Source organism: Bradyrhizobium sp. RDM12 (assembly GCF_051917485.1).
In the GTDB taxonomy this organism is placed as follows: domain Bacteria; phylum Pseudomonadota; class Alphaproteobacteria; order Rhizobiales; family Xanthobacteraceae; genus Bradyrhizobium.
In genome coordinates, this window is record NZ_CM133064.1 from 1,033,396 (window position 1) to 1,091,066 (window position 57,671).

Below are 57,671 nucleotides of genomic sequence, written 5' to 3' on the forward strand. Positions count from 1 at the left end.
ACTGCCGCATGGCAAGCGGCAGATGGTCGGGCCCTTCGTCTTCTTCGATCATTTCGGCCCGGTGCAGTTCGTCTCCGGCAAGGGCATGGACGTGCGGCCGCATCCGCACATCGGGCTTGCCACCGTCACCTATCTCTTTGACGGCTCCATCATGCATCGCGACAGCGAGGGCAATATTCAGGAGATCCAGCCCGGTGCGATGAATTTGATGACGGCCGGCCGCGGCATCGCGCATTCCGAGCGCACGCCGGATGCGCAGCGCGCCTCGGGCCAGCAGATGCTCGGCCTGCAAAGCTGGATCGCGCTGCCGGCCGGCTCCGAAGAGATCGATCCCTCGTTCCAGCATTACGCGGCGGGCGAGCTGCCGATGATCTCCGAGCGCGATTTTACCGCGCGGGTGATCGCGGGATCCGCCTTCGGCATCACCTCACCCGTGAAAATGGTCTCGCCCTGGTTCTACACCGAGGTGACGGCGGTCGCCGGCGCCAGCGTGCCGCTCGACCCCGACCATGAGGAGCGTGCGATCTACGTGGTTGACGGCGAGGTCGAGATCGCGAACGAACGCTACGAAGGGCCGCGGCTCCTGATCTTCCGCCCCGGCGACCGCATCACCGTGAAGGCACTCAAGGCCACGCGGATGATGTTTCTCGGCGGCGATACATTGGAGGGCCCGCGCCACATCTGGTGGAATTTCGTCTCCTCCAGCAAGGAGCGGATCGAGCAGGCCAAGCAGGACTGGAAAACCGGCCGCTTCGCCGCGGTTCCGCAGGAACATGAGTTCATTCCGCTGCCGGAATAGGCTAATCCGGTGTCCGGTCGCGCTGTCCGGCGCGACCGGATTTCTTGCCTGAAAGCCAAGTTTGCCGAAAGCTTTGCGATGACCACGATGCTCTCCAGCGACCTGCCCCTGACCAAGATCGGGCGTGGCAAGGTGCGCGATATCTATGCCGTCGACGACGACCGCCTGCTGCTGCTGACCACCGACCGCATCAGCGCGTTCGACGTCGTGATGGGCGAGACCATTCCGATGAAGGGCGCGGTGCTGACCCAGATCAGCGCGTTCTGGTTCAACAAGCTCGAAGGCGTGGTGCCGCATCACATGATCAGCGCCGACACCGACGAGATCATCGCAGCCGTGCCGGCGCTGAAACCGCATCGCGCCGAGATTCTCGGCCGCGCCATGCTGTCCCGCCGCACCACCGTGTTTCCGATCGAATGCGTGATCCGCGGCTATCTCTCGGGCTCCGCCTGGAAGGAATATGCCGGCTCCGGCACGCTGGCGGGCGAAAGACTGAAGGCCGGCCTCGTCGAGAGCGAGAAGCTCGAGCCCGCGATCTTCAGCCCCGCGACCAAGGCCGAGACCGGCCATGACGAGAACATCACCATCGCCAGGATGCGCGAAGTCGTCGGGGACGAGGTCGCCTATACGCTCGAAAGCATGACCCGCGCGATCTACACGCTCGGCGAAGAGCTGGCGCGCGAGCAGGGCATCATCATTGCCGACACCAAGTTCGAGTTCGGCCGCGACAAGGACGGCCGCATCATCCTGATCGACGAAGTCATGACGCCGGACAGTTCGCGGTTCTGGGCCGTCGATGCCTACAAGCCCGGCCAGCCGCAAGCGAGCTTCGACAAGCAGCCGCTGCGCGACTATCTCGACGTCGAGCGCCGCGCCGGCCGCTGGAACGGCGATGCCCCGCCGCCGCCGCTGCCCGCGAGCGTCGTGGATGCGACCAGCAAGCGCTATCTGGAAGCGTATCGGCGCGTGACAGGGGCGGAGCTGAAGATTTAGCCGCAGCTGCTTCGATTCGCTTCGTCATTGCGAGCGTAGCGAAGCAATCCAGACCATCTCCGCGGAGGGATTCTGGATTGCTTCGCTACGCTCGCAATGACGCGGAGGGGCTATTGCGTCCCTCGAACTGTCGACCCAGCTCCATCCCCGCCGCCGTGTGATTGACCGTTCACATGCGAAGCGCAGCAAAACTGTCGGATAGTTCATATTTGCAAGAATCATGTTGCGCTAGGCTCGGAGTCGTCTACCTCTCCGGGCAGGTATTTTCATGAGCGAGTGTCACGACGTGACAGACCCTGCAATTGGTTTCGATCGGGTCACCTGGGTCAGCCCGTCCATCAAGCGTGCGCTGAATGATATGCTGGGCGGAGGCGCTGCGAGCATCCTCACCCTGACGTTCGGGCTGTCCTACGCGCTGCTGATCTTCGCCGGGCCGCTCTCGCCCTATCTGTCCTACGGCATCGCTGCGACCTTCGTCAGCTCGGCGGTGCTTGCCGCCGTGATCGGGCTCGGCAGCTCCCTGCCCTTCGCGATTGCCGCGCCGGACAGCTCGACTGCGGCCGTGACCGGAATTCTGGCGGCCTCGCTGGTCGAGCACATCGAAACGGCCAATCTGTCGGCACCACTGCTCTCGCCGGTCCTGATCACGGTCGGCCTGTCGACCGTGCTCACCGGATTCGTGCTGTGCGGGCTCGGCCTGACGCGGATGGGCCGTGCCATCCGCTACGTGCCCTATCCCGTGGTCGGCGGCTTTCTCGGCGCCACCGGGCTTCTCATCGCGCTCGGTGCGATCAGGGTCATCACCGGCACCCCGGTGCAGCTCACGACGCTGCCGCGCTTCGCCAACGGCACCACGCTGCTGGAGCTCGGTGCCGCCTGTGCCATGGCGCTGGTGCTGTACCTGACCTGGCACCGCTCGCGGACCCCGTTCGGGCTGCCGATCATCCTGGCCGGCGGCGCGCTCACGGCGCATCTGGCGTTCTGGATCTCGGGTGTCTCGCTCGACCAGGCACGGAGCATGGGCTGGACGTTTCAGCCGCCGCCGCAAGCCGCGTTCATGCTGCCCTGGCACACCGACGATCTCGCCCGCTATCCCTGGTTTGCCGTGCCGGACCTGCTCGGTAATCTCGTCGCCGTCATCTTCGTCACCGCGTCGAGCACGCTGTTCAACACCACCGGCATCGAAGTCGCCGTGCACCGCGAGGCCAATCTGGAGCGCGAGCTGAACGTCACGGGCGCAGCCAACATCCTCTCCGGCGTGCTCGGCGGCTATACCGGATGCAGCTCGATCAGCCGCTCGATCCTCAATTTATCCAGCGGCGGCCGCGGCCGGCTGTCCGGCCTCACCGCCTCGGTGCTGTCGCTGCTGATGCTCGCGATCGCGCCCGAGCTGCTCGGCTTCATTCCGAAATTCGTGCTCGGCGGCCTGCTGCTCTATCTCGGCGCCGACCAGCTGCACAAGTGGATCATCGAATCGCGCAAGCGGCTTTCGAAGCTCGAATATCTGTCGCTGGTCGCCATCATCGTCATCATCGTGGCCTGGGGTTTCGTGCCGGGCATCCTGATCGGCGTCATCATCGGCTGCGCGACCTTTGCCTTCAGCGCGGCGCGGGTCGAATCGATCAAGTACAGCTTTGACGGCTCCGAATATCGCTCCTCGCTCGACCGCTCGCGCGACGACCGGGAGGTGCTGCTGGCCCATGGCGGCAAGATCCAGGGACTCAATCTCCAGAGCTACCTGTTCTTCGGCTCCGCCAACCGGCTCTACCAGCACGTCAAGCAATTGCTCCGGGAGCGCCCGGAGTGCCGCTATCTGCTGTTCGACTTCAAGCTCGTCACCGGCGTCGACTCGTCCGCCGCCTACAGTTTTGCCCAGATCAAGCGCAGCGCGGCCGATCTCGGCGTCGAGCTGATCCTGGTGCATCTGCCGGCGGCGGCCGAGAAGGTGCTGCGCGCCAGCGACTTCACCGGCGAAGGCGTCACCATCATCGGCGAGCTCGATCACGCACTGGAATGGTGCGAGAACGAGCTGATCTCGCAGCACCAGGGCCTGGCGCAGGAAGAAGCGAGCCTGCGCGACTGGTTCGCCGGCATTCTCGACAGCGAGGACGATGCCGACGAGCTGATCCGCCGCTGCCAGCGCATCGAGGTCGAGGCCGGCGAGGTCATCGTGCAGGCCGGCGACCCCGCCGATTCCATGCACTTCATTCTCGACGGCCGCGTCGGCATCATGATCCCCGCCGAGGATGACCGCACCACGCGCGTGCGCAGCCTGGGCCGCTACACCACGATCGGCGAGATGGGCCTGGTGTCACAGACCCCGCGCAGCGCCACCATCCAGGCCGAGGTCGACAGCGTGCTCTATGTGCTGAACACGCTCCAGTTCGACGCGATCAGGCAAGAAGACCCCGCGCTCAGCCACAAGCTGCTGACCTATTTCGTGTCGGTGATGGCGGAGCGGCTGATGTTCGCGAACCGGACTATTGCGGTGTTGCGGCGGTAATGGCTTCGCCATTGCGAGGAGCCCGCGACAAAATTGCTTCGCAATTTTGCGCTGGTGCGAGGAAGCAATCCAGACTGTCTCTGTCGAAGGATTCTGGATTGCTTCGCTTCGCTCGCAATGACGTGGAGGGATAGCGGCGGCCTCACACCCCCGCCATCATCACGTATTTGATCTCGACATATTCTTCCATGCCGTGACGCGAGCCTTCGCGCCCCAAGCCGCTTTCCTTGACGCCGCCGAAGGGCGCGACCTCCGTCGTGATCAGGCCGGTGTTGACGCCGACCATGCCGGATTCCAGCGCTTCGGCGACGCGCCAGACGCGGCCGAGATCGCGGGAGTAGAAGTACGATGCGAGGCCAAACGGCGAGGCGTTGCACATCGCGATGACGTCGGCTTCGTCCTTGAAGCGGATCACCGGCGCGAGCGGACCGAAGGTCTCCTCCTGGGCCACCAAGGAGTCGGACTTGACGTCGGCGAGCACGGTCGGCTCGAAGAAGGAACGTCCGAGCTCGCTGCGCTTGCCGCCGGTCACGACCTTGGCGCCGCGCTTGACGGCGTCGGCAATGTGGCGCTCGACCTTGTCGATCGCCTTCATGTTGATCAGCGGGCCCTGCGTGACGCCGGCTTCCGTGCCGTCGCCGATCTTCATCGCCGCGACCTTCGCCGACAGCTTCTTGACGAACTCGTCATAGATCTTGTCCTGGGCGTAGATGCGGTTGGCGCAGACGCAGGTCTGGCCCATGTTGCGATATTTCGAGACGATCGCGCCCTCGACCGCGGCGTCGATGTCGGCGTCGTCGAACACCACGAACGGTGCGTTGCCGCCAAGCTCGAGACCGAGTCGCTTCACGCCGACGGAAGCCTGCTGATAGAGGATCTTGCCGACCGCGGTCGAGCCCGTGAAGCCGACGAAGCGCACCGCCGGATGCTCGCACAGCACCTTGCCGATCGGCGGCGCATCACCGGTGATGATGTTGAGCACGCCCTTGGGGATGCCGGCCTTCTCGGCGAGCACGGCCAGCGCCAGGGCCGACAGCGGCGTCTCGTTGGCGGGCTTCAGCACCACGGTGCAGCCCGCGGCCAGCGCCGGCGACACCTTTCGGGTGATCATGGAGTTCGGAAAATTCCATGGCGTGATCGCGCCGCAGACGCCGATCGGCTGCTTGATCGCGAGCAGCCGCGCATCGGGCCGTTGCGTCGGGATGGTCTCGCCATAGACGCGGCGGGCTTCCTCCGCGAAGAACTCGATATAGGCGGCGCCGATATCGACCTCGCCGAGCGCTTCCGACAGCGGCTTGCCCTGCTCGGAGGTGAGGATCAGCGCGAGGTCCTCGCGATTGGCGGTGATCAGCTCGAACCATTTGCGCAAGATGTTGGAGCGCTGCTTGGCGGTGTGCTTGGCCCAGGCCGGGAAGGCGCGCTGGGCGGCTTCAACCGCCTTGGTGGTGTCGTCCGCGCCAAGCTGCGGGACCTTTGCGATCTCGACACCGGTCGCGGGATTGTTCACGGCAAAGACCGGCGTGCCGATCCAGGCGCCGTCGATGTAGCAGGCCTCCTTCAGGAGCGAAGGGTCCTTCAACCGGTCACGCAAGGTGGCGGTGGCGTGCTGGGCGCGTGCTGCGGCGGTCGGCGTCATGGCGTTACTCCTCGGACGATCATTTGGGGACGATCGGATCGGCCCGGAATATAGGGACAGACGCCGCGCAATGCACCGTCCCGCAACGCACGTCTGCCGGGAGCTAAACTCGGAGCGGGAAGGTTACGCCGCGCCGCTCATATAGGTCTCGCGCCGGCCGATCATGCGCTCGGCGGCGGCCTTGGCGCCGGCTTTCGAGGAGGTCGCACAGGTCCGATATTCGAGATCGGGCGCCTCGGAGGTGTCGCGGCGGCCGAACCAGGAATTTGAGCCGACCGGCAGCAGGGCGAGCGCCTGCGCCAGATTGTCGACCGCTCCGAAGGAATAGAGTGCGCCGGTGCCGGCGATGCGGACCTCGTAGATGCCGGGCGAAATTGGAGCTTCGAGATTGTCGCCCCGTCCGGGACGGGGATAACGCTTCCATTCGCTCCATGTCGAAATCATCTCGGGTCCCCTTGCGGCCGGTTAGGCGGCCGCCAAATTTGCTTTAAGTCTTAGCGTCAGCCGCCTGTCCGGCCGCAAGCTGAACGCCGCAATGCACAAAATGTTTCAAGTGCTTCAAACGCTCGAAACATATCGCATGAACCCATCTGTGGTCATGCGAGGTGCGGCCATCCACCGCAGATTGTGAAGACGTATTGCAATTCAGTCGTCCTGCGTGGGGCGCGGACCGTCAAGTCACGACATCGCGACCGAACAATGCATATGGCGACGCTTGCCGCGCCGCGGATGCGGGAGGACAATCGATCACTTCCAACAATAATCAAACCGGAGGAAACGCGTATGCAGAGCAAAGCTGAGATCGACGGGATTCTGAGCAAGACAAGCGACGCCAAGGAAATTCCCGGCGTTGTTGCGATCGCCGCAAACGGCAGCGACGTGATTTATCAGGGCGCGTTTGGCAAGCGCGATCTGTCCAAGCCCGATGCGATGACCGCGGACAGCGTGTTCTGGATCGCCTCGATGACGAAGGCGGTGACGAGTGCCGGCGCGATGCAGCTGGTCGAGCAGGGCAAGCTCTCGCTCGATACGCCGATCGGATCGCTGCTGCCCGATCTCGCCCAGCCGCAAGTGCTGGAAGGCTTTGACGCCAAGGGCGAGCCAAAACTGCGGCCGGCGAAGAGCGCGATCACGCTGCGCCAGCTGATGACCCACACCGCCGGCTTCGCCTACAACATGTGGAACGGCGATCTCGCGGTCTATCTCGAAAAGACCGGCATCCCCGCCATCACCACCTGCCAGAATGCGGCGCTGAAGACGCCTGTTATGACCGACCCCGGCACGCGCTGGGAATATGGCACCAATATCGATTTCGTCGGAAAAGCCGTCGAAGCCGTCAGCGGCAAGCGTCTCGATGCGTATCTACGCGACAATCTGTTCGCGCCGCTCGGCATGTCCGACACCGCCTTCAAGATCACCGACGACATGCGCAAGCGCCTGGTCGTCATGCATGCCCGCGGCGAGGACGGCCAGCTCGCCGCAATCCCGTTCGAGCTCGAGCAGGAGCCGGAATTCCATATGGGTGGCGGTGGCCTTTATTCCACCGCCGGTGACTACATCAAGTTCACCCAGATGATCCTGAACAAGGGCCGCGGCAACGGCAACCAGGTGCTGAAGCCCGAGACGGTCGCCATGATGGGGCAGAATCAGATGGGCGATCTCAACATGACCAGGCTCGCCACGGCGGCGCCAATCTACACCAACGACGTCGATCTCTATCCGGATCAGGTGAAGAAGTGGGGCCTCAGCTTCATGATCAACACCGCCAAGACCGCAGAAGGCCGCAGCGCAGGCAGCCTCGCCTGGGCCGGCCTCGCCAACACCTACTATTGGATCGACCCGACGCGGGACATCACCGGCGTGATCCTGATGCAGCTGCTGCCGTTTGCCGACGCGAAATGCCTGCAGGCGTTCGCGGGATTCGAGCGTGGCGTCTATGCCGGGCTCGATGCGGAGAGCGGGAAGAAGGCGGCCTAAACCTTAGTATGAGGCGCGCGGCGTCGCGCGCCTTCCCGGCAACGGATAACCTCGTGCCCCAATGCCATCGGCCTCGGGCACGAGGCAACTCTATTGAGGAGACGAGCTTGGCGGACGATCTTGCAGGCAAAGCCGACAGTTACGTTTGCGGCATCTCGGACATGCCCTGCTCGGCGACACCATCGGCCGCAGTCTCGACCACGCCGTGGGGCGCTGGGGCAATCGTGAAGCCCTGGTCTCGCCCAGCCACGGCGTGCGATGGACCTGGACCGAATTCGCCGAACGCGCCGACGCGCTGGCCGCGGGCTTTCTCGCGCTCGGTCTCGAACGCGGTGAGCGGATCGGCATCTGGTCGCTGAACCGGCCGGAGTGGACGCTGACCCAGTTCGCCGCCGCCAAGGCCGGCCTGATCCTGGTCACGATCAATCCGGCCTATCGGCTTAGCGAGCTGGAGTTCGCGCTGAAGAAAGTCGGCTGCGCGGCGATCGTCACCGCGACGGCGTTCAAGACCAGCCAGTACATGGAGATGCTCAATACCCTGCTGCCGGAGCTGACGAGCGCCAGGCCTGGACAACTGCAGGCGGCACGGCTGCCGTCGCTGCGGATGGTGATCCAGATCGGCGGCCCGTCGGCACCCGGCACGATCCGTTCGAGGACGTCGCGCGCATGGGTGGCGCCAAGCATCGCGAGCAGCTTGCCGCCCTCGGCGCTGCGCTTCAGTTCGACGATCCCGTCAACATCCAGTTCACCAGCGGCACCACGGGATCGCCCAAGGGCGTGACGCTGAATCACCACAACATCCTCAACAACGGCTATTTCACCGGCCGCGCGATGCACCTGACCGAGCAGGACCGCATCTGCATTCCCGTGCCGCTCTACCATTGCTTCGGCATGGTGATGGGCAATCTCGCCTCCGTCACGCTCGGCACGACCATGGTCTATCCCGGCGAGGGCTTTGATCCGCTGGCGACGCTGCGCGCCGTCGAGCAGGAGAAGTGCACGGTGCTGTACGGCGTGCCCACCATGTTCATCGCGGAGCTCGACCATCCCGAATTCGCGACGTTCAATCTGAAATCCCTCCGCACCGGCATCATGGCGGGCGCGCCCTGCCCGATCGAGGTGATGAAGCGCGTCAACACCGAGATGAACATGCGCGAGGTCACGATCGCCTATGGCATGACCGAGACCAGCCCGGTCAGCTTCCAGAGCGCGACAGACGATCCGCTCGAGCGGCGCGTCTCCACCGTCGGGCGGATTCATCCGCATGTCGAGGTGAAGGTTGTCGATCTCGAAGGCCGGGTCGTCAAGCGCGGCGAACGCGGCGAGCTCTGTACCCGAGGCTACAGCGTCATGCTGGGCTATTGGGAAGAGAAGGAAAAGACCGGCGACGTGCTGGATGCCAACGGCTGGATGCACACCGGCGATCTCGCCACCATCGACGACGAGGGCTATTGCAACATCGTCGGCCGCATCAAGGATCTGGTGATCCGCGGCGGCGAGAACCTCTATCCGCGCGAGATCGAGGAGTTTCTGTACCGCCATCCCAAGATCCAGGACGTGCAGATCTTTGGCGTGGCCGACACCCGCTATGGCGAGGAGCTCTGTGCCTGGATCCGTGTCCGGTCCGGCGAGACGCTGACGGCAGAAGAGGTCCGCGCTTTCTGCGATGGCCAGATCGCCCACAACAAGATCCCGCGCTATGTGGAATTCGTCGACGAATTTCCGATGACCGTGACCGGAAAGATCCAGAAATTCGTGATGCGCGAGGCAGTCGAGCAGCGGCTGGGATTGAAGGCTGCGAAGACGGCGTGAGGCGGCACCGTCATTGCGAGCGCAGCGAAGCAATCCAGCCTGCCTCCGCGGAGAGACTCTGGATTGCTTCGTCGCCAGCGCAAAATTGCTTCGCAATTTTGTCGCGGGCTCCTCGCAATGACGAGGAGCGAGACGACGATTAAACCGTCAGTCCACGCTGCTGGGCCAGCTCTTTCAGCGACACCTGCGGGCGCGCGCCGATGTGCTGGATCACTTCGGCGGCGGCAAGCGCACCGAGTTCGCCGCACTGCTTGTGCGACAGATCGCGCGACAGGCCGTACAGGAAGCCGGCCGCAAACAGATCGCCGGCGCCGGTGGTATCGACCAATCGTGTGATCGGCGAGGCTGGAGCTGCGACGGCGTCCGTCGGCGTCACCACCACGCAGCCCTTCTCGCTGCGGGTGACGACACCAAGCTTGACGTCGTTGCGCAGCTGCTTGAGCGCGGTGTCGAAGTCGGAGGTCTCGTAGAGCGAGTGCAGCTCGGATTCGTTGGCGAACACGATGTCGGCAGTGCCGTTGCGCATCAGCCCCAGAAACTCGTCGCGGTAACGGCCGACGCAGAAGGAGTCCGACAGCGTCAGCGCCACCTTGCGGCCGGCCTCGTGGGTAATTTTGGCGGCCTTGACGAAAGCCTCCTTGGCTCCCGGCGGATCCCAGAGATAGCCTTCGAGATAGACGATCTTGGCAGCCGCGATTTCGGCCGGATCGATGTCGGCCGGCGACAGATCCTGCGCTGCGCCGAGATAGGTGTTCATGGTGCGCTCGCCATCGCCGGTCACCAGGATGTAGGAGCAGCCGGTGGCCGGGCCGCCCTGCGCGGGCGGCGTGTTGAAGGCGACGCCGGCGGCGCGAATGTCGTGGACATAGAGCTTGCCGATCTGGTCGTCCTTGACCTTGCCGACATAAGCGGCACGCGCGCCGAGGCTGCCGATGCCGACGATGGTGTTGGCGGCCGAGCCGCCCGAGACTTCCGTCGCCGGGCCCATGTCAGCATAGATCGCGGCGGCCCGCGCCTCGTCGATCAGGGACATGCTGCCCTTGGCCATGCCGTGCTTGGCCAAAAAGGCTTCATCGGTCCGGACCAGCACGTCGAACAGCGCGTTGCCGATGCCGAGAACGTCATATTTCGCGTCAGCCATTCACCTTGATCCTGTTTGCCGGATTGCGATACCCGCGGAAATCCGCTTCCTGTCGGCCTGAAATCCGGCTCGCGGCCTATCACGACCGGGCCTGCACGGGCAAGCAACGGTATTATGTACGTCCGATGATCCGCTCCTTCCTGACAGTTTCGACGGGAACATTGGCCTCGCGGCTGCTGGGCTTTGCGCGCGATTCCCTGATCGCGGCGCTGCTCGGCACCGGCGCCGTGGCGGATGCGTTTCTGGCCGCCTTCCAGCTCGTCAACGTGGTGCGGCGCCTGCTCAGTGAAGGAGCACTGAATGCGGCCCTGATCCCGGCCTGGCTGCGCGTCCGTGACCGCGATGGCAAAGAGGCCGCCTCCGCCTTTGCAGGACGCGTGCTCGGCACGGTCAGCGTAACCCTGATCATGATCTCCATCATGATCGCGCTGCTGATGCCGCTGATCATCATGATCATCGCGCCGGGCTTCGTCGGCAGCCCCACGCTCGATCTCGCCGTGCAGAATGCGCGGCTGATGCTGCCTTATCTCGCCTTTGCCGGCCCGGTCACCGTGCTGATGGGCCTGCTGAATGCGCAAGGGAGATTTGCGCTTACGGCGTTCTCGCCGCTGCTGTTCAACATCGCGCTGATCGCGGCAATCGCCGCGCTGCTGCTGTGGCACGCCGATGCGCCGCTCGCCGCGTGGATGCTGGCGGCGGCTGTCGGCATTGCCGGTCTGCTGCAACTCCTGATGCTGCTGTCGCAACGAAGTGCGGATCTCGCGACGCCGTTGCGCGCAAGTCTCGACAAGGAGATGCGCGGCTTCTTCGCCAAGGCGATCCCCGGCATGATCGCAAGCTCCGGGCCGCAATGGCTGATGGTGGCGGGCGCGATCATAGCCTCGGCGACGCCGTCGGCGGTGTCATGGCTCTATTTCGCCAACCGCCTGATCGAGCTGCCGCTCGGCATTGTCGGCGTCGCCATGGGCGCGGTGCTGGTGCCGGAGCTGACGCGGGCGGTGGGAAGCGGCGATCGTGACGCGGTGGCGCATGCGGAATCGCGCGCGGTGGAACTCGCGACCGGGCTCGCGCTGCCCGCCGCGCTGGGCCTTGCCGTGCTGGCCGAACCGACCGTGCGGCTGTTGTTCGAGCACGGCGCTTTTGGCGCGGAGGACAGCGCGGCCACCGCCCGCGCGTTGATGTGGCTAGCGCTCGGGCTGCCGGCGCATGTGCTGATCAAGGCGCTGTCGCCGGCCTTCTTTGCTCGCGGCGACACGATGACGCCGCTGCTCGCCACGGCCAAAGGCTTTGTGGTCGCGGTCTTGCTCGCCGTCCTGCTCGACCATTTCTTCGGCGCGAGCGGGATCGCCGCCAGTATCGCAGCGGGCGCCTGGAGCAGCGCATTCTCGCTGCTCCGCAAAGGCACCGGTGAATTCGGCTTCTCGATCGACACCGCCGGGCGCAAGCGGCTGCCGCGGATCGTGCTTGCGGCCGCCGCCATGGGCGCCCTGCTCTGGCTAAGCACGGAGCTGATGCCGGTCGACGCTCACGGCCTGATCCGCTTCATGCTGCTGGGCTTGCAGATCGGCGCCGGAATCGCCGTCTATGGCCTGCTCCTGCAAATCCTCGGCGCGGCGTCCTGGCGAGAGACGGTCAACGCCCTGAAGCGGCCCGCCTAGCCCACACCTGGCGGGCAAGGCCATCGAATTACCCTTGACGGGGCAGCGCCGCTGTTGGAAACGACGGCCCGAATACCTCTGGGAACACTTGCCATGCCATTCGTTGAACGGGTCTTTTCGGGCGTCCAGCCGACGGGCAATCTGCACCTCGGCAACTACCTCGGCGCGATCGTCAACTTCGTGAAGATGCAGGAAACCCACAACTGCATCTATTGCGTCGTCGACATGCACGCGATCACGCAAGGCCTGGACGTCTGGGGCGGGCCGCCCGAGCTCGCACGCAACACCCGCGAAGTGACCGCGGCGTTCATCGCCAGCGGCATCGATCCCAGGAAGCACATCGTGTTCAACCAGAGCCAGGTCTCCGGCCACGCCGAACTCGCCTGGATCTTCAATTGCGTCGCGCGCATGGGCTGGCTCGGCCGCATGACCCAATTCAAGGAGAAGGCCGGCAAAGACCGCGAGAACGCCTCGGTCGGGCTGTTCGACTATCCGGTGCTGATGGCCGCCGATATTCTTCTGTACCGCGCCACCCATGTACCGGTCGGCGAGGACCAGAAGCAGCATCTCGAGCTCTCGCGCGACATCGCGCAGAAGTTCAACAACGATTTCGGCGATTCCATTCGTAGCCATGGCGCCAATGACGGCCTGTTCTTCCCGTTGCCGGAACCCTTGATCACGGGCCCGGCGACACGCGTGATGAGCCTGCGCGACGGCACCAAGAAGATGTCGAAGTCCGATGCATCGGACAATTCGCGCATCAATCTGACCGACGACGCCGACACGATCGCCCAGAAGATCCGCAAGGCGAAGACCGATCCGGAGCCGTTGCCGAGCGAAGAGAAGGGTCTGGAAGCGCGCCCCGAGGCCGACAATCTCGTCGGGATTTTCGCCGCGCTCGCCGGCCGTTCCAAGGCCAGCGTTCTCGGCGAGTTCGGCCGCGGCCAATTCTCCAGCTTCAAGAACGCACTGGCGGAGCTGTGCGTGACCAAGCTCGCACCGATCGCCGGCGAGATGAAGCGCCTGGTCGCCGACCCCGGCCATATCGAGACCATCCTGAACGATGGTTCCGATCGGGCCCGCGCCATCGCCGAGGAGACCATGAACCTTTCCAAGGACATCGTCGGCTTCATCCGCCGCCGCTGACGAGCGCCTAACCCGCTGAAATAACAGCGAAACGGCGCTCCATCCCCTTGACCGTGCGTTCGCCGTAGCCATCTGCTACTGGATGGAGCACGCGCCGGCCTTGAACCGGCGACGTCTGGAGAAAGCCATGTTCATTCAAACCGAAGCCACCCCCAATCCCGCCACCTTGAAATTCATTCCCGGCCGCGCCGTGGTCGACGGCAGCCCGATGGAGTTCTCGAGCCGCGAATCCGCGACCCGCTCGCCGCTCGCGGAAAAGCTGTTCGAGGTGCCCGGCGTCACCGGCGTGTTCTATGGATCCGATTTCATCACCGTGACCAAGGCGAGCGGAGAATGGCAGCAGCTCAAGCCCGCGATCCTCGGCGCCATCATGGAGCACTATATGTCCGGCGCGCCGCTGCTCGCCGACGGCACGGTGCAAAGCGATGTCGATCTCGATGACGAGGACGAGTTCTTCGACGAGTCCGATGCCGAGACTGTCGACATGATCAAGGATCTGATCGAGACGCGCGTGCGGCCGGCGGTCGCCAATGACGGCGGGGACATCACCTTCCGCGGCTTCAAGGACGGTATCGTCTATCTCAACATGAAGGGCTCCTGCTCCGGCTGCCCGTCATCGACGGCGACGCTCCAGCACGGCATCCAGAATTTGCTGAAGCACTTCGTGCCCGACGTGGTCGAAGTCCGGCCGATGTAGGCGAGGTGCGGCAGGGTGGGCAAAGCGAAGCGTGCCCGCCGTCTTTTCTTGGGAGATAATTTGGTGGGCACGGCGCAAGAGCGCCTTTGCCCACCCTACGAGGTGCGGCGATATCGGGGCTCCGAACAGTGAATGACGAATGGCGGATAGGCGTCTGGTTCGCTAAGCTGTTCCCTATTCGCCACTCGCCATTCGCCCATCCATGCTGATCCTTGCCATCGATACCGCGCTCGAGGCGTGCGGGGCTGCCGTTCTCGACACCGACGCCGGCCAGCTCCTCGCGCAGGAGCAGCTGCTCATGAAGCGCGGCCATGCCGAGGCGCTGATGCCGATGATCGCGCGCGCGATGCGGTCGGCCGACCTCGCTTTCACGGCACTCGACCGCATCGCGGTCACCGTCGGCCCCGGCAGCTTCACCGGTTTGCGCGTCGGCATTTCGGCGGCCCGCGGCCTTGCGCTCGCGGCCAAGCGGCCGGCCGTCGGTCTCTCCACCTTGTCGGCCTATGCGGCCGCCATTGTCGGCCAGAGCGGACCGGCGCCGGTGATCTCGGCGATCGATGCGCGGCACGACCACGTCTATTTCCAGATCGTCGCCGGTGACGGCAGTTTGCTGGTGCGGCCGGCCGTCGCTCCCATCGACGAGGCGATCGCGGCCTCGCAATTCGGCGCGCCGCATCTGGTCGGCAATGCCGCGAAAATTCTCGCCGAGCGCTGGCCGAAGGATGCCCCACAGCCTGTTACGGTCGACGCGCAGCCCGCGCCTGACATCAGCTGGGTCGCCTGGCTCGGCGCAGCGGCAAATCCCGACAGCAATCCGGCGCGGCCTTTCTATCTGAAGGCGCCCGATGCAAAGCCGGCGGCCCAGCCGCTGCTTGCGGCCCAAGCCACAACGTCATGATGAGATGGTTTTCGGAATGGCGGCGCGGCGGCACCGCCGCCGTCGAATCCGCATCCGCGCGCGACGCGGCGCGGCTGGCGCAGTTGCACGGCGCCTCTTTCGCGCAGGGCTGGGGCGAAAGCGAGTTCGAGACCATGCTCAGCGAGCGCAACACGCTCGTCCACCGCCTGCGCCTGGGGCGCAAGATCGTCGGCTTTGCCGTGTCGCGGATCGGCGCGGATGAAGCCGAAATCCTCTCGGTCGCGGTCGACCAGTCCTATCGCGGCCGCGGCCTTTCCCGAACGCTGCTGATGACCCATCTCGGTCACCTCGCAGGGCGAGGCGTGCGCACGATATTTCTGGAGGTCGAGGAGAACAATCAGCCGGCACGACGGCTCTACGATAAAGGCGGATTCGTGGTGGTCGGGCGCCGCGAACGCTACTATAAGCAGGCCAACGGGGAACAATTGAACGCACTTCTGATGCGACGTGACTTGTCGTAATATCGATGGCAGAAAGCGCCCGTCAGGCAGACATCACATGACTGGACTTAAACCCTCTTCCGCTTCCAAGGCGCCCGGCATCGAGGCGCGCTGTGCCGCCACCGGCATGCGCATGACCGAGCAGCGCCGCGTCATCGCCCGCGTGCTTGCGGAAGCGCTTGATCACCCCGATGTCGAGGAATTGTACCGGCGCTGTGTCGCGGTCGACGACAAGATCTCGATCTCGACCGTGTATCGCACCGTCAAACTGTTCGAGGATGCCGGCATCATCGAACGCCACGATTTCCGCGAGGGCCGCGCGCGCTACGAGACGATGCGCGACAGCCATCACGACCACCTCATCAATCTGCGCGACGGCAAGGTGATCGAGTTCACCTCCGAAGAGATCGAGAAGCTGCAGGCCGAGATCGCCCGCAAGCTCGGCTACAAATTGGTCGATCACCGGCTCGAGCTCTATTGCGTTCCGCTCGACGACGACAAGTCGACGTCCTAAACCTCGTGCCCATCGACCTCATCATTTTCGATTGCGACGGCGTGCTCGTGGACAGCGAGGTGATCTCCTGTCGCGCCCATGCCGACGTGCTGTGCCGACACGGCTATCCGATCACATCGGAGCAAGTGTCCGAGCGCTTCCTTGGCCGCTCGACAAAACAGGCCAATCTCGAGATCGAAACCGAACTCGGCCGCAAGCTGCCCGAGGCCTATCACGGCGATCTGCAGGATGAGCTGTTTCGCGCATTCGAAGCCGACCTCGAAGCGATCCGCGGCATCCACGACGTGCTCGACGTCGTGACGCAACGTGTCTGCGTTGCCTCGAGCGGTTCGCATCCGCGCATGCGAGTGAGTCTCGGAAGTACGGGGCTCTATGAACGCCTCGCACCGAACATCTTCTCGTCCTCGCAAGTGGCAAACGGCAAGCCCGCACCGGACCTGTTCCTGTTTGCTGCGAAGGAAATGGGGGTCCGGCCCGAGCGCTGTGTCGTGATCGAGGACAGCCTTGCCGGCATCGCCGGCGCGCGGGCGGCCCGGATGAACGTGTTCGGCTTTTGCGGCGGCAGCCATTGCGGGGCCGGCCATGCCGAGAGCCTGCGCCAGGCCGGTGCCGACCTGACCTTCTCGGACATGCATCAATTGCCTGAACTGGTCCGGCGGGTCGCAGCGGACGCCCTGACGGGCTGAATCCGGCGCCAAACCTCTCAATTCCGCAATTCGCGGCTGCATTATGCCGCCGGAACGACCCTTTCAGGCCCCAATCGCTGGATTTTCGGCGCCCCGGCCTATATCTGAGGGTCGTCCTCCACCTCAATTCCGGGTTCCATGAAGCCGCCGCGCAAGCTGCACATCAAATCATATGGCTGCCAGATGAACGTCTACGATGCCCAGCGCATGGTGGACACGCTGGCTCCGGAAGGATTCCTGGAGACGGCCAACGCCGAGGACGCCGACCTCGTCATCCTCAACACCTGCCACATCCGCGAGAAGGCCTCCGAAAAGGTCTATTCCGAACTCGGCCGGCTGCGCGTCGCCAAGGACGAGGCCGCGCGCGAGGGCCGCGCCATGCAGATTGCGGTGGCAGGCTGCGTCGCGCAGGCCGAAGGCGAGGAGATCGTGCGTCGCGCGCCGGCGGTCGACGTCGTGGTCGGTCCGCAGAGCTATCATCATCTGCCCGAGCTGCTGAAGCGCGCCGGCCATGAAGGCCGCGCGATCGAGACCGAGTTTCCCGCCGCCGACAAGTTCGGCTTCCTCGCCCAGCCCAGGCCCGATGCGATCCGCGCGCGCGGCATTTCCGCTTTCGTCACGGTGCAGGAAGGCTGCGACAAATTCTGCACCTTCTGCGTCGTGCCGTATACGCGCGGCGCGGAAGTGTCGCGTCCGGTGGCGAAGATCGTCGACGACGTCAAGCGGTTGGCCGACAATGGCGTGCGCGAGCTCACGCTGATCGGGCAGAACGTCAACGCCTATCATGGCGACGGACCGGACGGGAAAAGCTGGGGGCTCGGCCGGCTGCTCGAGCATCTGGCGACGATTCCGGGCATCGCGCGGCTGCGCTATTCGACCAGCCATCCCCGCGACGTCGACGACAGTTTGATTGCGGCCCATCGCGATCTCGACGCGCTGATGCCGTTCGTGCACCTGCCGGTGCAGTCGGGTTCTGACCGCATCCTGGCCGCCATGAACCGGAAACATACCGCCGATGATTATCTCGATGTCATCGACCGTTTCCGGTCCGCGCGCCAAGACATTGCTTTTTCATCAGATTTTATCGTCGGCTTCCCCGGCGAGAGCGAGCAAGATTTTCTCGCGACCCTCGCGCTTGTCACGCAAATCGGCTACGCTGCCGCATATTCGTTCAAATACTCCGCCAGGCCGGGAACGCCGGCCGCGGATATGCAGGAGACGGTGCTCCCCGCCGAGATGGACCAGCGATTGCAGCGGCTCCAGGAATTGATCGACAGCCAGCAATCGGCCTTCAACAGGGCTGCGATCGGCTCAACGGTCGACGTGCTGTTCGAACGTCCGGCGCGCAAGGACGGCCAGATCGTCGGCCGCACCGCTTTCCTCCAGCCTGCACATGTGATGGCCTCGCCCGACATCATCGGACAAATCCTGCCCGTGCGGATCGATAGCCTCGAACGCTACAGTTTCCTCGGCGAGCTCGCCACGCCACGCACGCGCGAGCCCGTTTTATCATCCATCGCCACTGGAGCCTGAACCCTTGCCAAAAAGCGCATCGGATTCGTCATCTATCGCTCCCAGCCGCAAATTTGACCGCGACATGCAAGTTCCACCCGAGACCCAGGTCGTCATCGACTTCGACGACAACCGCGCCGCATCCGCGCTGGTCGGCCCCTACGGCCAGAACCTGGCACAGATCGAGCGGAGGCTCGGCGTCGTGGTGGACTCCAAGGGCAATCACATCACGATCGGCGGCACCCGCGACGGCTGCGACGCGGCCCGCCGCGTGCTAGAGACGCTCTACGCACACGCCGTCAAGGGGCAGGATGTCGACCAGGGCGAGGTCGAAGGCGCGATTCGCGCCGTCATCGCCCAAGGCTCCCTGTTCGAGTTCGACGCCAAGTCGGCGAAGTCGGCCTTCGACAGCATCAACCTGCGCAAGCGCCCGGTGCGCGCACGCACGGCCGCGCAGGACTCCTACATCCGCGCGCTGAAGCGCCACGAGCTCGTGTTCGGCATCGGCCCCGCCGGCACCGGCAAGACCTGGCTCGCGGTCGCACATGCCGCGCAATTGTTCGAGCGCAAGGAGGTCGACAAGATCATCCTGTCACGTCCGGCGGTCGAAGCCGGCGAGCGGCTCGGCTTCCTGCCCGGCGATCTCCGCGAGAAGGTCGATCCTTATCTGCGCCCGATCTACGATGCGCTCTACGATCTCATGGACGCACGCATCGTCGAACGCGCACTGCAGACCGGCGAGATCGAGATCGCGCCTCTCGCCTTCATGCGCGGTCGCACCCTGACCAATGCCGCGATCATCCTGGATGAAGCGCAGAACACGACATCGATGCAGATGAAGATGTTTCTGACCCGTCTCGGCGAGAACAGCCGCATGATCGTGACCGGCGATCCCTCGCAGATCGATTTGCCGAACGGCCAGACCTCGGGGCTCGCCGAGGCAACCCGTCTGCTGAGCGGCGTCGAAGGCATTGCGCAAGTTCATTTCAAGGCCGAGGACGTGATCCGCCACGAGCTGGTCGCAAGAATCGTCTCCGCCTATGAAGGGGCGCCGCAGCGGCCGCCCGCCGGCAACAAATCCTGACGAGATAACAGCGGGACCACACGGGCGCGGATCCAGCGCCTTACCGTTCCGAACAAAGCCATGTCACATCCCAACCTTCCCATGACCGAGGTCCTCGTCGTCGCCGATCGCTGGCAAAGCGAGCCTGACGCCGAAGCCGTGATCCAGCGCGCCGTTGCGGCGGCCGCCGAATCTATCGATGAAGATGTCGCGGAGGCAGAAGTGGCCGTGATGCTGACCGATGATGCCGGGATCCGCACGCTCAACGGCAACTGGCGCGGCATCGACAAGCCGACGAACGTGCTGTCGTTCCCGGCACTCCAGCCGGAAGGCGAATGGAAGCCGGGCGATGCGCCGCGGATGCTCGGCGACATCGCGATCGCCTACGAGACCATGCGGCGCGAGGCGGACGAGGAACACAAGCCGTTCGATCATCATTTGAGTCATCTCGCCGTGCATGGTTTCCTGCACTTGATCGGCTACGATCACGAGAACGACGACGACGCGGAAGAGATGGAAGCGCTCGAAACCGAGATCCTGGCTCACCTCGGCATCCCAGATCCCTATGCAGACCGCGCAGGGACGCACTGAGATGCCGGATTCAGAGCCTATTCACGACAATCCGCGCAACACGGCCAACCTGCCCGCCGTGGTCGCGCCCGGTGAGGTCTCGCGCCCGACGGCGGACGGCTGGCTGTTGCGCGCCATCCGCACGCTGTTCGGCTGGAAGGCCGGCTCGGTACGCGACGATCTCCAGGTCGTGCTCGATGCGTCGACGCCCGACGACACCGGCTTCTCCGCGGTCGAGCGCACCATGCTGCGCAACATCCTCGGCCTGCACGAGCGCCGCATCGCCGACGTCATGGTGCATCGCGCCGACATCATTGCAGTGAAGCGCGACATCCCGCTCGGCGAATTGATGGACCGTTTCGAGAGCGCGGGTCATTCGCGCCTCGTGGTCTACAACGAGACGCTCGACGATCCCGTCGGCATCGTTCACATCCGCGATTTGCTCGCGTTCATGACCGCGCGTGCACGCGTGCCGGAGGCCACCAAGACCAAGCGCAAGAAGCCGCTGCCGGCCGGACTCGATTTGCGCGCCGTCGATCTCGCGCTGCCGCTGCAGGACGCGCGCATCATCCGCAAGCTGCTGTATGTGCCGCCGTCGATGCGGGCGATCGACCTGCTCGCGCAGATGCAGGCGACGCGCATCCACCTGGCGCTGGTCGTCGACGAATATGGCGGCAGTGACGGGCTGGTCTCGCTCGAGGACATCGTCGAGCAGATCGTCGGCGAAATCGACGACGAGCACGACAGCGACGAGCCGCCGTCGATCGTGCGGCTGCCCGACAACGCTTTCATCGCCGATGCTCGCGCCAGCCTCGACGACGTGCGCACCGTGATCGGCGAGGACTTCGTCACCGGCGAGGCCGGCGAGGAGGTGGAGACGCTGGGCGGCTATCTCGTCAGCTTCGTCGGGCGCCTGCCGGTGCGCGGCGAGGTGATCTCGGGCCCCGGCAATTACGAGGTCGAGGTGCTCGATGCCGATCCGCGCCGCGTCAAGCGGCTGCGCATCTCGACGCGGAAGGAACGCCCCGCGCCGCGCACCCAGCGCGAGAGCCGCCGCCGCGAGGCCGCGCCCGAGAGCGGTCAGCCGCCGGCGGGCGACACGCCGACCCCGCCGCCCGCCGACGGGACCGGCCCGCAGTGAGCCCGTTGCAGCGACTTCGGCTGATTGCGCTTGCCATCATCCTGACCTGGGGGTGGAAGCGCGCGCTGCTTGCGATGGCGTGCGGTGCGCTGTCGGTGCTGGCACTGGCGCCGTTCAATATCTTTCCGGTGCTGTTCATCACCTTTCCCGTGATGGTCTGGCTCATCGACGGCGCCGGGGCCGGACGATATGGCGGTGTCCCCGCCGCGGCGCTGACCGGCTACTGGTTCGGGCTTGGCTATTTCGTCCCCGGCCTCTACTGGATCGGCTACGCCTTCTTCGTCGATGCAGACGCATTCGCCTGGTTGACGCCGTTTGCCGTGCTGGGCCTGCCGGCCTATCTCTCCATTTTTACGGCGATCGGCTTCGCGCTGGCCCGTCTGCTCTGGACCAAGGATGCCACCCGCATTCTCGCACTCGCCGCGAGCCTCACGGTCGGCGAATGGTTGCGCGGGCACGTGCTGACCGGCTTCCCCTGGAACGCATTCGGCTATGCGCTGTCGGAGCCGCTGCAACTGGCGCAGACGGCCTCGCTGATCGGCCAGTGGGGCATGACGTTCCTTACAGTTGCGATCTTCGCAAGCCCAGCGGTGCTGATCGACCGCACGCGCGACCGCAGCCTGGCGTGGCGCGTGCCCGTCGGGGCCGTTGCGCTGCTGGTCGTCATGGGCATCTTCGGCGCCATCCGCATGTCGCTGCATCCGACCACGATGGTTGCGGGTGCCAAGCTGCGCCTGATGCAGCCGAACCTCCAGCAGGACCAGAAATTCAACTACTCCGCCAAGGCGGAGGTGATGAAGAAATATCTCGCGCTGTCGGACCGCGCCTCCCGACCGCAATCGACCGGCGTGAGTGCTGCCACGATCTTGATCTGGCCGGAATCCGCCTTTCCGTTCTTCCTGACCCGCGAAGCCGACGCGATGGCGCAAATCGCCGAACTGCTGCCCAAGGGCACGGTGCTGATCACCGGATCGGTCCGCGCCCCCGATCTTCCGCCCGGCACGCCGATCACGCGGGCCTACAACTCGATCTACGTGATCGATCACGACGGCAGCGTGCTTGCGGTCTATGACAAGCTGCACCTGGTTCCGTTCGGCGAATTCCTTCCCTACCAGAATTTGATGGAGAAGCTTGGCTTCGAGCAACTGACGCGGATGCGCGGCGGCTTCATTCCCGGCACGGTGCGGCACGTGCTGCCGGTGCCGGGCGCACCGCCGGCGCTGCCGCTGATCTGCTACGAGGCGATCTTCCCCGGCGATGTCGGGACGCGCGATGGGCGTCCGGGCTGGATCGTGAACCTCACCAATGACGGCTGGTTCGGCATCTCGACTGGCCCATACCAACACCTGGAGCAGGCGCGGATGCGCGCCATCGAGCTCGGACTGCCGCTGGTCCGCTCCGCAAACACCGGCGTCTCGGCCGTGATCGATCCGGTCGGACGCACGGTGGCCAGCCTCGGTCTCGGGATCGAAGGCATTTTGGATGCAAGCCTGCCGACCGCAATCCCGCCCACCATCTATGCTGGAGTCGGTGACATCCCCGCAGCCATGCTCGTCGCGCTGGCTGTGATTTTGGCGGTGCGACGACGTGCTGCCAAACGGCACCCCTGATCGCGCCGTCGCCAGCCGTTTCCGGCGAGGCGGCCGGAATGTTTTGACAATCCCAGTCCCACGGTTGACAGACTGCACGCGGGCTCCCCATTCTGCACGGGCTGCACAAGACAGCGGTGCATTGCTAAATTTCTCCGCAATGTTTCCCCAATCAGGGTGAAGTTTTGACGTCGCTGTCACCTGAGGCAATACTTCTATTGCGCCGACGGTGGTGTTTGGAGGGCTGAGGACATGTCGAAAGCGCCCAACCCTGTTGACAAATATGTCGGCAGTCGCGTGCGTATGCGCCGCATCATGTTGGGCATGAGTCAGGAAAAGCTCGGTGAAGCTTTGGGCCTGACCTTCCAGCAGGTTCAGAAGTACGAGAAAGGCACGAACAGGGTCGGTGCAAGCCGAATCCAGCAGATCGCCGAGATTCTGCAGGTGCCGGTGTCGTTCCTGTTCGAGGGCGGACCGAGCGGCGTAGCCGGCCCCGACGGCTTCGCGGAAGGTGCATCGCCCTCTTATGTCTCCGACTTCCTCGCGACCTCCGAAGGGCTCGCGCTGACCAAGGCGTTCACCCGAATCGGCGATTCGAAGCTGCGCCGTTCGATCGTCGATCTCGTCGAGCAGATCGCCGCCCGCGAAGGCCCGGACAAACGCTGAGGCGCCAACTCATTCCGATTTGAGACTGCGGCAAATCTGGCCTATGTCGTCATTTGCGGGCGCTCTTCAGTGCGCTTCCGCCGAGATGATGCGATTCGAAGGCACAGATATTTTCATGGCGAACTCCAATCCGTTCGATTCCCAAACTATTCTCGCTGGTATCCGCCGCTGGGTGGAGATCGAGACGCCGACGGAAGTGCCCGAGCAAGTCAACAAGCTGACCTCGATGGTTGCCGACCATTATCGCGACCTGCCTGTCACGCTGGAATGCGTCGCCGGCGTTGATGGCTGCGGCGATCATCTCGTGGTGCGTTCGACCTGGGGCCAGGATCGGCCCGGTATCCTGGTGCTCAGCCATCTCGATACCGTTCATCCCATGGGCTTCATCGAACGTCTGCCTTTCAAGGTGGAAGGCGACAGCGCGTTCGGTCCCGGCATCTACGACATGAAGGGCGGTGCCTACATCGCCTATCACGCCTTTCGCGAGCTTTGCGCCGCCCCCGATCGTCCGCCGCTCGGCATCACCCACCTGTTCACCTCCGACGAGGAGATCGGCAGCCCGACCTCGCGCGGGCTCATTGAGGCCGAAGGGCGCAAGGCCAGATACGTGCTGGTGACGGAGCCTGCGCGCGACGGCGGCAAGATCGTCACCGGGCGCAAGGGCGTCGGGCGCTTCAAGATTTACATCGAGGGCGTGCCCGCACACGCCGGCTCGCGGCCCGAAGACGGCCGCAGCGCCGTGCGCGAGCTCGCCAACGTCATCCAGACGCTGGAAGGAATGAACGATCCGAAGCGCGGCGTCACCGTCAATGTCGGCGTGGTGCGCGGCGGCACGCGGCCCAACGTCACGCCGGAAGAGGCCTACGCGGAAGTCGATTTGCGGGTGCCTGGTATCAACGATGCGGAGGAGTTCGTCGGCAGGATTCTCGGACTGACCTCGAAGACCGACGGCGTGACCGTCACCGTCACCGGCGAGCTCAACCGTCCTCCTTACGAGAAGGGCAATGCGGGCGCCTCGCTGTACGAGCACGCCAAGACGCTGGCCGCAGAGATCGGCTTCGAGCTAATCGACACCCATACCGGCGGCGGCTCCGACGGCAATTTCACCGCGCCGCATACCGGCACGCTCGACGGGCTCGGCGTCGACGGCAAGGGCGCACACACCCATTATGAGCAGCTCTTCGTCTCCTCGCTCGAGCCGCGCGCGCGGCTGCTCCATCGCCTGTACCAGACGCTGCGATGAGCGAACGCAAATCAGATCCCGATCGCGCGGACAGCGAGCGCGCCTTCTTCGGACGGCGCAAGGGCCACAAGCTCAGGCAGCACCAGGTCGAGCTGGTCGACCATCTGCTGCCGCATCTTTCGCTCGACATCACGGCGCAGAGGCCGGCGAGCACCGCCGAGATCTTCGATCCCGCAGCCGAAGATGTGCGACTCGAGATCGGCTTCGGCGGCGGCGAGCACCTCGCCGCGGAAGCGCAGACCTTCACCACGACGGGCTTCATCGGCTGCGAGCCCTATGTCAACGGCATGGCAAAGATCCTCGCGCGGATCGAGGCTGCCAACATCGCCAACATCCGCCTGTTCGCCGGCGACGCCGCCGAACTGCTGGCCTGGCTACCGGACGCCTCGCTGTCGCGGATCGATCTGATCCACCCGGACCCCTGGCCGAAGCGACGGCACTGGAAGCGGCGCTTCGTTCAGGACCGCACCATCGCCGCGATGGCACGCGTGCTGAAGGCGGGCGGTGAATTCCGTTTCGTCTGCGATATCGACGACTACTGCGCCTGGACGCTGTCGCATCTTGCCCGCGCGCCGGAGTTTCAGTGGCTTGCGGAACGCGCCGACGATTTTCGTCAGCCCTGGGCCGGCTACACGATGACGCGCTATGGACGTAAAGCCGCGCGCGAAGGGCGCAAGGCGGCTTACTTGCGATTTCGCAGGAGCTAGATCGTTCGCCGGTTGCGCCAGAAATTCACGACGCGCTCGGCCGTCGCCGGCATCAGGCGCGTGAAATTTACCCGCGCCTGTTCGAGATCGGCGTCGGCCGGCATGCGATGCGGCCCATACCACATCAGGACCAGCGCGCGCACCGTCGGCCAGCCGAGATTCAGGACGCGGCCGAGGATCAGGATCGAATCGTAGCGGTCGCCCGCAATCAGGCGATCGAGCATCGACAGCCTGACGCCGGCCATCGCTGAGAGCGTGGCGACCGATTCCTCGTATTTGTGCGCCTTGGCAAAGCCAAGCAGCGCGCTTTCGCCGAGATGACCGCCGCGATGCAGGCCAAGCACCGTGCATTGCGCGGCGGAGAAATCGTGCCGCGGCCCGGGCGGCAGCGCGGCTTCCTCGATCGAAGCCATCGCGCGCTTGATCTCGACCTGGCGCGTCGGATTGACCACGCTGGAGAGGCGACGGCGAATGACATCGAGCGTGCCGTCCAGGAGTTCTTTAAGGCGTTCGCCGGAGAGATCTTCGCGCTGGCCGATCTTGAGCGTCAACACGCCATCCTTGCTCGCGCGCTTGATCAGCTCCGAATAGCCACCCGGCGAAAAGATCGCACCGGCATTACCGGCGGCACGGCGCACGACGTCACGATCGCCGCGCTCGACCAGCACGTCGGTGATCTCAGGCGACAGGGTCGGCCGTTCCGTCATCGCCAGCAGATGGCTCTGGCCCTTCAGCCGGGCGATTTCGACGAGCGCGGCATCACCGAGCACGGCCGAACGACGCAGCACCGGGCCCGCCACCAGGATTTCGTTTTCACGCGCGAGCTGCCCGACCAGATGAGGCGGCGCATTATCAAGCAGCGAGAAGCGCTCGGCGAGATCGACGCGCGAGGCGAGCTCCGCATGCGGGACGAGATCGATCAGGAGATTGTCGAAGAGATCGACGAGCTCGGGACGCAGTTTTGACGCGTCCTGAAAGAACAGCGCCGCGATGGCGCTCGCGATCTCGCCACGACGCCGGGGATCACCGCGTTTGACGATATCGTCCAGTCCGGGAATGAGCGACGTGGCAACGGTCATGGAACGCAACTCGAATCTGGCACGCCGTGGGCGCGCCATAGGCTCAAGCCGCCCCACAACCGCGAAATTTAGGCCCGGTTCGTGAAGGAAGCGTTGCTCAGGGGTGCCTGCCGAGGCGTAAAAAGCCCGCATCCCGCTGCGATGGGCCTTGTCCGGGAAAGTGGAAAGGGCTATATCAGCGCCAATTCATCTTCTCATACGATCCGCGTAGTGAGAGTGGGCCCGAAAGGACCCGCTCTTTTTTATTACCTGAACGCGGCTTGGCGGAAGATGCGGCCCGACGGAGTGTCGGGAAAGTTCCGAAGCGGGCTTTGGCGTTTTAACCAGGCCTTAACCATCGAGACTATCGAGCGCCTTGACCCCTGATATGACCGAACCGAACACTGGTTCCACCGAGGCCGAGTTACTGGCCGAGCCGAGGCTCGTGGTCGAGCCGGGCGCGGCGGCGCGGGTGTCTGCGGTCGCAGCTCCGGTGCTCGAGGGCATGGGTTACCGCCTGGTGCGGATCCGCATTTCCGGCGAAGCCGGCTGCACGGTGCAGATCATGGCCGAGCGCCCGGACGGCTCGATGCAGCTCGAGGATTGCGAGGCGATCTCGCGGGCCCTGTCGCCGGTGCTTGACGTTGCCGACCCCATTGATCGCGCCTATCGGCTGGAGATCTCCTCGCCGGGGATCGACCGTCCGTTGGTGCGCCGTTCCGATTTCGAGCGCTATTCCGGCTATCTGGTGAAGATCGACATGGCGGTCGCCCACGAGGGGCGCAAGCGGTTCCGTGGCACCCTCGGTGCCGTCGAAGGCGACCGCGTGCACCTGCATCGCGACGACGCCAAGCCGAACGACAATGCCGACGTGCTCCTGACCATGGAAGATATCGGCGAGGCCCGGCTGGTGCTGACCGATGAGCTGATCGCGGAATCCATGCGCCGCGGCAAGGCCGAGGAGCGCAAGATGCGCCGCGATCTCGGCCTCGCGCCGCCGCAGGCACCGCACGCGGAGATCAGTGCGAAGATCACCAAGAACACCAAGCCGAAAAAGAAGCCGGCCCCGACCAATACGAAGAAACATCGCCTTGCCGCCGAACGCGCGCGGCGGGGCGAGATCGAGCCTGACGAAGGAGACTAGCCATGGCAGTCAGCGCCAATCGACTTGAATTGCTCCAGATCGCCGACGCCGTCGCCCGCGAGAAATCGATCGACCGCGGCATCGTCATCGCGGCGATGGAAGATGCCATCGCCAAGGCGGCGCGGGCCCGTTACGGCAGCGAGACTGACGTTCACGCCGAGATCGACCCGAAGAAGGGCGAGCTGCGGCTGTCGCGCCATATGCTGGTGGTCGACACGGTCGAAAACCACTCCAACCAGATCTCGCTGGTCGACGCGCAGCGCGCCAACCCCGGCGCCCAGGTCGGCGACACCATCGCAGACACCCTGCCGCCGCTCGAATATGGCCGCATCGCCGCGCAGTCGGCCAAGCAGGTGATCGTGCAGAAGGTGCGCGAGGCCGAGCGCGACCGGCAATACCAGGAATTCAAGGACCGCATCGGCGACATCGTCAACGGTGTCGTCAAGCGCGTCGAATATGGCAGCGTGATCGTCGATCTCGGCCGCGGTGAAGCCATCATCCGCCGCGACGAGATGTTGCCGCGCGAGGTATTCCGCAACGGCGACCGCGTCCGCGCCTATATCTTCGACGTCCGCCGCGAGACCCGCGGTCCGCAGATCTTCCTGTCCCGCACCCATCCGCAATTCATGGCAAAGCTGTTCGCGCAGGAAGTGCCTGAGATCTATGACGGCATCGTCGAGATCAAGGCGGTCGCCCGCGATCCGGGCTCGCGCGCGAAAATCGGCGTGATTTCCCGCGATTCTTCGGTCGATCCGGTCGGCGCCTGCGTCGGTATGCGCGGCTCGCGCGTGCAGGCCGTGGTGAACGAACTGCAGGGCGAGAAGATCGACATCATTCCCTGGTCGCCCGACATCGCGACCTTCGTGGTCAACGCGCTGGCGCCGGCTGAAGTCTCCAAGGTCGTGATCGACGAGGACCGCGAGCGCATCGAGGTCGTGGTGCCCGACACCAACAACCAGCTTTCGCTGGCGATTGGCCGCCGCGGTCAGAACGTCCGTCTCGCTTCGCAGCTCACCGGCTGGGACATCGACATCCTGACCGAGCAGGAGGAATCGGAGCGCCGCCAGGCCGACTTCGAGAACTCCACCCGCGTCTTCATGGAATCGCTCAATGTCGACGAGGTGGTCGGCCAGCTGCTCGCGTCCGAAGGCTTCACCTCGGTCGAGGAACTCGCGATGGTGGACCTCAAGGAGCTCGCCGGGATCGAAGGTTTCGACGAGGAAACCGCGCAGGAACTCCAGAACCGCGCTCGCGAATATCTCGATCAGCAGGAAGCCGAGATCGAGGCCCGCCGCAAGGAACTCGGCGTCGAGGACGCCGTGAAGGACGTGCCCGGCGTCACCTCGAAGATGCTGGTGAAGTTCGGCGAGAACGACATCAAGTCGGTCGAGGACCTCGCCGGCTGCGCCACCGACGATCTGGTCGGCTGGACCGAGCGCAAGGAAGGTGGCGAGCAGACCAAATTCGCCGGCGCGCTCGACGGCCTCGGCGTCTCCCGCGACGATGCGGAAGCCATGATCATGCAGGCCCGCGTCAAGGCCGGCTGGATCACCGAGGCTGATCTCGCCAAGCCGGCCGAAGAGGTTGACGCGGCCGAAGATCAGCCGGCTTAAGGGCGAAGGAGGATGTCGCCCGGATGCTTGCCAGCACTGACAACGAACTCGACCATGGACCGCGGACCGAAAGGTCCGCGACCATGCGCATGTGCGCTGTCAGCCGCGAGGTCCGGCCGATCGACGAGCTGATCCGCTTCGTCGTATCGCCGCAAGACGACATAGTTCCTGATCTCAAGCGCAAATTGCCCGGACGGGGCATGTGGCTCACGGCATCGCGACAGGTGGTTGCGGAAGCCGTCCGTCGTCACCAATTTACCAAAGCCTTCAGGCGCGACCTGCGCATTCCCCAGACGCTTCCCGCGGACATCGATGCGCTCCTGGTTCGGAGCGTGACCGAGGCCCTTGGGATTGCCGCCAAGGCGGGCCAGATCGTTGCAGGTTTCGGCAAGGTCGAAAGCGCGCTGCGGGAAGGCACGGTCGAGGTCCTGATCCACGCCAGCGACGGGGCCGCGGACGGAATCCGCAAATTGGACATGCTGGCACGTCAAAATGCCGGAAATCGCGGTGGCAAGCGGCAGATTCCGGTCGTCACCGCCCTGAAATCGATAGAATTGGATTTGGCACTTACCCGGTCAAATGTGATACATGCTGCCCTGCTCGCGGGCCCGGCGAGCAAGTCATTCCTGTCACGTAGCCAGTTGCTGGTCCGATACCGGATGGCGGACGCTGACAAGATTGCCGAAGAGCCCGGCCAGGATTTCTGAAGATAACGACGAACCGATATGACGGTGCGGCAACGCACAACACTGATAAATCAGGATTAGGACTGCTGAATGGTTGATACCAAGACCCCTGACGACAAGAAGCTGAGCGTTCCGAGCAAGACGCTATCGCTCAAGCCGCGCGTCGAAACGGGCACTGTCCGCCAGAGCTTTAGCCATGGCCGCAGCAAGCAGGTCGTGGTCGAGAAGCGCGGCAAGCGCCGCATCGACGGCAGCCCCGAGCCGCAGGCCCCCACGGTTGTTGCAAAGCCGACGCCCGCCGCGCCGGCGCCCGCTCCTTCGCGTCCGGCACCGCCGCGCAACGCCGGCTCCGGCGTCGTGCTGCGTACCCTGACCGAGGACGAACGTTCCGCCCGCGCCAGCGCGCTCGCTGACGCCAAGGTTCGCGAAGTCGAAGAGCGCCGCCAGGCCGAGGAAGAGGCCCAGCGCCGCACCGTTCGCGAGGCCGCCGAACGCGCCGAGCGCGAAGCGGCCGAATCCCGCCGCAAGGCCGAGGAAGAGCGTCACCGTCACGAGGACGAGGCCAAGCGCAAGGCCGAGACCGAAGCCAAGAAGCGCTTTGGCGAAGGCGAGCAGGCGGCTGCCGCGCGTCCCGCAGCGGCTACCTCGGCGACCAGCGCTCCGCGCTCTGCGCCGACCACGACGCGACCGGGAGCGACGACGACCACTCGCCCGGCAACGACGACGACGCGACCGGGTATCCCGGCAGCTCGTGCGCCCGGTGTTGCGGCCGGACCGGACGAAGATGACGGTCCGCGCCAGATCCGTCGCGGTCCCGGCGGCGCCGCGCGCCCTGTGGTCGCGCCCAAACCCACCCATAAGCCTGGCCCGCAGAAAGAGCGCGGCCGCCTGACCGTCGTCACCGCGCTCAATGCCGACGAGGTGCGCGAGCGTTCGATCGCGTCGTTCCGCCGCCGCACCCAGCGTCTTAAGGGCCACGTCTCGAACGAGCCGAAGGAAAAGCTGATCCGCGAGGTGATCATTCCCGAAGCGATCACCATCCAGGAACTCGCCAACCGCATGGCCGAGCGCGCGGTCGATGTCATCCGCATGCTGATGAAGCAGGGCGCGATGCACAAGATCACCGACGTGATCGACGCCGACACTGCGCAGCTGATCGCCGAAGAGCTCGGCCATACCGTCAAGCGCGTTGCCGCGTCCGACGTTGAAGAAGGCCTGTTCGACCAGGTCGACGATTCCACGGATACCGAGACGCGGTCGCCCGTGGTGACCGTGATGGGCCACGTCGACCACGGCAAGACCTCGCTGCTCGACGCGCTCCGCCATGCCAACGTGGTGTCCGGCGAAGCCGGCGGCATCACCCAGCATATCGGCGCCTATCAGGTGCTGTCGCCCGAGAGCGGCAAGAAGATCACCTTCATCGACACGCCCGGCCACGCCGCGTTCACCGCGATGCGTGCCCGCGGCGCCAAGGTCACCGACATCGTCGTGCTGGTGGTGGCGGCCGATGACGGCGTCATGCCGCAGACCGTCGAAGCCATCAACCACGCCAAGGCGGCGCGGGTGCCGATCATCGTTGCCATCAACAAGATCGACAAGCCCGATGCCAAGCCCGAGCGCGTGCGCACCGAGCTGCTCCAGCACGAAGTGCAAGTGGAATCGTTCGGCGGCGACGTCGTCGACGTGGAAGTGTCCGCCAAGAACAAGACCAATCTCGACAAGCTGCTCGAGATGATCGCGCTCCAGGCCGACATCCTCGACCTCAAGACCAATTCGGAGCGTCCGGCCGAAGGCACCGTGATCGAAGCCAAGCTCGACCGCGGCCGTGGTCCGGTCGCGACCGTGCTGGTCCAGCGCGGCACGCTGCGGGTCGGCGACATCATCGTCGCCGGCGCCGAGATGGGTCGCGTCCGCGCGCTGATCTCGGACCAGGGCGAGACGGTACAGGAAGCAGGTCCGTCCGTGCCGGTCGAGGTGCTCGGCTTCAACGGTCCGCCGGAAGCCGGTGATCGTCTCGCGGTGGTCGAGAACGAAGCCCGCGCCCGTCAGGTCACGAGCTACCGCGCGCACCAGAAGCGCGAGAACGCGGCAGCCTCGATCTCCGGCATGCGCGGCTCGCTCGAGCAGATGATGTCGCAGTTGAAGACGGCGGGCCGCAAGGAATTCCCGCTGATCATCAAGGCCGACGTGCAGGGCTCGCTGGAAGCGATCCTCGGCTCGCTGGAGAAGCTCGGCACCGACGAGGTCGCTGCCCGCATCCTGCATGCAGGCGTCGGCGGCATCTCGGAATCCGACGTGACGCTCGCCGAAGGCTTCAACGCCGCGATCATCGGCTTCTCGGTTCGTGCGAACAAGGAGGCGGCTGCGGCCGCCAAGCGCAACGGCATCGAGATCCGCTACTACAACATCATCTACGATCTCGTGGACGACGTGAAGAAGGCGATGAGCGGCCTGCTCGCGCCGACCTTGCGCGAGACCATGCTGGGCAATGCTTCGATCCTCGAGATCTTCAACATCTCCAAGGTCGGCAAGGTCGCCGGCTGCCGCGTCACCGACGGCACCGTGGAACGCGGCGCCAATGTGCGCCTGATCCGCGACAACGTCGTCGTGCATGAAGGCAAGCTGTCGACGCTGAAGCGCTTCAAGGACGAAGTGAAGGAAGTTCAGTCCGGTCAGGAATGCGGCATGGCCTTCGAGAACTATCACGACATGCGTGCCGGTGACGTGATCGAGTGTTATCGCGTGGAGACGATCCAGCGCTCCCTGTAAGTCCAAATCTTACCGAAGCGCCCGGATCTTTTTGAGCTGAAATTGCGGGAGTGAGATGGCCGGATTTTTCCGGCCATCCACACCTCATTCGTTTCAACAGGACAAATGACAATGCTCGTGTCCCAAACGCGGGCACGACGAGGTGATTTTCGACGATGCCGCGCCATCATCAGAAGAAAAGTTCCGCGCCCGGCGGCTCGCAGCGCCAGCTGCGCGTCGGCGAGCAGGTTCGCCACGCGATAGCCGAGATTCTGGCGCAGGGCAGTGTGCATGATGCGGACCTCGAAGGTCACATCGTCACCGTGCCGGAGGTGCGGATGTCGCCCGACCTGAAGCTCGCCACAATCTACGTGATGCCGCTTGGTGGCCGCGACACCGAGCTCGTCATCGCTGCGCTCGACCGCAACAAGAAATTCCTGCGCGGCGAAGTCGCGCGGCGCATTAACCTGAAATTTGCACCTGATCTTCGCTTCCGCGTCGACGAGCGATTCGACGAAGCGGAACGGATCGAGAAGCTTTGCGAACACCTGCGGTGCAGAAGGATTTGGAACAGGATCCGGACTCGGATCGGGAAGAAGAACAATGATGATGGACCCGGCACACGGCACGATCGGCACCGAAGAGGCCGACACGCGCGATCTGCAAAAAAATAATTTTGCAAATGCCGATGCTCAGCCGCATCAGGAAGTGCGTCGCGTCAACAACGATCCGCGCGCGGGCAAGCAGAAGGGCAATCAGTCGCGCCGCGACCGGCGCGACGTGCACGGCTGGGTCGTGCTCGACAAGCCGATCGGAATGACCTCGACGCAGGCCGTTGCCGTGCTCAAGCGCCTGTTCAACGCCAAGCGCGCCGGCCACGCCGGCACGCTCGACCCGCTCGCCTCGGGCGGTCTTCCGATTGCGCTCGGCGAAGCCACCAAGACGGTTCCCTTCGTCATGGACGGGCGCAAGCGCTACCGCTTCACCGTGTGCTGGGGCGAGGAGCGCGACACCGACGATATCGAGGGCCAGGTCACCGCGACCTCGGACCAGCGCCCGACCCGTGAGGCCATCGAAGCCCTGCTGCCCCGTTTCACCGGGGTGATCGAGCAGGTGCCGCCGCGCTATTCGGCGATCAAGGTCCAGGGCGAGCGAGCCTACGACCTGGCGCGCGACGGCGAGGTCGTGGAACTGGCGCCCCGCCCGGTCGAGATTCACCATTTAACTCTTGCAGATCAACCGGATAACGGTCGGGCCGTGTTCGAGGCCGAGTGCGGCAAGGGCACCTATGTCCGTGCGCTTGCCCGCGATATGGGCCGGATTCTCGGCTCTTTCGGCCATATCTGCGCGCTCCGGCGAACCCTGGTCGGCCCATTTGGCGAAAACGACATGATTCCGCTGGATCAGCTGGAGGCTTTATGCGATAGAGCCGCGTCCGGCGAGGGAAACCTCGCCGACGCGCTGATGCCCGTTGAGACCGCGCTGGACGACATCCCGGCACTGGCCGTCACTCGGGCTGATGCGGCAAGGCTCCATCGGGGCCAAGCCGTTTTGTTGCGCGGACGGGATGCGCCCACTGGTAGCGGCACAGTCTATGTCACGGTGGCAGGCCGTCTTTTGGCGCTTGCTGAAGTTGGCAATGGCGAAATCATCCCCAAGCGTGTGTTCAACCTGACCGGCCTGACTGCCTCAACCGGTCGCAACGAGAGAAATTGACGATGTCGATTGCCGCAGAACGTAAAGCGGAAGTCATCAAGACGAATGCCAACAAAGCCGGCGACACCGGTTCGCCCGAGGTTCAGGTCGCGATCCTGTCGGAACGCATCAACAACCTGACCAACCATTTCAAGACCCACGTGAAGGACAACCATTCGCGTCGCGGCCTCTTGAAGCTGGTCTCGACTCGCCGTTCGCTCCTCGACTACCTCAAGAAGCGGGACGAGGCGCGTTACAAGGCGCTGCTCGAGAAGCACAACATTCGTCGTTAAGAGTTCTCGCGCGCGCCACCGGCGCGCGTTTTTGCGCGTGATTTCGAGCGAAAGCGCTTATTTCAAGGTTTTTGATCGAGCCTCACGCATACGTCCGGTGCGGGCCAATGCTGCTTCGCATCGGGGCATGATGAGCGAAGACCGCGGTTCGGTGTTCGCGCGCGTGCCGACTGACAGTCCAGCAGCAATCCGGCAGCTGGGCGCAACGGGCAAGGTGCCCGTATGACCCGAAAGGATGGACGCCATCCGACATCCAGAAACCATGGCAGGATCGCAGGACGCTGATCGCCCGCTCCGATCAGCGTCCTGCAATCTTGCACATGGTTTTTGTTTTTCGAGCCGTCCCTTCTTTCGAGAACCCATGAAAGAAGACCTCTATGTTCAATAAGCATTCAGTCGAGATCGACTGGGGCGGACGCCCTCTCAAGCTCGAAACCGGCAAGATCGCACGCCAGGCCGACGGCGCCGTCCTCGCCACCTATGGCGAGACCGTGGTGCTCGCCACCGTCGTCGCGGCGAAGTCGCCGCGTGAAGGCGTCGACTTCCTGCCGCTGACCGTCGACTACCAGGAAAAGACCTACGCTGCGGGCCGCATTCCCGGCGGCTATTTCAAGCGCGAGGGCCGTCCGACCGAGAAGGAGACGCTGGTCTCCCGCCTGATCGACCGTCCGATCCGTCCGCTGTTCGTCGATGGCTGGCGCAACGAGACCCAGGTGATCGCCACCGTGCTGTCGCACGACATGGAGAACGATCCCGACATCGTCGCGCTGGTGGCCTCCTCGGCCGCGCTGACCCTGTCCGGCGCGCCCTTCAAGGGCCCGATCGGCGCTGCCCGCGTCGGCTTCGCCAATGACGAGTTCATCCTCAACCCGACCCTCGACGAGATGGTCGACACCCAGCTCGACCTGGTCGTCGCCGGCACCACCGACGCCGTGCTGATGGTGGAATCGGAAGCCAAGGAGCTGAACGAAGACATCATGCTCGGCGCCGTGATGTTCGGTCACCGCCACTTCCAGCCGGTCATCAAGGCGATCATCGAGCTCGCCGAGAAGGCCGCCAAGGAGCCGCGCGAAGTCACCGTCATCGACAATTCCGCGCTCGAGAAGGAAATGCTCGGCCTCGTCGAGCAGGAGCTGCGTGCCGCCTATGCCATTCCGGTCAAGCAGGACCGCTACGCCGCGGTCGGCAAGGTCAAGGAAAAGGTGATTGCCCACTATTTCCCCGAAGGACAGGAGCCGAAATACGACAAGCTGCGCATCGGCGCCGTGTTCAAGGAGCTCGAGGCAAAGATCGTTCGCTGGAACATCCTCGACACCGGCAAGCGCATCGACGGCCGTGACTCAAAGACCGTGCGCAACATCATTGCCGAAGTCGGCGTGCTGCCCCGCGCCCACGGTTCGGCGCTGTTCACCCGCGGCGAGACCCAGGGCCTGGTCGTGACCACGCTCGGCACCGGCGAGGACGAGCAGTACATCGACGCGCTGTCGGGAACGTACAAAGAGACGTTCCTGCTGCACTACAACTTCCCTCCCTACTCGGTCGGTGAGACCGGCCGCCTCGGCGGCACCAAGCGCCGCGAGATCGGCCACGGCAAGCTTGCCTGGCGCGCGATCCACCCGGTGCTGCCGCCGCATCACGAGTTCCCGTACACGATCCGCGTGGTCTCCGAGATCACCGAGTCCAACGGCTCCTCGTCGATGGCTTCGGTGTGCGGCGCCTCGCTCGCGCTGATGGACGCCGGCGTGCCGTTGAAGCGGCCGACCGCGGGCATCGCGATGGGCCTGATCCTCGAAGACAAGCGCTTCGCGGTTCTCTCGGACATCCTTGGTGACGAGGACCATCTCGGCGACATGGACTTCAAGGTCGCCGGCACGGAAGCGGGCATCACCTCGCTCCAGATGGACATCAAGATCGAAGGCATTACCGAGGAGATCATGAAGGTCGCGCTCGGCCAGGCCAAGGACGGGCGTATCCATATCCTCGGCGAAATGGCGAAGGCGCTCACCAACGCCCGCGCCGAGCTCGGCGAATACGCGCCGCGCATCGAGACCTTCAAGATCGCTACCGACAAGATCCGCGAAGTGATCGGCACCGGCGGCAAGGTGATCCGCGAGATCGTCGAGAAGACCGGCGCCAAGGTCAACATCGAGGACGACGGCACCGTGAAGGTCGCTTCCTCCGACGGCGAGGCGATGAAGGCCGCGATCAAGTGGATCAAGTCGATCGCATCCGATCCGGAAGTCGGCCAGATCTATGACGGCACCGTCGTCAAGGTGATGGAGTTCGGCGCCTTCGTGAACTTCTTCGGCTCCAAGGACGGCCTCGTCCACATCAGCCAGCTCGCCTCGGCGCGCGTGCAGAAGACCTCCGACGTCGTCAAGGAAGGCGACAAGGTCAAGGTCAAGCTGCTCGGCTTCGACGACCGCGGCAAGACCCGCCTGTCGATGAAGGTCGTCGACCAGACCACCGGCGAAGACCTCGAAGGCAAGGGCGGCGACGGCGAGAAGGCCCCGCGCGAAGCGGCCGGCGAGTAAATCTCGCTATCTGCCAGAAACACGAAGGGCGGCCTCGCGGCCGCCCTTTTATTTGTCGCTTGCTGTGTGTTGGCGTCACGCCGCGAGATCGAACCGGTCGAGGTTCATCACCTTGGTCCAGGCCTTGGCGAAGTCTTTCACGAACTGCTCCTTGGAGTCGGACGTGGCATAGACCTCGGCGTAGGCGCGGAGCTGCGAGTGCGCGCCGAAGATGAGATCGACGCGCGTGCCGGTCCACTTCACCGCATTGGTCTTGCGGTCGCGGGCTTCGTAGGTGCCGTCGGCAACCGGCGTCCACTGCGTGCTCATGTCGAGCAGATTGACGAAGAAGTCGTTGGTCAGCGTGCCGACCTTCGAGGTCAGGACGCCGTTCTTCGAACCGCCGGCATTGGCACCAAGCACGCGCAGGCCGCCGACGAGCACCGTCATCTCAGGTCCCGTCAGCTTCAGAAGCTGCGCGCGATCGACCAGAGCTTCTTCCTGCTGCAGGAACTGATGTCGCTTGCCGACATAGTTGCGGAAACCATCGGCCCGCGGCTCCAGCGGCGCAAACGAAGCGGCATCGGTCTGCTCCTGCGAAGCATCCATGCGGCCCGGTGTGAACGCGACCTTGACGTCGACGCCGGCATCCTTGGCGGCCTTCTCGACCGCGGCGGTGCCGCCGAGCACGATCAGGTCGGCGATCGAGACCTTCTTCGCGCCAGCCGACGCGTTGAAGTCCTTCTGGATCGCTTCGAGCTTGCCGAGCACCTTCGAGAGCTGGGCCGGCTGGTTCACCTCCCAGTCCTTCTGCGGGGCAAGACGGATGCGCGCACCGTTGGCGCCGCCGCGCTTGTCGGAGCCCCGGAAGGTCGAGGCCGACGCCCACGCGGTCGAGACCAGCTCCGGCACCGAGAGCCCCGAGGCAAGGATCTTGGCCTTCAGTGCAGCGATGTCCTGATCGCTGACCAGTTCGTGGTTCACGGCAGGAATCGGATCCTGCCAGATCAGCGTCTCCTTCGGCACCAGAGGGCCGAGGTAGCGCACGACCGGGCCCATGTCGCGGTGGGTGAGCTTGAACCAGGCGCGGGCGAAGGCGTCCGCGAACTGATCTGGATTTTCCAGGAAGCGGCGCGAGATCTTCTCATAGGCCGGATCCATGCGCAGCGAGAGGTCGGTGGTCAGCATCGTCGGCCGATGCTTCTTCGACTTGTCGTGCGCGTCCGGAATGATCGCGTCGGCACCCTTGGCGGTCCACTGGTTTGCGCCGCCCGGGCTCTTCGTCAGCTCCCATTCGTAGTTGAACAGGTTCTCGAAGAAGTTGTTGCTCCACTTCGTCGGCGTCTTGGTCCAGGTCACCTCGAGACCGCTGGTGATGGAATCACCGGCGACGCCCGATGCGTGCTTGCTCTTCCAGCCGAGGCCCTGATCTTCCAGCGCGCCCGCTTCCGGCTCCGGACCGACCAGCGACGGATCACCGGCACCATGGGTCTTGCCGAAAGAGTGGCCGCCCGCGATCAGCGCGACGGTCTCTTCGTCATTCATCGCCATGCGGAAGAAGGTTTCGCGGATGTCCTTGGCCGCGGCGACCGGATCCGGCTTGCCGTTCGGGCCTTCCGGATTGACGTAGATGAGACCCATCTGCACCGCGCCGAGCGGCTCGGCGAGCTGGCGTTCGCCGCTGTAGCGCTCATCGCCGAGCCAGGTGCCTTCGGGACCCCAATAGAGCTCTTCCGGCTCCCAGACGTCGGCGCGCCCACCGGCAAAACCGAACGTCTTGAAGCCCATCGACTCCAGTGCGACGTTGCCCGCGAGCACCATCAAATCGGCCCACGAAATCTTGCGGCCGTATTTCTGCTTGATCGGCCAGAGCAGCCGGCGCGCCTTGTCGAGATTGGCGTTGTCGGGCCAGCTGTTGAGCGGGGCGAAACGCTGCTGACCGGCGCCGGCGCCGCCGCGGCCGTCGGTGATGCGGTAGGTGCCGGCGCTGTGCCAGGCCATGCGGATCATGAGGCCGCCGTAGTGACCGAAGTCGGCCGGCCACCATTCCTGCGAGTCCGTCATCAGAGCGGTCAGGTCCTTGATGACCGCGTTCAAGTCGAGCGTCTTGAATTCCTTGGCGTAGTCGAATTCCTTGCCCATGGGATCGGAGAGGCCGGAATTCTTGTGCAGCATCTCGATGCTGAGCTGAGTTGGCCACCAGTCGCGGTTCGCTGGCGCGCGTTTTCCGCCCGAAAACGGGCACTTTGAAGTGTCGTCCATGATTACCTCCTCTGGTGGCGTCCGACGGCGCCTTTGACCAGGTAGAGGCACTCTAAGCGCCGCGTTCGATCAGGGGAAGTTGACTTTAATGATCGCTGCGATAGGATTTTCTGATGATCAACGTGACGATGCGACAGCTGCGGTATTTCGACGCGCTGGCACGTCATGGTCATTTCGGCCGCGCCGCGGAAGCCTGTTCCATCTCGCAGCCGGCGTTGTCGATGCAGATCAAGGAGTTGGAGGAGGCGCTCGGCGGGCTGCTGCTGGAGCGCAGCGCCCGTCAGGTTGCGCTGACCCGGTTCGGCGAGGAGCTCGCGCAGCGCGTCCGTGACATCCTGCGCTCGGTCGATGAGCTCGGCGATTTCGCCCGAGCCTCGCAGGACCGTTTTGCAGGCCGGCTCCGCATCGGCATGATTCCGACGATCGCGCCTTATCTCTTGCCCAAGATCACCAAGAATCTCACCCGCATGCATCCCGAGCTCGACATCCGCGTGCGCGAGACGATGACGCCGCGGCTGATCCAGGAACTGGTCGAGGGCCGGCTCGACACCGCCATCGTCGCGCTGCCGGTCTCCGAACCCTCGCTCACCGAGGTCGCCCTGTTCGAGGAAAAATTTCTGCTGGTGCGGCCGGGCACGGATGCGGGCACGCCGGTGCCGTCGCGCGAGATGATGCGGGAGATGCGGCTGTTGCTGCTCGAAGAGGGCCATTGTTTCCGCGATCAGGCGCTGTCGTTCTGCAACATGCAGTCGGCGCCCCCGCGCGAGATGCTGGATGCGAACTCGCTGTCGACGCTGGTCCAGATGGTCAGCGCCGGCATCGGCGTCACCCTGATTCCGGAGATGGCGGTGTCGGTGGAGACGCGATCGGCCTCGGTCTCGCTGTCGCGCTTCCGCGACCCCGAGCCCTCGCGCACCATCGGCATGGTCTGGCGCAAGACCAGCCCGCTGGCGCGGCAACTGCTGCAGATCTCCGAGGTGGTGTGCCTGTCGGCCGGCAAGGCGCGCCCGCGGCCGGCCGTGCGCAACCAACGAGCCTGAGATGCCGGATCCGATCATCCGCCCGGCCCGTCCCGACGAATATGACGAGATCGGTCGCGTCTGGATGGAGAGTTGGGTCTCGACCGGACTTGCCGAAGGGAGCGAGTTCCTGCTGGCAAACCTGCGTGCGCGCATCCGGCGCGAGATCGAGAACGGCTGGAGCCTGTTCGTCGCCGACGACAACGGCACGATCGCCGCGATGCTGGCGCTGGATCTGCCAAAACTCTATCTCGATATGCTGTTCGTCGGGCCCGCCTATCACGGGCAATCGATCGGGAGTAAGTTGCTTGCCTTCACGCGCATCCACATGCCGGATGAAATGTATCTGCGCTGCGTCCGCGAGAACGAAAAGGCCTGGCGCTGGTACGAGCGCGAGGGCTTTGTGTTCGAGAAGGAAGAGATCGAGCCGTCGAACGGATTCATGATGAAGTATTACCGGTGGAAGAACAAAGGTCCGCTCCAATGATCAAGCTCTATTGGTCGCCCCGCTCGCGTTCGTTCTCGACGCTCTGGCTGATGGAAGAAAGCGGCCTGCCCTACGAGCGCGTGCTGACCGACATTTCGACCGGCGCGCAGAAGGCGCCGGACTATTTGAAGGTCAATCCGATGGGCAAGGTGCCGGCGCTCGCCGATGGCGATGCCGCGCTCGGCGAAGCCGCTGCGATCTGCGCCTACATCGCCGACCGCTATCCCGAGACGAAGCTCGCGCCTGATGTGACTGATCCGCGCCGTGCGCGCTACCTGCAATGGCTGTTCTTCTCGCCGAGCTGCATCGAGCCGGCGATCATCCAGATCTTCACTGAGATCGAGGTGCCGAGCTCGACCGCGGCCTGGGGCAGCGCGACGCAGGTGTTCGACGTGCTGGAAGCGGCGCTCGAAAAGGGGCCGTGGATTCTCGGCGAGGAATTTTCCGCGGCCGACATCACGGTCGGCTCGGGGCTCAATTTCGCGGTGCGCCTATTCAAGATGGTGCCGTCGCGCGCCGCGTTCGATGCCTATATCGCGCGCTGCATGGCGCGCCCGGCGTTCCAGCGCGCGGAGAAGATCGCGGCTGGCTAAAATCAACTCTCGAAGGGTGGGCAAAGGCGCAACGCGCCGTGCCCACCGTCCATATTATAATTGTTGAGAGATGGTGGGCACGTCGCTTGCGCTCCTTTGCCCACTCTACGGAGTCCTATTCCGGGGCTTTCAGATCGTCCGGCCTCGGCATCAGCACGATATTGTAGCCGGAATCGACGTAGTGGATTTCGCCGGTCACGCCGCCGGAGAGATCCGACAGCAGATACAGCGCCGAGCCGCCGAGCTCGTCGAGCGTGACGCCGCGGCGGAGCGGCGAGTGCTTCTGCATGAAGGCAAACATCGCGCGCGCCTCGCCGATCCCGGAGCCGGCGAGCGTACGGATGGGCCCGGCGGAGATCGCGTTGACGCGGATGCCGCGCGGTCCGAAATCGGACGCGAGATAGCGCACCGAGGCTTCCAGCGCCGCCTTGGCCACGCCCATGACATTGTAATTCGGCATCGATCGCTCGGAAGCGCCGAAGGTCAGCGTGATCATGCTGCCTCCGTCCGTCATCAGCTCGGCCGCGCGTTTTGCGACCTCCGTGAACGAGAAGCAGGAGATCACCATGGTGCGCGAGAAATTCTCGCGGCTGGTGTCGGCGTAGCGGCCCTTCAGCTCGTTCTTGTCGGCAAAGCCGATCGCGTGGATCACGAAATCGAGCTTGCCCCAGCTTTCGCGCAAGACGTCGAACGTGGCGTCAACGGTGGCAATGTCTTCGACGTCGCAAGGCAGCACCAGATCAATCCCTAGCGATTCCGCCAGCGGCTTGACGCGCTTGCCGAGAGCGTCTCCTGGAAGGTGAAGGCGAGCTCGGCGCCATGAGCATGCAGCGTCTTCGCCATGCCCCAGGCGATCGAATGATCATTGGCGATGCCCATGATCAGGCCGCGCTTGCCCTTCATCAAACCTTCCATTGCCTCGTAGCTCCCACTATTCCGAGGTCATCGCGCGCCTTGTGCGCAATTACGCACTGGGGCGGGCGATCCAGTATTCCAGAGACGATCGTGATAGATCGAAAAGCCGCAGCGTACTGGATGCCCCGCCCCAGTGCGCAATTGCGCACAAGGCGGGGCATGACAGAGTGCTGGGCTCACACGTCCAGCCGGCTGAACACCAGCGTGGCGTTGGTGCCGCCGAAGCCAAAGGAGTTCGACAGCACGGTGCCGATTTTGACGTTGTCGATGCGCTTGCGCACGATCGGCATGTCGGCGAACACGGGATCGAGCTCCTGGATGTGCGCGCTCTCGCAGATGAAACCGTTGTTCATCATCAGCAGCGAGTAGATCGCTTCCTGCACGCCGGTCGCGCCCAGCGAGTGGCCGGTCAGCGCCTTGGTCGCCGAGATCGGCGGGCACTTCTCGCCGGCGCCGAACACGCGGCGGAGCGCGTCGATTTCCGGCGGATCGCCGGCTGGCGTCGAGGTGGCGTGCGGATTGATATAGTCGACCTTGGTCTTCACCGTCGACATCGCCATGCGCATGCAGCGCTCGGCGCCTTCGCCCGATGGCGCGACCATGTCGTAGCCGTCCGAGGTCGCGCCATAGCCGACGATCTCGCCGTAGATGCGCGCGCCGCGCGCCTTGGCGTGCTCGAGCTCTTCCAGCACCAGCACACCGGCACCGCCGGCAATCACGAAGCCGTCGCGGTTGACGTCATAGGGACGCGAAGCGGTGGCGGGCGTGTCGTTGTACTTCGAGGACATCGCACCCATGGCGTCGAACAGCACCGACAGCGACCAGTCGAGCTCCTCGCAGCCGCCGGCGAAGACGACGTCCTGCTTCCCGATCTGGATCGTCTCATAGGCATTGCCGACGCAATGGTTCGAGGTCGCGCAGGCCGAGGAGATCGAATAGTTCACGCCCTTGATCTTGAACCAGGTCGCGAGCGTCGCCGACGCCGTGGACGACATCGCCTTGGGCACCGCGAACGGACCGACGCGCTTCGGTCCCTTGGTGCGGGTGATGTCGGCGGCCTCGACGATGGTGCGCGCCGAGGGGCCGCCGGAGCCCATGATGATGCCGGTGCGGATGTTGGAGACTTCGTCAGGCGACAGACCGGAGTCCTGGATCGCCTGCTCCATCGCGACGTGATTCCAGGCCGCGCCCTGGCCGAGGAAACGCATGGCGCGGCGGTCGACCACGGTCGACGGATCGAGCGTCGGCGCACCTTGCACCTGCGAACGGAAGCCGAGCTCGGCATATTTCTCGGCCCGCGAGATGCCCGACTTCGCCTCGTGAAGGCTCGCAAGCACTTCCTGGGTGTTGTTTCCGATCGACGAGACGATACCCATCCCGGTGACCACAACCCGCCTCATGACAGCCTCGCCCTATATCGTTGTCTTCTTGGTGATGCGCGTTAGCCCAGGCTCGTGCCCTGCTTGAACAGGCCGACCTTCAGATCCTTGGCGCGATAAATAATCTGGTCGTCGACCGAAAGCCATCCGTCGGCAATGCCGAGCACGAGCTTTGAACGCATCACGCGCTTGATATCGACGTTGTACACAACCTTGCGGGCCTCGGGCAGCACCTGGCCACTGAACTTCAATTCGTTCAGGCCGAGCGCGCGGCCACGACCTTCGCCGCCGCTCCAGCCCAGATAGAAGCCGACCATTTGCCACAGCGCGTCGAGGCCGAGGCAGCCCGGCATGACGGGATCGTTCTTGAAATGGCAGCCGAAGAACCAGAGGTCGGGTTTCACGTCGAGCTCGGCGCGCACCACGCCCTTGCCGAACTCGCCGCCATTGTCGCTGATGTCGGTGATGCGGTCGAACATGAGCATCGGCGGCAGCGGCAGCTGGGCGTTGCCCGGGCCGAACATTTCGCCGCGGGCACATGCCAGCAGATCTTCGTATTCGTAGCCGTTGCGCCTGTTCAGCATGCGGAAGCCTCTGTTTGAACCCCGATTGAGCGGCGTTTCTGGCAAAAATGGGCCCCGTCTTGTTCGGAAAGCAACGCCAATAGACGTCGTCAGGCGCAAATCTGAGCCGGATCGGCTGCGGGCCGGACCTCAATGCCCGGCTGCGCCAAAATCGGTTAGGCGGAACCGCGCGCTCTCTAACACAGGCCTTTTAGGGTAGCAAAGCGATCCCATGAAGGTAAAATGACGGGGACCCCGCCCGGTTCCACCACTGATTAGAACCGCTCTAGTTGCGAGAAACTTGCATCTGCATCTATCTGTCCATATATTGCAAATAGATAGTGTTCACGCGTGCCCGAATACTGGAAATGAGCGAAAACAACGCCACCCATCGCGACGAAGACGCCCATGCGGCGGCGCTTCCGTCCAGCCATCAGCCGGCCTTGACCGGCTGCCCCTGGCACGACGTCAATGAAATGCTGCAGTCTGCCGGCCTGCGCCCGACGCGCCAGCGCATGGCTCTCGGCTGGCTGCTGTTCGGCAAGGGTGCACGCCACCTCACGGCCGAAATGCTCTACGAGGAAGCGACGCTGGCCAAGGTCCCGGTCTCGCTCGCGACCGTCTACAATACGCTGAACCAGCTGACCGATGCGGGGCTGCTGCGTCAGGTCAGTGTCGACGGCACCAAGACCTATTTCGACACCAACGTCACCACGCACCATCACTATTACCTCGAGAACAGCCACGAGCTGGTCGATATCGAGGATCCGCATCTGGCGCTGTCCAAGATGCCGGAGGTGCCGGAAGGCTACGAGATCGCGCGCATCGACATGGTCGTGCGCCTGCGCAAGAAGCGCTGAGATCGTCCTGAAACCGAATTGAGTTCGTGATGGCCGGGCTTTGCCCCGGCCATTGTCGTTTCAGGCCGTCAGTTGACCTGCTCGTCGGCGTAGACGCCCCAGAGGCGCTCCTGCTGGATCCAGCCGTCAAAGCCGTTGCCGGTGACGTGGCACCAGCTCGTGGTGCACTTTTTCACCTGGGTGACGACGCCGGCCTGGAGTTTTGCGGCCACCGCACTGTCGGTATCGGCACGGTCATAGATCGGCGCGAGGTCGTCCTTGTGCTTCATGGTCACCACCGCAGTGCGGCGGCCCGACAGCAGCGAATGATAGACCCAGCCCTCGGCACCCTCGGAATCGCGCACCCGGCGCCAGTTCTCGAACTCGGCGGTGATTTCAACCGGCAGGCCGGACCGGGTGTAGACCCAGGCCACGTCATTGTCCTTGGTCGGGCCGGCCCGAACGTTGACGTGATCCGATTTGAGGCTGACATAGCGCGGCACCGGAAGGCCGCTGGCCGTCTGGGGCGTGTTGTCCTTGGCCGAGTGCCCGGGGCTGACCGAGGCGCTCAACCAGGTGCAAACGAGCGCCATCACCGAACAAAAACGCCCCAACGCCATCAACCCGTCTCCTGTCGAAGACCCGCCAAGACCAGGTCCTCACCCCAAATTCCAAAACCTGCCGTGCATACCCCCCCTCCGCCCCACGCGGGTGTTCCCAAAGCCAAACCCGTGGTTCTTGTCTTGGCCCGGCCTTCTGCTAGAGAGGACGGACATCTGAACAACCGGTTTGCCCCGATTTTCCGGCCGGAAAATGGGGGGAAAGCTTGAAGGAAACGCCGGAGACGACACGGCCGAGGCAGTGTCGAACAACCGGGTTAATGAGGCCTCAACGGCCGGCCTTTGGCGACAGAGGCGGCCTGCAACGCCTCATGAGGGCAGGACATGTCGGTAAAGAAAAAGCCCCTCGTTGTGGTGACGCGCAAGCTACCGGACTCGATCGAGACCCGGATGCGCGAGCTGTTCGACGCGCGCATCAATCTCGACGACACACCGATGTCGGCCGAGCAGATCGCCGAGGCCGCGCGCACCGCCGACATCTTGGTTCCGACGGTCACCGACCACATCAGCGCCGACATCGTCAATCAGCCCGACTGCAAGCTCCGCCTGATCGCCAATTTCGGCAACGGTGTCGACAATATCGATGTCGAGGCCGCGCATGCCCGCGGCATCACCGTCACCAACACGCCAAAGGTTCTGACCGAAGACACCGCCGACATGACCATGGCGCTGATACTGGCGGTGCCGCGCCGGATGATCGAAGGCGCTTCCGTGCTGACCGAGGGAAAACCCTGGGCCGGCTGGTCGCCGACCTGGATGCTCGGCCATCGCATCGGCGGCAAACGCCTCGGCATCATCGGCATGGGCCGCATCGGCCAGGCGGTTGCACGCCGCGCCCGCGCGTTCGGCTTGCAGATCCACTATCACAACCGCCGTCCCGTCGCGCCTGTCATCGCGGAAGAGCTTGGCGCGACCTATTGGGAAAGCCTCGACCAGATGCTGGCGCGGATGGACATCATCTCGGTGAACTGTCCGCATACGCCGGCGACCTATCACCTGCTCTCGGCACGCCGGCTGAAGCTGATCCGCAAGGACGCCTATATCGTCAACACCGCGCGCGGCGGGGTCACCGACGAGGACACGCTGATCAAGCTGATCGAAGGCGGCGAGATCGGCGGCGCCGGCCTCGACGTCTATGAGCACGAGCCGGCGGTCAACCCCAAGCTGGTGCGGCTTGCGAAAGCCGGCAAGGTAACGCTGATGCCGCATATGGGCTCAGCCACGATCGAAGGCCGCGTCGAGATGGGCGAGAAGGTGATCATCAACATCCGCACCTTCCTCGACGCCCACAAGCCGCCGGATCGCGTGCTACCGAGCATGCTCTGAGGCCTATTTGCCGCGCGTCTCGCGCTTGCGCCAGTCGACGACGAAATCGATGAAGGCGCGCAGCGCGGGCGGCACCTGGCGTCGGCTCGGATAATACAGAAAAGGGCCCGGGAAAGGCTCGCACCAGTCCTCCATCAGGCTGACCAGGGCACCGGATTTTACGGCGTCGGCGACATAGCCGTTGAGACTTGCCCAGATACCCGCGCCGCCGAGCGCGGCGCGCATCGCAAGACCCATGTTCGTCGAAATCAGTTTTGCCGGCGGATCGACCTTCACGATCTGGCCGGCTTTCTCGAACTCCCAATCATGCATGACGCCGCTCGAATAGCGCGCGCGAATGCAATCATGATCGAGCAAATCCTTCGGATGCTTCGGCCTGCCGCGGCGCGCGACATAGTCGGGCGAGGCGACGACGACATAGTGCTGCGGACCGCTCAACGGGATCGCGACCATGTCCTGCGCGAGATGCTCGCCATAGCGCACGCCGGCATCGTAGCCTGCGCTGACGATATCGACGAAGCCGCTCTCGGAAACGATGTCGAGATCGACCTGCGGATAGGCCTGCAGGAACGGAACGACCATCGGCGCCAGCACGAGATCGACCGCAGGCGGTGGCACATTGATGCGCAGCCGGCCCGAGGCGGTCTCGCGCAGGCCCCGCACCTGATCCAGGGCATCGCCGACGTCGCGCAGGGCCGGGGCCACCCGCGATAGCAACAACTCCCCCGCCTCGGTCAGCGCGACGCTGCGGGTGGTGCGGTTCATCAGGCGGACGCCAAGGCGTTCCTCCAGGGCGCGCAGCCGCTGGCTAAGGCTCGACACCGACACACGAATTTCGACTGCCGCACGGCGGAAATTGCGGGTGCGGGCGATCGCCACGAAGGCATCGAGATCGCGGAGGTCAGGAGCCATTGTTTGTTATACTGAACAAGCCATTCCGCATTGTCCAGCTTATCGCAGCAATGGGGCAGGCGCATATGTGCCCTCGTCACGCGGTCCTTCAGGCGCCGCCTTTTCGAAGAGAGCCTTCATGGAACAGCGCAAACTTGGTTCAACCGGCCCTGAAGTCTCGGGCCTCGGTCTCGGCTGCATGGGCATGTCCGAGGTCTACGGCCCCACCGATCGCGGCGAAGCCATCGCCACGATTCACGCCGCATTCGATGCCGGCATCACGCTGCTCGACACCGGCGATTTCTACGCGATGGGCCACAATGAAATGCTGATCCGCGAGGCGCTGACGGACGTCCCCCGCGACAGGGTACAGCTCAGTGTGAAGTTCGGCGCGCTGCGCGGCCCCGCCGGCGAATTCGTTGGGTTCGATTCGCGGCCGGCTGTGACGAGAAACTTCCTCGCCTATTCGCTGCAACGACTCGGCACCGACTACATCGACGTCTACCGACCGGCGCGGCTCGATCCCAACATTCCCATTGAGGAGACGATCGGCGGTCTCGCTGATCTCGTGAAGGCCGGCTACATCAGGCATATCGGCCTGTCCGAGGTCGGCTCCGACACCATCCGCCGCGCGCATGTCGTGCATCCGATCGTCGATCTCCAGATCGAATATTCGCTGATCGAACGCGGCATCGAGCGCGACATCCTCAAGACCTGCCGTGAGCTCGGCATCGCCATCACCGCTTACGGCGTGCTGGCGCGCGGCCTGATCAGCGGCCATTGGTCGAAGGAGTCAGGGAAGATCGGCCGCGACTACCGGCTGATGAGCCCGCGCTTCCAGGGTCCGAATCTTGAGGCGAATCTTGCACTGGCGGAGCGGCTGCGCGCCATCGCGGGCGAGATCGGGGCGACGCCGGCACAGGTTGCGATCGCCTGGGTGGCGGCGCAGGGCAAGGAGATCGTGCCGCTGATCGGTGCCCGCACCCGCAACCGTCTCACCGAGGCGCTCGGCGCCACCGAGGTGACGCTGACGCAGGCTCATCTGAGCGCGCTGGCAAAGGCCTTTCCGCCGAACGTTGCCGCCGGCACGCGCTATGCGGCCGAGCAGATGGCGCATCTCGACAGCGAGAAGCCAGCCACTCCGTAGCAGCTTCAATCAGGTGCGATGGGCACTGAGGTCAGTCATGACCGGTCCATCGCCATTGAGCGGATTGGCCGGATCGCGCGCGTAACGCAGCGTCTCGAAGCGCATCGCGCGCGCATCGATCATCAGGAGACGGCCGACCAGGCCGTCGCCAAAACCGACGATTTCGCGGATCGCCTCCAGCGCCATCATCGAGCCCATCACGCCCGCAAGCGCGCCCATGACGCCGGCCTCCGCGCAGGCCGGAACGGTGCCGGGCGGGGGCGCCTCCGGAAACAGGCAGCGATAGGTCGGGTTGAATTCGCCCTGCTCGTTTGTCTCATGCGCGCGGATGGTGGTGAGCGAACCGTCGAAGGTGCCGAGCGCCGCTGATATCAGCGGCCGCTTCGCGAAGAAACAGGCATCCGAGACCAGATAGCGGGTCGAGAAATTGTCGGAGCCGTCGAGCACGAGGTCGTAGTCGCCGAGCAGGCTCAGCGCATTGTCGGCATTGAGCCAGGTGGCGTGGCCGACGAAGCGGACATGCGGATTGAGCGCCGCAATCCGCTCGGCCGCGCTCTCGACCTTGTGCCGGCCGATGTCAGGCGTCGTATGGATGACCTGGCGCTGAAGGTTGGACAGCGAGACAACGTCATCATCGACCACACCGAGCGTGCCGATACCAGCGGCGGCCAAATACATCAATGCGGGCGCACCGAGGCCGCCGGCGCCGATCACCAGCGCGGAGGCCCGCTTCAGCGCAGCCTGGCCCGGGCCGCCGACATCGCGCAGCACGATATGGCGGGCATAGCGTTCGAGTTCGTCCGGGCTGAGCAAGCTGTTCTACTCCTGAACCACCGCAACATTGTTCGCGACCAACGAGATGTGCTTCAATAGCGGCGCGTTCAATGGGCTGGCTGGATTTGTCATGAGATCGATGCTTGCGGCAACACTGATGTTGGCGTCTGCCACAGGCGCGAGCGCCCAGATGACGACGCCGCAGGTCCCCGGCACCAAGCCGAAGCTGGTCCAGACCGTTCCGATCAAGCCGCCCGCACTGCAAACGCCGTCGGAAACCGCGGATGGGATGGCGCAGGCCGAGCGGCTGTCGCTCAATCCGACCTCGCCTGGGTCGGCGAATATAACGGCGCCATCACCGGCGACGTCAGTTCGCGCATGGTCGAAGCCATCAAGGAGTACCAGAAAGCCAAAGGCGGCAAGCCGACCGGCGTGCTCAATCCGCAGGAGCGCGCCGCGCTCGCCGAGACCGCGCGGCGCAAGCAGGACGGCGTCGGCTGGAAGATCGTGACGGAGATGACCAGCGGCGCACGGCTCGGCATTCCCTCAAAACTGGTGCCGCAGCAGGCCACCGACGCCAACGGCGCGAAATGGAGCTCGCCGACCGGAACGGTGCAGGTGCTGCTGAGCCGTCGCAAGGAGGCTAATCCGACCCCAGCGAAGCTTGCCGAAGCCGAAAAGAAGGAGCCGGCCGGGCGCAAGGTCGACTACACCGTGGTCAAGCCCGACTTCTTCGTGCTGTCAGGATTGCAGGGCCTGAAGAAGTTTTACGTGCGCGGCACCTTCAAGGGCGACGAAGTCCGCATCATGACGATCTTGTACGACCAAGCGACCGAGAACACGGTCGAGCCGGTCGTGATCGCAATGTCGAGCGCATTCAATGCGTTCCCGTCGGGGCCGCCAGTCGGACCGCCGCCGCGCAAAACCGTCGAATATGGCACCGGCATCGTCGTCACCGATGACGGCGCGATTCTGGCCGACCGTCTCGTCACGGATTCCTGTCTCGCTATCACCATCGGCGGCTACGGCAATGCCGATCGTCTCGCCGAGGACAAGGAGCACGACCTCGCGCTGCTGCACATCTATGGCGCACGCGGCCTGAGGCCGCTCAGCCTCGCCGGCGGAGCGGCGAAGACAAGTGTCGACTTCGTCGGCATCGCCGATCCGCAGAGCCAGGGCGGCGCAGCCGGTGTGTCGAGCTTCAAGGCGGCGCTCGCTTCTGTCGGTGGCGGCGATGCCGCGCTGTCGCCACCGCCCGCGGTTGGATTTTCCGGCGGCCCCGCGATCGACGCCGACGGCAAGTTCTCCGGCATTGCGCTGTTGAAGCCGGCGATGGTTGCGGGACCTGCAACTGCGGTGCCGGCGTCGCAGGCCGTGATGGTCGCAGCAGATGCGGTACGCGATTTCCTGAAGGCGAACGGCGTTATTGCGAACGGCACGTCAACCGACGCGAAGGCGGCGGTCGTCCGCGTGATCTGCGTGCGGAAATAATGATCAGCTCAGCCTGAACCTGACGCCAGCGCGCGCAAGGCCGCCCGAAATCCCAACCGGCGTGCCGTCCGCGCGCCAGCAAGCGGCCCCGTCATGCTCCCGTCGTCATGGAAGGCGATGCCGTTCATGCCGCCGGCAACCGTCGCGACGGGCTGAACCTGGTGGCCGAGCGCGGCGAGCTTCGTACGAACACTCTCCGGCACCTTCTGCTCGACCTCGAGCACGTTGCCCTCTGTCCAGACCCGCGGCGCTTCGACCGCCTCCTGCAAGGTCATGCCGTGGTCGATCAGATTGAGCAGCGCCTGCATCGCACTCGGAAAGATGCGCTTTCCGCCGGGGAGGCCCAGTGCATAGCGCAGCTTGCCGTCGCGGAGCGCCATCATCGGCGACATCGAGGTCGTGACGCGCTTGCCGGGCGCGAGCGACAGCGCGTGGCCGGGCCGCGGATCGAACAGGTTCATGTAATTGTTGGCGATGGCACCGAGACCCGGGATCATGATCTTCGCACCGAACAGATTGTTGATGGTCTGCGTGGTCGCGACCACGTTGCCGAAGGAATCTGCAGCCGTCATGTGCGTGGTGTGCGCGCTTTCGAGTTGCGTCACGCCGGCGCCAAAGCCTGCGCCCGCAGCGGATCGATCGCGCGGCGGCGTTCCTCGGCATAGGCTTTTGACGTCAGCTGCTCCACGGGCACACCAACATAATCCGGGTCGCCGCTCGCGGCGGCGCGGTCGGCAAAAGCAATCTTCAGGACCTCGGCAAGGTAATGGATAGTCTCCGATGTGCCGAAACCGAGGCCAGCGATGTCGTAGCCTTCAAGAATGTTCAGCATCTGCGCGATGTGCACGCCGGAGGCCGCGGGCGGCGGCGGCCCAAAAATGGTCCAGCCACGATAGTCGGCACGGATCGGCTGCCGCTCGACGGTCTTGTAAGCCGTGAGATCGCCACGTCGGATGAAGCCGCCGGTCCTTTCCATGTAGTCGACGACGATGTCGCCGAGCGGCCCTTCGTAGAGCGCGGTCTCGCCGTGTTCGGCGATAGTACGAAGTGTCTCGGCATATTCGGCCTGCACGACGCGCTCACCGACCTTCAAGGGTTCTCCATCAGGCAAATAGATTGCCGCGATCGGCTTGTCCTTGCGCATCTCGGCGGCGCTCTCGCTGATGCATTCGTGCAGATAGGGCGTCGCCGCATAGCCGCGCGCGGCGTGCTTGATCGCGGGCTGCATGACGTCGGCGAGGACATGGTGCCGAACCGGCGCAGCGTCTCGCACCAGGCTTTCAGCGAGCCTGGCGTGGCGGCGGCCTTCGGGCCACTGAGGTTCTCGTTGCCGACGGTGTCGAACACGTCATGGGCAGAGCCCGGCCTGGAGGTATAGGTGGTGTCGCGAACCGCAGCCGGCACCGTGCTCTGGCCGTCGATGAAGCGGTGGCTGCCGTCGGCGAGTCGGATATGCGCCATGCCGCCGCCGATGATGCCGACCATCATCGGCTCGACCACGGTGAGCGTGAACAGGGTCGCGATCGCGGCATCGATCGCGTTGCCGCCGGCGGCCAGCATCTCGGCCCCGGCGCTGGAGGCCAGGGGATGGTTGCTCACCACCATGCCGCGGCTCGAGACCGCCGGCATCTTCTGGCAGTCAAAGGTGGTTGCCGTCCGGTCGCGCCAGTTGCCGCTCATGCCGCCCGTCCCTCTTGTTCACGGCGGCGAGCACATCACACGCAGGATGACTGGTCCAGTAATGGTACAGATTAGCTGGCATTCCCGATTCTGCCATCACCGTTAGCGTGGATTCGGACATCCGCGGTCCTCTTTGGATCGGGCAATGCACGTCCCGAGCGAGAAAAGCTCAGCATCGAGAAGCGATGCACGTTCGCGTGGCGTTACCCCTGGACCCAGGCGAGGCGACCGTCTCCACCCTCAGCGTCGCGCGCGCCTGGAAGCGGCCCTACGACTTCGTGCTGAACCAGACGCCGATCCGCGGTCAGCGCATCGACAACGCGGCCAACACACTTGCCGAGGAAACCGCGCTCGATCTCGCGGAGGTGCTCTCGCGCCCCCTGATCGTAATACGCAACGATCACCGGGACTCGCTCGCCTCAGGCCTTGCGGTCAACGAATTCGCGTCGAACGGCAAGTCGACCGAGGAGATCCGCGGCCTCTGGCGCTGGATCGAAACCCGTCTCGAGTTCTCCGCCGGCGACATGCTGATCGATCAGGTCATGTCGGCGGCAGACGGAATGCTGCCTCGTCATTGCGAGCGTAGCGAAGCAATCCAGAATCTTTCCGCGGAGGGACTCTGGATTGCTTCGCTGTGCTCGCAATGACGCCGGTTGACATCGTCGTCCTCACAGAAACTCACGGCCTCGCGGCCGTGAACCGAATTTTCACTTCTGACATCTCGGGCACCAGAAGGTCGAGCGGCCGTTCTGGGTGAAGCGCTTGATCGTGCCGCCGCAGCGCGGCGTCGTGCATTTTCACCCTCGCGGTCGTAGACCTTGAACGAGTGCTGGAAATAGCCGAGCTCGCCCGAGGTCTGGCGGTGGTCGCGCAACGAGGAGCCGCCGGCCTTGATGGCGTCGTTCAGCACGGTGTGGATCGCGCCGACCAGCCGCTTGGCGTGATCCGTCGGTTCGCCCCCGGCAACGCCCTTGCGTTGTCCGGCCTTCGTTGACAGCGTCGCGGCGATTCTGCGCGGCGACAGATGCGAGCGGTGCAGGGCTTCGCAGACATAGATGTTGCCGAGGCCTGCGACCACGCGCTGGTCGAGCAGCGCGGCCTTCAGGCTGGTGGTCTTGCCGGCGCAGGCGCGCGCCAGCATCGCGGCATCGAACTCGTTGCCGAGCGGCTCTGGACCGAGATCGCGCAGCAGCGGCTCGTCATCGAGCGCGTGGCGCGCGATCACTTTCATGTAACCGAAGCGGCGCGGATCGTTGAAGACGATGTCGGCACCCGAGGACATCCGAAACAGCACGTGGTCGTGCGCGGAGTCCTTACCCTCGGATAATGAAACTCGCCGGGGGCCGCGTCGTTGTCCGGCTTGATGACGCGGAACGAGCCCGACATGCCCAGATGCATCAACAGCACGTCGCCGGAGGCGAGATCGGCCATGAGATATTTGGCGCGGCGGCCGAGCCCCGTGACGATCTGTCCCTGGAGCCGGGCCACGAAATCGGACTGGAACGGAAAGCGCAAATCGGGCCTGCGGGCCTCCGCAACGACGATTTTCGCACCCTCCATAACGGGCTGAAGGCCACGGCGGACAGTCTCGACTTCGGGCAATTCAGGCATGGTCAGGCATTCACCTTATGAGGGCGGTGTGATAGCGCCATTGCGGCGGCCGCGCTATGGTCCGCGTCGTGGAGTAGAGTAATGGATCGGCCGGGCGAAACCACGCATTTTGGCTTCAAAGACGTTCCCCTGGGGGACAAGCAGACGCTGGTGAACGATGTGTTTCACAGCGTGGCGTCGCGCTATGATTTGATGAACGATTTGATGTCCGGGGGCCTGCACCGGGTCTGGAAGGACATCATGATCAACGCGCTGAATCCGCCGCGAGGCGACCGGCCGTTCGCGTTGCTCGACGTTGCCGGCGGCACCGGCGACATCTCGTTCCGGGCCGCCAAGGCGGCAGGTTCGGGCTTCCATGCCACCGTCTGCGACATCAATTCCGACATGCTGGCGGTGGGCCGCGAGCGCGCCGCAAAGCGGCATCTCGAAACCCAGGTCGATTTCGTCGAAGGCAATGCCGAAGCGCTCGGCTTCGCCGATCGCAGCTTTGACGCATATACGATCGCTTTCGGCATTCGCAACGTTCCCCAGATCGACAAGGCGCTGCGCGAGGCCTATCGCGTGCTCAAGCCCGGCAGCCGCTTCCTGTGCCTCGAATTCTCTACCGTCGAGATGCCCGGCCTCGACAGGATCTATGATCTGTTCTCGTTCAAGGTGATCCCGCCGCTCGGGCGCATGGTCACGGGCGATGCCGAATCCTACCAATATCTCGTCGAATCGATCCGCAAGTTTCCGAAGCCGAATGCGTTCGCCGACATGATCCGCGACGCCGGTTTCTCCCGCGTCGGCTTTCAGACCCTGACCGGCGGCATCGTCGCACTGCATTCGGGCTGGCGTTTGTGATCTCTGCCATCACCCACATTTCGCGCCTGATCCGCGCCGCGTTCGTGTTCGCGCGCGAGGGCGTGTTCGGCTCCGTCGATCCGGGCCTGGTGCCGCCGCCCGGACAGCTTGCGCTGAAGCTTGCGCGCATGATCGAGCGGCGCGGCCCGCAGGATGGTCCGCGGATGTCGCGCGCGCTGACCCGGATGGGCCCGGCCTATCTCAAGCTCGGGCAGTTTCTGGCGACGCGGCCCGACGTCGTCGGCGTTGCCATGGCGCGTGACCTGGAAAGCCTGCAGGATCGCCTGCCGCCGTTTTCGCAAACGGAGGCGGAAGCCGTGATCGCGGCGTCGCTGGAGCGCCCGTTGACGGATGTGTTCGCGAGCCTCGGCCCCGCGGTCGCGGCCGCCTCGATCGCGCAGGTGCATCGCGGCGAGGTGTTGCGCAACGGCGTCCGGAAGGCGGTCGCGGTCAAGGTACTCAGGCCGAACGTAGCCTCCGCTTCCGCCGCGACCTCTCCGATTTCTTCTTCGTCGCGCACAAGGCCGAGGCCTATTCGGCCGAGGCACGCCGGCTCCGGCTGATCGAAGTCATCAACACCATGTCGCGCTCGGTCGCGATGGAGATGGACCTGCGGCTCGAGGCGGCCGCGCTGTCGGAGATGGCGGAGAACACGCAGGACGATCCCGATTTTCGCGTGCCTGATGTCGACTGGGACCGCACCACGCACAACGTGCTGACGATGGAATGGATCGACGGCATCGCGCTGAATGACCACAGGCGGCTGGCAGAAGCCCAGGTCGACCTGCCCGATCTCGGCCGCAAGGTGATCCAGAGCTTTTTGCGCCATGCGCTGCGTGACGGCTTCTTCCACGCCGACATGCACCCCGGCAACCTGTTCCTCGACGACACCGGCCGTCTCGTTGCGGTTGATTTCGGCATCATGGGCCGGCTCGGCATGAAGGAGCGGCGCTTCCTCGCCGAAATCCTGCTGGGCTTCATCACCCGCGACTATCGCCGCGTCGCCGAAGTGCATTTCGAGGCGGGCTACGTGCCCGCGCATCACTCGGTCGAGAATTTCGCGCAAGCCATCCGCGCCATCGGCGAGCCCATTCACAACCGCACCGCCGAGGAAATCTCGATGGCGCGTCTGCTGACGCTGCTGCTCGAGGTCACCGGCCTGTTCGACATGACGACGCGGCCGGAGCTGATCCTGCTGCAGAAGACCATGGTCGTGGTCGAGGGCGTGGCACGCGGCTTCGATCCCAGGCTCGACATCTGGAAGGTCGCCGATCCCGTCGTGCGCGAATGGATCGAGCGCAATCTCGGACCGATCGGCCGGGTGCAGGGCGCGCTGGCCGGCGGCGGCGATCTCGCCCGCATCCTGATGCGCCTCCCGGACCTTGCAGCCCGCTCGGTCGCGGTGCTCGAGCAGCTCGAGACCATGACGCGGGATGGCATCCGGCTGTCGCCGGAGAGCATCGCCGCGATGGGTCGCAGCGAAGGGCGCAAGAACCGCTGGCGCACCGTGGCGGTCTGGATCATTGCCCTGACCTTCATCGGCATCCTGATCGCCGTCCGGAATCTATGATTGCACTGCAATCACGCCAGTGATAGCATCGCTATCATTCCGGCCCCGGGGAGCGTTATGGCAAGCCTGACCATCCGCAAGCTCGACGAACACGTCAAAACCTATCTGCGGCTCCGCTCGGCCAAAAACCACAGATCGGTCGAGGAAGAGGTCCGGGTCATCCTGCGGGAGCTGATCGAGGGCCGCGAGGAGCCGCTGACGCCGTTTGCTGTACCGCCCGAGGCACCCCACGCGCCCGCGTCGGCGCGCACAGGCGCCCTTCCCGAGGCCAGCGTCACCCTGATCATTGGCGGCGGAATCGCGGCGTTCAAGTCGCTCGACCTGATCCGCAGGCTGAAGGAGCGGCGCATCGAGGTCCGCTGCGTGCTGACCAAGGCGGCGGAGCAGTTCGTCACGCCGCTCTCGGTCAGTGCCCTCTCGCATGAACGCGTCTACACGGACCTGTTCGATCCCCAGAGCGAGTTCGACGCCGGCCATATCCGCCTCGCCCGCGACTGCG

At 64.5% G+C, this 57,671-nt stretch carries 43 protein-coding genes and 9 pseudogenes (2 of these 52 only partly in view); 39 read left to right on the plus strand and 13 right to left on the minus strand.

From position 1 onward, the window contains the following. The 3 genes from ACTGJ9_RS04845 to ACTGJ9_RS04855 form a co-directional block, all read left to right on the plus strand. Positions 1-799 carry the 3' portion of a pirin family protein gene (locus ACTGJ9_RS04845; protein WP_456676147.1) on the plus strand. Its footprint begins 119 nt before the window's first position, so the window shows 799 of its 918 coding nt (coding positions 120-918); the start codon falls outside the window, past its left edge; its stop codon occupies positions 797-799. Positions 800-877: 78 nt separating this feature from the next. Beyond that, positions 878-1,792, plus strand: a complete 915-nt coding sequence (locus ACTGJ9_RS04850; RefSeq protein ID WP_456676148.1) for a phosphoribosylaminoimidazolesuccinocarboxamide synthase — start codon at positions 878-880, stop codon at positions 1,790-1,792. Between the two features lie 286 nt (positions 1,793-2,078). After that, a complete protein-coding gene (locus ACTGJ9_RS04855; RefSeq protein WP_456676149.1) occupies positions 2,079-4,295 on the plus strand; it encodes an SLC26A/SulP transporter family protein in 2,217 nt (738 codons plus the stop codon). Positions 4,296-4,437: 142 nt separating this feature from the next. On the opposite strand, the gene ACTGJ9_RS04860 is transcribed toward ACTGJ9_RS04855, so the two are convergent. Continuing rightward, entirely contained in the window at positions 4,438-5,931 is a 1,494-nt protein-coding gene (locus tag ACTGJ9_RS04860; protein ID WP_456676150.1) for an NAD-dependent succinate-semialdehyde dehydrogenase, read from the minus strand. Between the two features lie 123 nt (positions 5,932-6,054). Further along, on the minus strand, positions 6,055-6,375 hold the full coding sequence (locus ACTGJ9_RS04865) for a hypothetical protein (protein WP_456676151.1): 321 nt from the start codon (positions 6,373-6,375) through the stop codon (positions 6,055-6,057). A gap of 339 nt (positions 6,376-6,714) precedes the next feature. Between ACTGJ9_RS04865 and ACTGJ9_RS04870 the strand changes: the two genes are divergently transcribed. Together ACTGJ9_RS04870 and ACTGJ9_RS04875 are read left to right on the plus strand one after the other, a co-directional pair. After that, a complete protein-coding gene (locus tag ACTGJ9_RS04870; RefSeq protein ID WP_456676152.1) occupies positions 6,715-7,908 on the plus strand; it encodes a serine hydrolase domain-containing protein in 1,194 nt (397 codons plus the stop codon). 161 nt (positions 7,909-8,069) lie between these two features. After that, a pseudogene (locus ACTGJ9_RS04875) lies at positions 8,070-9,720 on the plus strand (AMP-binding protein). 139 nt (positions 9,721-9,859) lie between these two features. On the opposite strand, the gene ACTGJ9_RS04880 reads toward ACTGJ9_RS04875, so the two are convergent. Next, a complete protein-coding gene (locus ACTGJ9_RS04880) occupies positions 9,860-10,861 on the minus strand; it encodes an adenosine kinase (protein WP_456676153.1) in 1,002 nt (333 codons plus the stop codon). 125 nt (positions 10,862-10,986) lie between these two features. Here ACTGJ9_RS04880 and murJ point away from each other — a divergent pair, with 125 nt between their 5' ends. From murJ to ACTGJ9_RS04955, 15 genes are all read left to right on the plus strand, one after another. Then, complete coding sequence (murJ, locus tag ACTGJ9_RS04885) at positions 10,987-12,519, plus strand: murein biosynthesis integral membrane protein MurJ (RefSeq protein ID WP_456676154.1); 1,533 nt, start codon at positions 10,987-10,989, stop codon at positions 12,517-12,519. 93 nt (positions 12,520-12,612) lie between these two features. Then, positions 12,613-13,665, plus strand: coding sequence for a tryptophan--tRNA ligase (trpS, locus tag ACTGJ9_RS04890; protein WP_456676155.1), 1,053 nt, complete (start codon positions 12,613-12,615; stop codon positions 13,663-13,665). A 127-nt stretch (positions 13,666-13,792) separates the two neighbouring features. Then, positions 13,793-14,362: a NifU family protein gene (locus ACTGJ9_RS04895; RefSeq protein ID WP_456676156.1), complete on the plus strand. Its 570-nt coding sequence runs from the start codon at positions 13,793-13,795 to the stop codon at positions 14,360-14,362. Positions 14,363-14,564: 202 nt separating this feature from the next. Then, positions 14,565-15,260, plus strand: a complete 696-nt coding sequence (gene tsaB / locus ACTGJ9_RS04900; protein ID WP_456676157.1) for a tRNA (adenosine(37)-N6)-threonylcarbamoyltransferase complex dimerization subunit type 1 TsaB — start codon at positions 14,565-14,567, stop codon at positions 15,258-15,260. Then, the gene (gene rimI / locus ACTGJ9_RS04905) at positions 15,257-15,742 is read left to right on the plus strand and encodes a ribosomal protein S18-alanine N-acetyltransferase (RefSeq protein WP_456676158.1); all 486 of its coding nucleotides are present in this window, start codon (positions 15,257-15,259) and stop codon (positions 15,740-15,742) included. The genes tsaB and rimI overlap by 4 nt, the downstream gene beginning before the upstream one ends. A 37-nt stretch (positions 15,743-15,779) precedes the next feature. Continuing rightward, entirely contained in the window at positions 15,780-16,235 is a 456-nt protein-coding gene (locus ACTGJ9_RS04910) for a Fur family transcriptional regulator (protein ID WP_456676159.1), read from the plus strand. 5 nt (positions 16,236-16,240) lie between these two features. After that, positions 16,241-16,921 (plus strand): HAD family hydrolase, encoded by a 681-nt coding sequence (locus ACTGJ9_RS04915; protein ID WP_456676160.1) that lies wholly within the window; start codon positions 16,241-16,243, stop codon positions 16,919-16,921. 138 nt (positions 16,922-17,059) lie between these two features. After that, complete coding sequence (miaB, locus tag ACTGJ9_RS04920; RefSeq protein ID WP_456676161.1) at positions 17,060-18,454, plus strand: tRNA (N6-isopentenyl adenosine(37)-C2)-methylthiotransferase MiaB; 1,395 nt, start codon at positions 17,060-17,062, stop codon at positions 18,452-18,454. 64 nt (positions 18,455-18,518) lie between these two features. Then, a complete protein-coding gene (locus ACTGJ9_RS04925; protein WP_456676162.1) occupies positions 18,519-19,517 on the plus strand; it encodes a PhoH family protein in 999 nt (332 codons plus the stop codon). Positions 19,518-19,577: 60 nt separating this feature from the next. Then, positions 19,578-20,087: an rRNA maturation RNase YbeY gene (ybeY, locus tag ACTGJ9_RS04930; protein WP_456676163.1), complete on the plus strand. Its 510-nt coding sequence runs from the start codon at positions 19,578-19,580 to the stop codon at positions 20,085-20,087. 1 nt (position 20,088) lies between these two features. Beyond that, a complete protein-coding gene (locus ACTGJ9_RS04935) occupies positions 20,089-21,207 on the plus strand; it encodes a hemolysin family protein (protein WP_456676164.1) in 1,119 nt (372 codons plus the stop codon). After that, positions 21,204-22,817: an apolipoprotein N-acyltransferase gene (lnt, locus tag ACTGJ9_RS04940; protein ID WP_456676165.1), complete on the plus strand. Its 1,614-nt coding sequence runs from the start codon at positions 21,204-21,206 to the stop codon at positions 22,815-22,817. Before ACTGJ9_RS04935 ends, lnt begins: the two co-directional genes overlap by 4 nt. Before the next feature lie 231 nt (positions 22,818-23,048). Continuing rightward, on the plus strand, positions 23,049-23,462 hold the full coding sequence (locus ACTGJ9_RS04945) for a helix-turn-helix domain-containing protein (protein WP_456676166.1): 414 nt from the start codon (positions 23,049-23,051) through the stop codon (positions 23,460-23,462). A gap of 85 nt (positions 23,463-23,547) precedes the next feature. Next, positions 23,548-24,705, plus strand: coding sequence for a M20 family metallopeptidase (locus ACTGJ9_RS04950; RefSeq protein ID WP_456676167.1), 1,158 nt, complete (start codon positions 23,548-23,550; stop codon positions 24,703-24,705). Continuing rightward, positions 24,702-25,412, plus strand: a complete 711-nt coding sequence (locus ACTGJ9_RS04955) for a tRNA (guanine(46)-N(7))-methyltransferase TrmB (RefSeq protein ID WP_456676168.1) — start codon at positions 24,702-24,704, stop codon at positions 25,410-25,412. Before ACTGJ9_RS04950 ends, ACTGJ9_RS04955 begins: the two co-directional genes overlap by 4 nt. Here ACTGJ9_RS04955 and ACTGJ9_RS04960 read toward each other — a convergent pair. After that, on the minus strand, positions 25,409-26,491 hold the full coding sequence (locus ACTGJ9_RS04960) for a DUF2336 domain-containing protein (RefSeq protein ID WP_456676169.1): 1,083 nt from the start codon (positions 26,489-26,491) through the stop codon (positions 25,409-25,411). The two genes, ACTGJ9_RS04955 and ACTGJ9_RS04960, sit on opposite strands and share 4 nt — an antisense overlap. A 367-nt stretch (positions 26,492-26,858) precedes the next feature. On the opposite strand from ACTGJ9_RS04960, the gene rimP reads away from it, so the two are divergent. From rimP to pnp, 8 genes and pseudogenes are all read left to right on the plus strand, one after another. Next, the gene (gene rimP, locus ACTGJ9_RS04965; RefSeq protein ID WP_456676170.1) at positions 26,859-27,614 is read left to right on the plus strand and encodes a ribosome maturation factor RimP; all 756 of its coding nucleotides are present in this window, start codon (positions 26,859-26,861) and stop codon (positions 27,612-27,614) included. A gap of 2 nt (positions 27,615-27,616) precedes the next feature. Next, positions 27,617-29,227 (plus strand): transcription termination factor NusA, encoded by a 1,611-nt coding sequence (gene nusA, locus ACTGJ9_RS04970; RefSeq protein WP_456676171.1) that lies wholly within the window; start codon positions 27,617-27,619, stop codon positions 29,225-29,227. Between the two features lie 23 nt (positions 29,228-29,250). Further along, complete coding sequence (locus tag ACTGJ9_RS04975) at positions 29,251-29,934, plus strand: RNA-binding protein (RefSeq protein ID WP_456676172.1); 684 nt, start codon at positions 29,251-29,253, stop codon at positions 29,932-29,934. 69 nt (positions 29,935-30,003) lie between these two features. Further along, on the plus strand, positions 30,004-32,682 hold the full coding sequence (gene infB / locus ACTGJ9_RS04980; RefSeq protein WP_456676173.1) for a translation initiation factor IF-2: 2,679 nt from the start codon (positions 30,004-30,006) through the stop codon (positions 32,680-32,682). Positions 32,683-32,837: 155 nt separating this feature from the next. Then, positions 32,838-33,268, plus strand: a pseudogene (gene rbfA / locus ACTGJ9_RS04985) (30S ribosome-binding factor RbfA). Beyond that, a complete protein-coding gene (truB, locus tag ACTGJ9_RS04990; protein WP_456676174.1) occupies positions 33,265-34,377 on the plus strand; it encodes a tRNA pseudouridine(55) synthase TruB in 1,113 nt (370 codons plus the stop codon). The pseudogene rbfA and the gene truB overlap by 4 nt, the downstream one beginning before the upstream one ends. A gap of 2 nt (positions 34,378-34,379) precedes the next feature. Next, the gene (gene rpsO, locus ACTGJ9_RS04995; RefSeq protein WP_008131787.1) at positions 34,380-34,649 is read left to right on the plus strand and encodes a 30S ribosomal protein S15; all 270 of its coding nucleotides are present in this window, start codon (positions 34,380-34,382) and stop codon (positions 34,647-34,649) included. A gap of 377 nt (positions 34,650-35,026) precedes the next feature. After that, on the plus strand, positions 35,027-37,183 hold the full coding sequence (gene pnp, locus ACTGJ9_RS05000) for a polyribonucleotide nucleotidyltransferase (protein WP_456676175.1): 2,157 nt from the start codon (positions 35,027-35,029) through the stop codon (positions 37,181-37,183). A 75-nt stretch (positions 37,184-37,258) separates the two neighbouring features. On the opposite strand, the gene katG is transcribed toward pnp, so the two are convergent. Continuing rightward, positions 37,259-39,424 (minus strand): catalase/peroxidase HPI, encoded by a 2,166-nt coding sequence (gene katG / locus ACTGJ9_RS05005; RefSeq protein ID WP_456676176.1) that lies wholly within the window; start codon positions 39,422-39,424, stop codon positions 37,259-37,261. Positions 39,425-39,537: 113 nt separating this feature from the next. On the opposite strand from katG, the gene ACTGJ9_RS05010 reads away from it, so the two are divergent. From ACTGJ9_RS05010 to ACTGJ9_RS05020, 3 genes are read left to right on the plus strand one after another with little or no spacing between them, the layout of a single operon-like run. After that, complete coding sequence (locus ACTGJ9_RS05010) at positions 39,538-40,464, plus strand: LysR substrate-binding domain-containing protein (protein ID WP_456676177.1); 927 nt, start codon at positions 39,538-39,540, stop codon at positions 40,462-40,464. 1 nt (position 40,465) lies between these two features. Further along, on the plus strand, positions 40,466-40,930 hold the full coding sequence (locus ACTGJ9_RS05015) for a GNAT family N-acetyltransferase (protein ID WP_456676178.1): 465 nt from the start codon (positions 40,466-40,468) through the stop codon (positions 40,928-40,930). After that, positions 40,927-41,523 carry a glutathione S-transferase family protein gene (locus ACTGJ9_RS05020; RefSeq protein ID WP_456676179.1) on the plus strand — a complete coding sequence of 199 codons (597 nt, stop codon included), beginning with the start codon at positions 40,927-40,929 and terminating at the stop codon, positions 41,521-41,523. Before ACTGJ9_RS05015 ends, ACTGJ9_RS05020 begins: the two co-directional genes overlap by 4 nt. A gap of 115 nt (positions 41,524-41,638) precedes the next feature. Here the strand turns inward: ACTGJ9_RS05020 and fabI are convergent. The 3 genes and pseudogenes from fabI to fabA form a co-directional block, all read right to left on the minus strand. Beyond that, a pseudogene (gene fabI, locus ACTGJ9_RS05025) lies at positions 41,639-42,438 on the minus strand (enoyl-ACP reductase FabI). Positions 42,439-42,614: 176 nt separating this feature from the next. Next, a complete protein-coding gene (fabB, locus tag ACTGJ9_RS05030) occupies positions 42,615-43,838 on the minus strand; it encodes a beta-ketoacyl-ACP synthase I (RefSeq protein WP_456676180.1) in 1,224 nt (407 codons plus the stop codon). Between the two features lie 41 nt (positions 43,839-43,879). Further along, positions 43,880-44,401, minus strand: a complete 522-nt coding sequence (gene fabA / locus ACTGJ9_RS05035) for a bifunctional 3-hydroxydecanoyl-ACP dehydratase/trans-2-decenoyl-ACP isomerase (protein ID WP_456678442.1) — start codon at positions 44,399-44,401, stop codon at positions 43,880-43,882. A 347-nt stretch (positions 44,402-44,748) separates the two neighbouring features. Between fabA and irrA the strand changes: the two genes are divergently transcribed. Further along, the gene (irrA, locus tag ACTGJ9_RS05040) at positions 44,749-45,240 is read left to right on the plus strand and encodes an iron response transcriptional regulator IrrA (RefSeq protein WP_456676181.1); all 492 of its coding nucleotides are present in this window, start codon (positions 44,749-44,751) and stop codon (positions 45,238-45,240) included. A 68-nt stretch (positions 45,241-45,308) separates the two neighbouring features. Here irrA and ACTGJ9_RS05045 read toward each other — a convergent pair whose 3' ends face one another. Then, positions 45,309-45,839 (minus strand): SH3 domain-containing protein, encoded by a 531-nt coding sequence (locus tag ACTGJ9_RS05045; RefSeq protein WP_456676182.1) that lies wholly within the window; start codon positions 45,837-45,839, stop codon positions 45,309-45,311. Positions 45,840-46,163: 324 nt separating this feature from the next. Between ACTGJ9_RS05045 and ACTGJ9_RS05050 the strand changes: the two genes are divergently transcribed. Beyond that, positions 46,164-47,165 carry a 2-hydroxyacid dehydrogenase gene (locus ACTGJ9_RS05050; protein ID WP_456676183.1) on the plus strand — a complete coding sequence of 334 codons (1,002 nt, stop codon included), beginning with the start codon at positions 46,164-46,166 and terminating at the stop codon, positions 47,163-47,165. Positions 47,166-47,168: 3 nt separating this feature from the next. Here the strand turns inward: ACTGJ9_RS05050 and ACTGJ9_RS05055 are convergent, their stop codons facing one another. Continuing rightward, entirely contained in the window at positions 47,169-48,077 is a 909-nt protein-coding gene (locus ACTGJ9_RS05055; protein WP_456676184.1) for a LysR family transcriptional regulator, read from the minus strand. Between the two features lie 118 nt (positions 48,078-48,195). Between ACTGJ9_RS05055 and ACTGJ9_RS05060 the strand changes: the two genes are divergently transcribed. After that, entirely contained in the window at positions 48,196-49,203 is a 1,008-nt protein-coding gene (locus tag ACTGJ9_RS05060; protein WP_456676185.1) for an aldo/keto reductase, read from the plus strand. A 9-nt stretch (positions 49,204-49,212) separates the two neighbouring features. On the opposite strand, the gene ACTGJ9_RS05065 is transcribed toward ACTGJ9_RS05060, so the two are convergent. Then, a complete protein-coding gene (locus tag ACTGJ9_RS05065; RefSeq protein ID WP_456676186.1) occupies positions 49,213-50,016 on the minus strand; it encodes a HesA/MoeB/ThiF family protein in 804 nt (267 codons plus the stop codon). A gap of 91 nt (positions 50,017-50,107) precedes the next feature. Between ACTGJ9_RS05065 and ACTGJ9_RS05070 the strand changes: the two are divergent. Continuing rightward, positions 50,108-51,468, plus strand: a pseudogene (locus ACTGJ9_RS05070) (peptidoglycan-binding protein). A 3-nt stretch (positions 51,469-51,471) separates the two neighbouring features. On the opposite strand, the pseudogene ggt reads toward ACTGJ9_RS05070, so the two are convergent. Further along, a pseudogene (gene ggt, locus ACTGJ9_RS05075) lies at positions 51,472-53,148 on the minus strand (gamma-glutamyltransferase). Positions 53,149-53,369: 221 nt separating this feature from the next. Here ggt and ACTGJ9_RS05080 point away from each other — a divergent pair. Further along, positions 53,370-53,795: pseudogene (locus ACTGJ9_RS05080) on the plus strand (hypothetical protein); the annotation flags it as partial. 60 nt (positions 53,796-53,855) lie between these two features. Here ACTGJ9_RS05080 and mutM read toward each other — a convergent pair. Then, a pseudogene (gene mutM, locus ACTGJ9_RS05085) lies at positions 53,856-54,759 on the minus strand (bifunctional DNA-formamidopyrimidine glycosylase/DNA-(apurinic or apyrimidinic site) lyase). An 81-nt stretch (positions 54,760-54,840) separates the two neighbouring features. On the opposite strand from mutM, the gene ubiE reads away from it, so the two are divergent. The 3 genes and pseudogenes from ubiE to coaBC all read left to right on the plus strand — a co-directional run. Beyond that, on the plus strand, positions 54,841-55,602 hold the full coding sequence (gene ubiE / locus ACTGJ9_RS05090; protein WP_456676187.1) for a bifunctional demethylmenaquinone methyltransferase/2-methoxy-6-polyprenyl-1,4-benzoquinol methylase UbiE: 762 nt from the start codon (positions 54,841-54,843) through the stop codon (positions 55,600-55,602). Then, positions 55,599-57,172: pseudogene (gene ubiB, locus ACTGJ9_RS05095) on the plus strand (2-polyprenylphenol 6-hydroxylase). Before ubiE ends, ubiB begins: the two are co-directional and overlap by 4 nt. A 57-nt stretch (positions 57,173-57,229) precedes the next feature. Then, a pseudogene (gene coaBC / locus ACTGJ9_RS05100) lies at positions 57,230-57,671 on the plus strand (bifunctional phosphopantothenoylcysteine decarboxylase/phosphopantothenate--cysteine ligase CoaBC) (it continues 1,005 nt past the right edge of the window).

Bases quoted from the DNA above. Each gene is read 5' to 3' on its own strand.
- nusA (WP_456676171.1), top strand. From the start codon at position 27,617: ATGGCAGTCAGCGCCAATCGACTTGAATTGCTCCAGATCGCCGACGCC.
- ACTGJ9_RS05045 (WP_456676182.1), bottom strand. From the start codon at position 45,839: ATGGCGTTGGGGCGTTTTTGTTCGGTGATGGCGCTCGTTTGCACCTGG.
- pnp (WP_456676175.1), top strand. From the start codon at position 35,027: ATGTTCAATAAGCATTCAGTCGAGATCGACTGGGGCGGACGCCCTCTC.
- trpS (WP_456676155.1), top strand. From the start codon at position 12,613: ATGCCATTCGTTGAACGGGTCTTTTCGGGCGTCCAGCCGACGGGCAAT.
- rpsO (WP_008131787.1), top strand. From the start codon at position 34,380: ATGTCGATTGCCGCAGAACGTAAAGCGGAAGTCATCAAGACGAATGCC.
- fabB (WP_456676180.1), bottom strand. From the start codon at position 43,838: ATGAGGCGGGTTGTGGTCACCGGGATGGGTATCGTCTCGTCGATCGGA.
- ACTGJ9_RS04935 (WP_456676164.1), top strand. From the start codon at position 20,089: ATGCCGGATTCAGAGCCTATTCACGACAATCCGCGCAACACGGCCAAC.
- ACTGJ9_RS04910 (WP_456676159.1), top strand. From the start codon at position 15,780: ATGACTGGACTTAAACCCTCTTCCGCTTCCAAGGCGCCCGGCATCGAG.
- ACTGJ9_RS04945 (WP_456676166.1), top strand. From the start codon at position 23,049: ATGTCGAAAGCGCCCAACCCTGTTGACAAATATGTCGGCAGTCGCGTG.
- ACTGJ9_RS04865 (WP_456676151.1), bottom strand. From the start codon at position 6,375: ATGATTTCGACATGGAGCGAATGGAAGCGTTATCCCCGTCCCGGACGG.
- infB (WP_456676173.1), top strand. From the start codon at position 30,004: ATGGTTGATACCAAGACCCCTGACGACAAGAAGCTGAGCGTTCCGAGC.
- fabA (WP_456678442.1), bottom strand. From the start codon at position 44,401: ATGCTGAACAGGCGCAACGGCTACGAATACGAAGATCTGCTGGCATGT.
- ACTGJ9_RS04870 (WP_456676152.1), top strand. From the start codon at position 6,715: ATGCAGAGCAAAGCTGAGATCGACGGGATTCTGAGCAAGACAAGCGAC.
- ACTGJ9_RS05060 (WP_456676185.1), top strand. From the start codon at position 48,196: ATGGAACAGCGCAAACTTGGTTCAACCGGCCCTGAAGTCTCGGGCCTC.
- katG (WP_456676176.1), bottom strand. From the start codon at position 39,424: ATGGACGACACTTCAAAGTGCCCGTTTTCGGGCGGAAAACGCGCGCCA.
- rimI (WP_456676158.1), top strand. From the start codon at position 15,257: ATGATGAGATGGTTTTCGGAATGGCGGCGCGGCGGCACCGCCGCCGTC.
- ACTGJ9_RS04960 (WP_456676169.1), bottom strand. From the start codon at position 26,491: ATGACCGTTGCCACGTCGCTCATTCCCGGACTGGACGATATCGTCAAA.
- irrA (WP_456676181.1), top strand. From the start codon at position 44,749: ATGAGCGAAAACAACGCCACCCATCGCGACGAAGACGCCCATGCGGCG.
- ACTGJ9_RS04955 (WP_456676168.1), top strand. From the start codon at position 24,702: ATGAGCGAACGCAAATCAGATCCCGATCGCGCGGACAGCGAGCGCGCC.
- ybeY (WP_456676163.1), top strand. From the start codon at position 19,578: ATGTCACATCCCAACCTTCCCATGACCGAGGTCCTCGTCGTCGCCGAT.
- ubiE (WP_456676187.1), top strand. From the start codon at position 54,841: ATGGATCGGCCGGGCGAAACCACGCATTTTGGCTTCAAAGACGTTCCC.
- ACTGJ9_RS05050 (WP_456676183.1), top strand. From the start codon at position 46,164: ATGTCGGTAAAGAAAAAGCCCCTCGTTGTGGTGACGCGCAAGCTACCG.
- ACTGJ9_RS05015 (WP_456676178.1), top strand. From the start codon at position 40,466: ATGCCGGATCCGATCATCCGCCCGGCCCGTCCCGACGAATATGACGAG.
- ACTGJ9_RS04860 (WP_456676150.1), bottom strand. From the start codon at position 5,931: ATGACGCCGACCGCCGCAGCACGCGCCCAGCACGCCACCGCCACCTTG.
- ACTGJ9_RS05010 (WP_456676177.1), top strand. From the start codon at position 39,538: ATGATCAACGTGACGATGCGACAGCTGCGGTATTTCGACGCGCTGGCA.
- rimP (WP_456676170.1), top strand. From the start codon at position 26,859: ATGACCGAACCGAACACTGGTTCCACCGAGGCCGAGTTACTGGCCGAG.
- ACTGJ9_RS04895 (WP_456676156.1), top strand. From the start codon at position 13,793: ATGTTCATTCAAACCGAAGCCACCCCCAATCCCGCCACCTTGAAATTC.
- ACTGJ9_RS04880 (WP_456676153.1), bottom strand. From the start codon at position 10,861: ATGGCTGACGCGAAATATGACGTTCTCGGCATCGGCAACGCGCTGTTC.
- ACTGJ9_RS05055 (WP_456676184.1), bottom strand. From the start codon at position 48,077: ATGGCTCCTGACCTCCGCGATCTCGATGCCTTCGTGGCGATCGCCCGC.
- miaB (WP_456676161.1), top strand. From the start codon at position 17,060: ATGAAGCCGCCGCGCAAGCTGCACATCAAATCATATGGCTGCCAGATG.
- tsaB (WP_456676157.1), top strand. From the start codon at position 14,565: ATGCTGATCCTTGCCATCGATACCGCGCTCGAGGCGTGCGGGGCTGCC.
- ACTGJ9_RS04975 (WP_456676172.1), top strand. From the start codon at position 29,251: ATGCTTGCCAGCACTGACAACGAACTCGACCATGGACCGCGGACCGAA.
- ACTGJ9_RS05020 (WP_456676179.1), top strand. From the start codon at position 40,927: ATGATCAAGCTCTATTGGTCGCCCCGCTCGCGTTCGTTCTCGACGCTC.
- truB (WP_456676174.1), top strand. From the start codon at position 33,265: ATGATGATGGACCCGGCACACGGCACGATCGGCACCGAAGAGGCCGAC.
- ACTGJ9_RS04950 (WP_456676167.1), top strand. From the start codon at position 23,548: ATGATGCGATTCGAAGGCACAGATATTTTCATGGCGAACTCCAATCCG.
- ACTGJ9_RS04850 (WP_456676148.1), top strand. From the start codon at position 878: ATGACCACGATGCTCTCCAGCGACCTGCCCCTGACCAAGATCGGGCGT.
- murJ (WP_456676154.1), top strand. From the start codon at position 10,987: ATGATCCGCTCCTTCCTGACAGTTTCGACGGGAACATTGGCCTCGCGG.
- ACTGJ9_RS04925 (WP_456676162.1), top strand. From the start codon at position 18,519: ATGCAAGTTCCACCCGAGACCCAGGTCGTCATCGACTTCGACGACAAC.